Below are 56,335 nucleotides of genomic sequence, written 5' to 3' on the forward strand. Positions count from 1 at the left end.
CACGTTCTGCGGACCGAAGTCACCGTGCACCAGCACCCCGCCCGCCGCCGGCACGTCAGGCGGGATCGCGTGGATGCGGCGCAGCATCTCGCCGCAGCTCGTGAGCACCGCCGCCGGCTGCTCCTCCAGGAGTTCCTGACCGGGTACGCCCGCCATGAAGCCGAGCGTCAGGGTCCGCGTGTCGACCGCCCGTACCGGCGGCACGGGCAGCCGCCCCTGAAGCCGGGTCAGCAGCCGGTGCTCGCCCTGTAACCGGAGGTCGGCGCCCGGTCCTGCGTAGGTCTTCGTCACGACGGCGCCATCGGTGACGGTGCGGTTGGTGTAGCCGTGCTTGAGCGGACGCATCCCCTGATCATCCGGCACCCACGGCCCGCCAGGGGGCTTGGCGATGAGGTCAGACCGTCGCCGGCACCGCCGTCGAGGCGGCCCGCCATCCCAGCTCCGGTGCGATCAGGTGCCGTACGTCGTGCAGGATCTGCTCGTACTCCTCCCGGTGGAACTCGTACGGCAGCTCCAGCCGCAGCTCCGAGACCTCACCGAGGACGGGATCGGCGGTCAGCTGCTCCAGGATCTGGTCGGCGGTTCCGACCACGTCCGGGGCGAACAACGTCCGCTTCGGGCCCTGCGGCGCCAGGGTACGTTCGTGGCGGCTCGCCGCGTAGGCGCGGTAGCGGGCCCGCCCCGCCGCGTCGGCGCTGTCGACGGGCACGATCACCCGGCCCAGCGCCACCCGCACCGGACGGTCCGCGGCCTGGACCGCCGGGGTGCGCCGGTACTCGGCCAGCAGGTTCAGCTGGGCCGTGGTGAAGTCGTCCGTGCCCTCGCCGGTGACGATGTTGCCGGTCAGCAGGCTCAGGCCCTGCTCCGCCGCCCAGCGCGCCGAACGCAGGCTTCCGCCGCCGTACCAGATGCGCCGGGCCAGCCCCGGGTTGTGCGGCTGAAGCCGCGGGCGCTGGACGTTGCCCGGCGAGTGGATGACCGTGTCCGGGCCGCCGAGATAGTCGCCGCCCAGGTGGGCGAGGACGCGGGCGATCCTGCCGTACGACAGGTCGAGGCGTCGCCAGTCCCCGTCGTGGACGAGGTCCCCGAGGAGGTCGGCGTGCGGCATCCCGGTGCTGAAGCCGATCTGGAGCCGCCCTCGGGACAGGACGTCGGCCAGGGCGAGGTCCTCGGCGAGGCGGAAGGGGTTCTCGTAGCCGATGGGGATGACGGCGCTGCCCAGCTCGATGCGTTCGGTGCGCTGTCCGGCCGCGGCGAGGAACACGGCGGCCGAGCCGACGCCGTGTTCCAGGTGGCGCTGGCGGATCCAGGCCCCGTCGAAGCCGAGCCGCTCGCCGTACTCGAACAGAGCGAGCGTCTCCTCCAGACCGGTGTGCGGGTCGTCGTCGGCGAAGTTGCCCGGGGTGAGGAAGGCCAGTGAGGTGAGGGCGGGGGTGGGCATGGGCGGCGGTCCTCGATTCTTGGTGGTCTCGACGAGGGCAAGGGGCTACCGACGGGCGCCGGACGGCCCCAGGAGCCACCGACGGGCCGGACGGCCGGATATCAGACGCCGCCGCGCTCGCGCGGGATCTTCAGTCCCGCCTCGATCGCCACCGGCAGCCGGTTCTCGGCCGGCGGCAGCGGGCAGGTGGCGAGGTCCGTGTAGGCGCAGGGAAGGTTCGCGGCCCGGTTGAAGTCCAGGGTCACCGTGCCGTCGGCGGCGGTCGGCCCCACGGTCAGGGCGCGGTTGGCGGCGTAGGTGGTGACGCCGGACGTGGTGTCGGTGAACAGCACCGACAGGGTGCCCTCGGCATGCCCGGGGAACGCGGTCAGGGACAGTTCACGCCCCTCCAGCTCGAACTCGATCCGGCCCGGGGCGTCGTACACGTGCTCAAGGCCCTCCACCGCGGCTCCCACGGTCGTCGGACGCGGCACGTCGAAGGGGAGGTAGCGGCCCCGCACGACCCAGCGCGGGTCGGGGGCGTAGGCCGGGGTGCCGGTGAAGGCCGTGCGCAGTTCGGCGTCCGGGTGCCGGGGCCGGACGATGTCGTTGCCGCCGCGCTTGGCGACCTCGATGACGGCGTCGCCCCACACCGCGTCGACGCCGCCGCGCTCGGGCAGCACGCCGAAGCGGTGCTCGCCGCGCACGGCAGTGCCGTCGACGACCAGTTCCTCTCCCTCGTCGAGGGTGACGACGACGCCCTCGGGGCCGGTGCGCCAGGTGCCGGGCGCGTCGGGGAAGCGCTGGGGCCGGTCGTCGAGCCAGTGCAGGCCGGTGATGGCCAGGAACCCGTGCGGCGCGGCGAGCCGGGCCTCCTGGGCGCGGTACCACTCCAGCCAGCTCTCGGTGAAGGCCTGGAGGTCGGTGGCGGTCGCCTCGATGGTCATGAGTTCTCCTTCTGTGGGTACAGGGCGTTCGGTCAGCCGGCCTGGCGCCGGTCGGGGGCGGACCGGTGGGTGAGGGGTTCGCGCAGGCCGAGGTGGTCGCGGAGCGTCGTGCCGGTGTACTCGGTGCGGTAGACGCCGCGTTCCTGGAGTTCCGGTACGAGCAGGTCGACGATGTCGTCGAGGCCGTCGGGGATGAGGTACGGCGTGACGTTGAAGCCGTCGATCGCGCCGTGCCGTACGAAGTGGGCGAACTTGTCGGCCAGCGCGGACGGGGTGCCCACGTGCCCGCGCTGCGGTCCGAGCGCGATGACGGTCTCGCGCAGCGACCAGCCGTGCGCCTCCGCCTTGGCCCGCCACTCGGCGACGACCGCCCGCGGGTCGGCGATGCGCCGGGCGCCGAAGGAGCCGTCGTTCTCGGCGACGACCGGGTCCTCGGCGGGCAGCGGGCCGTCGGCGTCGCGGTCGGACAGGTCGATGCCCCACAGCAGCGAGGCGATCCCCAACGCGGTCGCGGGGGTGACCTGTTGGAGCCTGACCCAGCGCTTCTTCTCCTCGGCCTCCGCCTCGGTGGCGCCGATGATGATCTCGGTGCCGGGCAGGATCCGCAGATCGTCGTCGGGCCGCCCGACGGCGCGCAGCCGGGTGCGGATGTCCTGGGCGAAGGCAAGCGCGTCGTCGAAGTCGTTGCCGTGCGCGGAGAAGATGACGTCAGCGTTGCGGGCCGCGAAGTCACGGCCCTCACCGGAGTCGCCGGCCTGGAAGATCACCGGGTGTCCCTGGGCGCTGCGCGGCAGGGTCGGGGCGAGATCGACGTCGAACTGCGGCCCACGGTGGCGGACTTGGCGTACGGCACCGGGCGTGGACCACGCAGACACGCTCTGTGCGCCGGCGACGGCTTCGTCGGCCCAGGCGTCCCAGAGTGCGCGGGCCACGGTGAGGAACTCCTCGGCGCGCCGGTAGCGGTCGGCGTGGTCGAGGTAGCCGCCGCGGCGGAAGTTGGCGCCGGTCCAGGCGTTGTCGGTGGTCACCACGTTCCAGCCGGCGCGGCCTTCGGAGAGCAGGTCGAGACCGGAGAGGCGGCGGGCGAGGTCGGCGGGTTCGTTGAAGGTGGAGTTGGAGGTGGAGACCAGCCCGATGCGATGGGTCACGGCGGCCAGCGCGGCGAGTTGGGTGAGGGCGTCGGGGCGTCCCGCCACGTCGAGGTCGTGGATCTTGCCGTCGACCTCGCGCAACCGCAGTCCCTCGCCGAGAAAGAAGGCGTCGAACAGGCCGCGTTCGGCGGTCTGGGCGACCTTGCGGAAGGAGGCGGGGTCGATCTGGGAACCGCTGTCGGGGGCCGACCAGATGGTCCAGTGGTTGACTCCTTGGAAGAACACGCCGAGGTGGAGCCGGGCGTGCGGCCGGGGGACGTCGAGGGGGTCGGTGCGGGTCATCGGGCATCCTCCTGGACCGGCTGGGCCGATGCGGCGGCGAAGCGGTTGGCGGGGCGGGCCAGCCCCAGGGTCGTGCGCAGGGAGGTCCCCGGCAGCGGGCGGGTGACCAGGCGCCGCTCGGACAGGGCGGGCAGCACGAGGCGGGAGAGAACGGGCAGATCCTCGTCCAGGACCAGCGGGTGCAGCCGTACGCCGTCCACATGGCGGCTCAACTCTCCGAGCAGGGAAACCAGTTGCCCGGCGGAGCCGATGTGCCGCAGCCGTCCCCGGTCCGGCCACGGGGCATGCGCCTCCAGGTCGGCGACGCGTGCGGCGGCGGTGGCGTCCGGCGTGTCGAGCGCCACCTCGACCTCGGCGAACACCCGGGGCGTACCGGCGTCGGCGGCGGCCGCGGCGACGGCCGCCAGGTCGCGGCCGGTGAGGAGACCGACGTCGAGCTGCGCGGCGGGCACCAGGTCCGGCCGCCCCAGGACGACGAGCTGCCCCTGCGGCGGACGCGGCACGATCGCCGGGCCCTTGACGGCGTACGCCTCCCCGGTGAAGTCGATGTAGTGCAGCCGGTCGCGGTCGAGGTAGCGGCTGGTGGCCACGGACCGGATGACCGCGTCGTCCTCCCAGGAGTCCCACAGCGCCCGGGCCACGTGCACCCCGTCCCGGGACTCCCGGGCCCGCGCGTCGGCACCGTCGACGACCGGGCGTCCCCAGGCGCGCGCCGCCTCGGGTTGCTCCTCCTCGGTCACCACCCACCCGGCGCGGCCCGCGGAGACGTGGTCCAGGGACGCCAACTGGCTGGAGACATGGAAGGGTTCGGCGTACGTGAGCGGCACGACGGGCGCGATGCCGATACTGCTCGTGGACGCGGCGACGAAGGCCGCCCGCTCCACCGCTCCGATGCGGCCCACCGGGTTCGGCCCGGCTCCGGGCGGCAGTACACCGTCGTCGAGGGTGATCAGGGTGAACCCGGCGTTCTCCGCGACGGCCGCCACCTGGGCCACACGGCGCGGGGTGAGCAGCTGGTCGGGCGAGTGGGCGGCGCGGCGCCAGGCCGCGGGATGCGCGCCGTCGCCGTCGAGCTCGACGGCGAGGTGCAGGGCAGGGCGGGACAAGGGGCGTTCCTTCCGAGAACACGTGGACTCATGGCCCTGCTGCGCACAGCGCGGGGCCACGACGAGACGGCCGGCGAGGCAGGCCGGCAGGGGTCAGACGTGTACGGAAGGACAGACCGCGGAGGAGGTGCGGCAGTAGTCGACATGCCGCCGGGTGATCAGCCACGCACCCGTGCAGGCACCGTGCGGTGCCGCGCCAGGAACGTGCATCGAGGGCCTCCACCCGTCAGGTATTCGCGAGTTCAACGTACGTCGGCCGCCCCCGCGGGTGTCAAGGGCGTCTCGGTGTGGCCCTTTTCATCGCCACCCGGGTGGAATGTTCGCGATCTGGTCGAACAGTTCTGCCCGTCGTCCAGCCCACAGACCCGGCACGCGGTCTCGACCGAGGTTTCCATGGCTCGGAGACCACCGGCGCCACGGGAGGCGCCGGCGCCCGTGTCAGCCGGCGACGGTCGCCGGACCTCGCGGAGTGTCGCCCCGCAACGTGATCCGGTGCATCACCCGGTGCTGGTCCCCGTAGTCGCGGTTGGCGTAGTGGGCCGTGCTGCGGTTGTCCCACAGCGCGACGTCACCGGCCTGCCAGCGGTGCCGTACGACGTGTTCCGGCTTGGTGAGGTGGGCGTACAGGATGTCGAGGAGACCACGGCTCTCGTGCTCCGAGACGCCCACGATGTGCGAGGTGAAGCCGGGGTTCACGAACAGGCCCTTGCGACCGCTCTCCGGGTGCACCCGCACCACCGGGTGCTCCACCGGCGTCAGCGCGGTGAACACCTCGCCCTCCCACAGATTGCCCTGCCCCTGCCGGTGCTGGGCCAGGTAGTAGCCGAACTCGCGGCTGCCGTCGTGGACGGCCGTCAGCGTGTCGATGTGGGTCCGCAGCCCCGGCGACAGGGACTCGTAGGCGAGCTGGCTGTCCGCCCAGTTGGTGTCGCCGCCGGTCGGCGGCAGCACCACGGCCCGCAGCACGGAGATCGCCGGGGGCCGCCGCACGAACGTCACGTCCGTGTGCCACACGTCGGCGAACCCGTTGTCCTGGCTGTCCAGCGCGTACACCTCGGGGGCCACGTCACCGGAGTCGTGCACGGGATGCCCGACGGTGACCTCGCCCAGCCGTCGGCCGAACTCGATCTGGGCCGCGTCGTCGAGACCCTGCTGGCCGCGCACGAACAGCACCTTGTACGCCACCAGCGCCTCACGCAGGGCGAGGACCTGGTCGTCGTCGAGGCGGGCGAGGTCGAGGCCATGGATCTCGGCACCGAAGTTCGGGCCGAGCGGGGCGAGGGGCAACTGCGTGCTCACGGACGGTCGTTCGCTGAGAATGCTCACGGTCGATTCCTTTCCTGGATGGTGGGTAGGAGGTTCAGGCCGCCGCCGCGGCCTTGACGGCGTGGGACACCTGCGCGCGCAGCTCGGCGAACTCGGGGGACTCGCGCAGCTCTTCGGCGTCGACGTCACCGCGCGGCAGGGTGATCGGCAGGTCCAGGGCCACGATTCCGGGGCTCTTGGTCAGCACCACGATGCGGGAGCCGAGGAACACCGCCTCCTCGGCCGAGTGCGTGACGAACACCGCGGTCCGCCCGGTGCGTTCGGTCACCCGGCGCACGTCCTCCTGGAGCCGTTCACGGGTCAGCGCGTCCAGCGCGGCGAACGGCTCGTCCAGCAGGAGCAGCGGGTTCTCGGCGGCCAGCGCGCGGGCGATGGCGACGCGCTGCTGCTGTCCGCCGGAGATCTCCCAGATGCGCCGCCGCTCGGTGCCCTCCAGACCGACCCGGGCCAGTAACTCGGCCCGGCGCTGCGGCCATTGGGCCCGTTCCACGCCCGCGTACCGCAACGCCAGGTCGATGTTGCCGCGCACGGTCCGCCACGGGAACAGCCGTGGCGTCTGGAAGACCACTCCGGCCGAGACACCGGGCCGGGGCTCGGCGCCGGACACGCGCACCGCACCGTGTGTGGGCTGCTCGAACCCGGCGATCAGCCGCAGCAGGGTGCTCTTGCCGCACCCGGACGCGCCCACGAGGACCAGGAACTCCCCGGCGGGGACGCTCAGATCGACCGGCCCGACCGCGGTGAAGGCATCGCTGCCGTGACCGTACCGGTGAGTGACGTGGTCGAGACGGACGGAACCGGCGCCCTCCGCGTCGACAACCGGCTCTGCGGTGAGCTCACTTGACGACATCGGACAGTCCTTCCAGATAGAACGCCTTGCGGACGGTGGCCTCGGACGGCGCCGCGTCGATCTGCTTCTGGTCGGCGAGGAAGGCCGCGGTGTCGGTGACGTAGGTGAGCAGCTTGCCCGGACCGCTGTCGGTGCCCAGCCAGTCGGCGGAGACGACCTGCTCCGGGGTGAGGAAAACCCCCTGCGCCAGCTGTGCCTTGGCGTCGGCCTCGCTGATGTTGATCTCGGCGGCGACGGCCTTGACCGCTGCGTCCGGATCCGACGTGAGCAGGCGCAGCGCCTCGGCCTGCGCTCTGCGCCACCCGGCGATGGCCTTCGGGTCCCGGCCGATCAACTCGTCGGAGACGACGGCCAGATCGAGAGTCGGCTTGCCCGCGGCGCCGATCTCCTTGCTGCTGGTGAGCTGGACGCCGGTCTTGCGCAGCTCGTCGAGCGTCGGGAGCCAGACGTAGGCGGCGTCGATGTCGCCGCGTTCCCAGGCGGCGAGGATCGGCTGCGGCTGGAGATCGATGAGCTGCACGTCGGACGCGGCGAGACCGGCCGCCTTCAGTGCCGCCAGCAGGCTGTAGTGGGAGGTCGAGGCGAAGGGGGTGGCTATCTTCTTGCCCTTGAGCCCGGCGACGTCCGTGATGCCGGTGTCCTTGCGGGCCACGAGGGCCTCGTTCTCGCCGGCGACGTCGAGGATCCACGCCACCTTGTAGGGGATGGGCGAGCTGCCGGAGACACCGCGGGCGAAGGGGCTGGAGCCGAGCGCGGCGATATCGAGGGACTTGCCGATGAAGGCCTGGTTGACGCTGGCGCCGGAGTCGAACTTGATCCACTTGATCGTGTACCCCGGCAGCTCCTTCTCCAGCAGCTTTCTGTTCTTCACGAGCAAGTCGCCGCTGGGGAAGGCGAAGTAGCCGATGCGCAGCTGCTTGGACCCGCCGGACGTCGAGGCTTCGCTGTCGGCGGAGCAGCCGGTGACGGCGGCGGACACGGCGGCGAGGGCGCCGGCGAGGAGGAGGCGACGGGAGGGGCCTTGGGGGAGAGGGGACATGGTGGTGCCGTTTCTGTGCGAGAGCCTGACAGGGGGTTATGCGCGTCCGCGCCACGGCACGACCGAGCGCTCCAGCCGTAGCAGCAGGCCGTCGATGATCAGCCCGGAGACGCCGATGGCGATGATGCCGACGAGTACGACGGGGGTGTTGTTGTAGTTGGCGGCGTCCTTGACCATGCCGCCGATGCCGGGCAGTCCGTTGACCAACTCGGCCGCGACCAGGGACGAGTAGGCCACGCCCACGGCGAGCCGGACGCCGGTGAGCGTCTCCGGTAGCGCGGAGGGGACGACGACGTCCCTGACCACGTCCCACCGTGATCCGCCCAACGCCCGTGCGGCCTCGATCAGATGCTTCGGTACGGCGGCGACGGCCGTGGTGGTGGACACCGCCACCGGCGGGAACGCGGCCACGGCCAGCAGTGTGATCTTCGGCTGCTCGTCGATGCCCAGCCAGATGATGAGCAGCGAGAAGTACGCCAGCGGCGGCAGGGTGCGCAGGAAGGTGATCCAGGGTTCGAAGAGCGAGCGCAGCCAGCCGACGGTACCCATGAGCAGCCCGAGGACCACACCGGCGACGATGCCGATCCCGGCGCCGAGCGCGATGCGCCGCAGGCTGATGCCCAGGTGCTCTATGAGCGTGGTGCCGTTGTAGCCGCGTACACCGTCGTGGGTGGTGGAGACGTCGATGAACGCGTCCCACACCTTCGCCGGGGGTGGCGCCAGCGTCTCGCTCCAAGTCCCGCTCGCCGCGAGCAGTTGCCACAGGCCGAGGAAGACGAGGAGAGAGGCGAACGGCAGCGCGACGGGGCGCAGCCGCTTCCACGCACGAGTCGTGGAAGCGGGAACTGATGTCACGTCAGGAGCTTTGTCCTGGACGGAGGTTGTGGACACGGGGCGTCCTCCAGGGACGCCGGGGCGCGGTGGGTCCGCGGCGAGCGGACATGGGCGGTCGGCCCCGGGCGGGAGTGATGGTGAGCGAAGAGAGGACGCACCCGCGTACGGGCGCGTCGACCACCCTCACGCGGGACGGGTCACCGCGGGAAAGGGCGTGTCAGGGAGCGGGGATCAAAGACAACAGGAGCCCGCGCGTCGGCACAGGTCGATGACCAGGCGTCGCACCAGGAGCTCGGAGATCATGGGCACAGTTGTACCGCAGCAACCGCGTCGCTCCAATATGCGTCCCACCCTCTGGAACGCAGGGTGCCGCCATAGGATCGCCGGCATGGCGCTGCGACCCGTGATGGTGAACGTGAAGGCCCTCGACGCCGCGGAGGTGGGCCGCTTCTGGGCGGTGGCGCTCGGCTGGAGCGCGTACGGCGCCGGAGAGAGCGTCTACGTCGGACCTGCCGGGGGTCTCGTCTGGCCGGACCCGGTCGTCCTCGGCATCGACGTCGTGCCCGTCCCGGAACCCAAGTCGGCGACGAAGAACCGTGTGCACCTCGATCTCGCCACCACCTCGGCCGCTCATCAGGAGGAGCTCATCGAGCGCCTGAGGGCGCTCGGCGCGACGCCCGCCGACGTGGGCCAGGGCGACGTGCCGTGGACGGTCCTCGCCGATCCCGAGGGCAATGAGTTCTGTGTCCTTGAACCCCGGGAGGTCTACCGGGACACCGGGCCGATCGCCGCGGTGGTGGTCGACTGCGCGGATCCGCGGGCCATGGCCGGGTTCTGGGGCGAGGCGACCGACTGGACCGTGCACGAGGTGGCTGACGACCACGCCTCGTTGCGCTCCGCCAAGGGCACGGGTCCCTACCTGGAGTTCCTCCGTACACCCGATCCCAAGACCGTGCCGGACCGCCTCCACCTCGACCTGCTGCCCCACCCCGGCGACGACAAGGAGGCGGAGGTGGCCCGGCTGCGCACGCTCGGCGCCGCCGACCTCGACATCGGCCAGGGCAACGTCCCTTGGACGTGCCTGATCGACCCGGAGGGCCATGAGTTCTGCGTCCTCGCCCACTAAGCGCTCCGCTGGAAGTGCCGCGTGATGCCGTCGTCCGGCTGCGGCGCCGTTGTGGCTCATCGCGCAGTTCCCCGCGCCCCTTGAGGGCGTTGCCGAACCGCAGTCGACTTTCGCCCAGTCCGCTTAGTGCGAGGCGGGACGGCTTCCGGTCAGCCCGCCGGCCTCCATACGGGCGTTGGTCTCGCCGAAGCCGCTCTGGTCCTCGGTCCGCACCGCGCTGAAGACCGCCAGGTAGTAAGAGGGTTCAGGGGCCGCCAGGGGCGTGACAGGCGCTTCCGGGTGATCGCTCATGACGCCACCGTAAGGCCGAACGCGCCGTCCGCTCACCCGCTCGGATGGATTCCTGCGCCCGGTGAGGGCAACCCCGCTGGTGGTGGCCCCTGGTTCGGTGGCGGGCGGCGGGAGGCTGTCGCGCATGCTCACACCTCATGTGCGATCGACGCGGCGCAGACGCGGCGAGCGCCGCAGCCGGTCCCTGGCGGCCCGGGCCGGGACGCTGACGGCGACCGTCCTGGCCCTTGTCCTGACCTTCCCGGGCACCGCGACCGCGGCTCCGGGCGGCCTGGATCCCACCTTCAGCGGTGACGGCAAGGTGCTCACCAGCCTCGCCGACGAGGACCACGCCAATGACGTGGCGGTGCAGTCCGACGGGAAGATCGTCTCGGTCGGCTCCTCCGCCGACTACTCGCTGGGCGAGAGCGACTTCGCCCTGACCCGCCACAACCCCGACGGCACCCCGGACGCGAGTTTCGGCGGCGGCGACGGCAAGGTCACGACGGCCGTCAACAACATGGACCCCGACCTCCAGTGGAGCGAGGCCCAGGCCCTGGCGATCCAGCCCGACGGCAAGATGGTCGTGGTGGGCAGCAGTTGGCGGGGGTACGAGAACTGCTGCTGGTTCACGGTGGCCCGCTACAACCCCGACGGCACGCTGGACACCGGTTTCGGCGGCGGCGACGGCAGGGTGTTCACCGACTTCGGAGGCCCGGACGAGGCCCGGGACGTCGCGGTGCAGCCCGACGGCAGGATCGTGGCCGCCGGTACCAGCGGTGGTCAGGTGGCGCTGGCCCGCTACAACGCCGACGGCACCCCGGACGCGAGTTTCGGCGGCGGCGACGGCCAGGTGAGCACCGATCCGGCACCGGAGTCGCAGGAGGAGGGCGGCGACGGCCGCGCCCTGGCGCTCCAGCCCGACGGCAGGATCCTGGTCGGCGGTGAGGTCGGCACGACCCGCTTCGACTTCGTCCTCCTGCGCTACACGGCGAGCGGCGCCCTGGACACGAGCTTCAGCGGTGACGGCATCGAACGCACCGACCTCGGCGACTACGACTCCGTGGAGGGGCTCGCGGTGCAGCCCGACGGCAGGATCGTGGCCGCCGGAGGCAGCGGCGGCCGGTTCGCCCTGGCCCGGTACACCCCGGGCGGCGCCCTGGACACCGGCTTCGACGGCGACGGCAAGGTCCTGACCTCCGGTGGCGGCGGCGCCTCGGACGTGAAGCTCCAGCCGGGGGACGGCCGGATCGTCATCGCCGGCAGCAACGGGCCCGGCGCCGACTTCGCCGTCCTGCGCTACAACCCCGACGGCAGCCAGGACACCGGCTTCGGCACGGCGGGCGTGGCCACCGCCGACTTCGGCGCGAGCGACGCGGCCTACGGTGTGGCCCTCCAGTCGGACGGAAAGATCGTCGCCGCCGGACAGGGCGGACCGAACAGCGACTTCGCCCTGGCCCGCTTCGAAGGCGGCGGCAGCGCCCCGCCGCCACCGACCGGCGTGGACCTGTCCGTGACGAAGTCCGGCCCCACCACGGCCGGCATCGGCGACCGACCCGCCTACACGGTGCGTGTGACCAACAACAGCACCACGACCTCCGCCACCGGCGTCTCGCTGACCGACACCCTCAGCGGTGTCGCCGCCTCGGCCGTGTCCGCGACCACCGGCTCGGGCACCTGCACGCTCACCGCCACCGGCGCGACCTGCGCGCTGGGCACCCTCGCTCCCGGCGCCACGGCCACGGTGACGATCGCCGCCGAACCCCGTGCCACCGGCACCCTCACCGACCGGGCCACGGTCAGCGGCGGCCAGAGCGACCCGAGCACCGGCAACAACACCGCAACGGCCACGACCACGGTCAACAACGCCCGCGGTTGCACCCGCATCGGCACCAGCGGCAACGACACCCTCACCGGCACCTACAACAACGACGTGATCTGCGCCCTCGGCGGCGACGACACCGTCAACGCGAGCTACGGCAACGACACCGTCCTGGGCGGCTACGGCAACGACCGCCTCGACGGCTCCTTCGGCGACGACACCCTCAACGGGGGTCCCGGCAACGACAACCTGACGGGCAACTACGGCGCCGACAACCTCAACACCGTCGACAACGTCTCCGGCAACGACACCGCCAACGGCGGCTACAACACGGACACCTGCACGACGGACACGGGCGACATCCGCATCAGCTGCCCCTGACCCGCACCCCACCCACACCCCGGGCCCCGCACGACGACGTGCGGGGCCCGGCCCGTTCCGCCGCGCCCCTTGATCACAGGATCTTCGCCCCTGTTACATGGGTGACACACGGGCCTCACCGTTCCCGGTGAGGCCCAACCAAGCCTGTGGGGGGCACAATTGAACAGCGCTCACCGTCCCAGACGTCTCGCGGCCACCGTTCTCGCCGCCGCTCTCGCCGGAACCGGCCTGACCGTCGCCGCCGCGCCGGCGGCCCACGCGGCGGCCTCCGACGCGGTGGCCAAGCTGCCGATCACCTCGTACTCGGCGATGGCCGTGGACTCCGTGCACGAGCGGGTCTACGTCGCCGACAGCAACCTGGGCACCTACTCCAACCCCGGCCTCATCGCCGTCTACTCCTTCCAGGGCGAGCGGATCACCACGATCAGCACCCAGCAGCACATCTCAGGACTGGCCCTGAACGCCGACGGCTCCACGCTCTATGTCGGCGGCCGTGAGGTCATCTGGCGCTACGACACCAGCACCTACCAGTCCAACGGCCTGTACGTCTCCACCGACACCTGCGGCCGCAGCCTCGCCTTCTCTGGCGGCACGGTGTACTTCACCACGCCGTACGCGTACTACACCGCGCAGTGCGACTCGACGCTGACCTATCTGGACTCCTACGTCCCCGCCGACAACACCTCCCCGCGCACCAACTGGCAGGACTACGGCAAGCTCCAGCTGGAAGCGGGCCCCGGCGACCGGATGTTGCTGGGTCAGCCGCTCAACTCGCAGGCGGCCAACCCCTTTTTGACGGTGTACGACACCAGCGGCGGCACCCTGGTGAGAAACGCGGCCCGCCGCTTCGCCGACGCCGACGGCCAAGGCGCCCTGAATCTCAAGGACATGGCGTTCTCCGCCGACGGCAGCAAGGTCGCCGTCGCCGACTCGGCCGCCGGCACGCGGCTGTTGAACACCACGGACCTGTCCGACGCGGCCACCGGCTACGCCGCCCTGCCGGACGGGGCCTTGGCCAGTGCGGTCGCCTTCAGCGGCGACGGCAAGTACATCGCGCGTGGCGCGGCGGCCACCGGCGCCACCCCGGACCTGCTGGTGCAGCCCGCCGACCCGGCCGACTCCACCGCCCCGCTGGAGTTCGCCTTCGAGGGCAGCCTCGACGGCGACCGAGTGGCGCCGCGCGGCACGGAATGGTCAGCCGACGGCTCCCGCCTGTTCACGGTCACCACGAACGCGGCAGGCAACCAGTTCTGGCTGCACGTCATCCAGCCCCCGGCGGTCCAGTACGACGTACGCCTGAACGCCACGCTGACCCACAGCCCCGCCCAGGCCGTCGCGGGCGAACCCCTGTCGGTGCGCGGCCGGCTGGAGTACGACGGCCCGGCACCCGCCGAGCCGCTGAAGGTCAAGGCGACCCGCACGGACGCCGACGGCGTCCACGACCTGGGCACCTTCACCGTCAAGGACGACGGCTCCTACACCGTCCTCGACGAGCCCGACCTCCTCGGCGACGCCACCTACACGGTCTCCTACCTCGGCGACCTCACCCACCGCCCGGCCACCGACGTCACGCACACGGTGAGCGTCGGCAAGGCCCCCACCTCGATCGCGCTCACCGCCCCGGCCGAGGCGTCGATCAGCACGGGCCTGGAGATCACCGGCACCTTCACCGCCCAGGGCAAGGCGCTGCCGGACCGTGCGGTGCTGAAGGTCGAACGCACCGACCGGCTCGGCACCGGCACGCTGTCGTCGGTGACGGTCGCCGCGGACGGCACGTTCACCATCAACGACATCCCCCGCACCCGCCGGGAGACCACGTACAAGGTGAGCTGGCCGGGCGACGACCTGCACGCGGCCTCGACCGCGTCGGCGACGGTGTACGTCACCCGCTGACGTCTTCGGACAGCAGCCTGTCGAGAGGCACTCCCCGCGCCCAGCGCTCCAGGGCCGGGCCGTCCAGCAGGACGGTCCGGCCCTCACGCCGTGCCCACCGCACGTCGCGGGCCCGGAAGGTGCCCCGGTGCACGACCAGGTGGAGGAACGAGTCCGGGTCCTCCCGGTGGGCCCGGGGGTGGGGCAGGGCCTCGTCGGGGAGGGGTTCCGCCACCGGCCGGAAGGCGACGTCGAGGCGGCGCCCGTCCGGATGCCGGGCGCACAGCCGGGGTCGGTCCGGCGCCGGTAACAGCCGTACCTTCCACTGGTCCCGGCGCAGCATCCGCGCCACGGCCAGGGCCAGCCCCTGGATGTCGAGTTCGACCAGTTCCTGCGGCGTGTAGTGGCCACGTCGACGGCGCGCGCCGGGACGACGGCGCCGGATCGCGACCGTGACGACGAGCGCCGACAGCAGGACGCCGACGACGGGGACGACGGCCCCGACGGTGCGGAATCCGATGACGAGTCCGGCCACGACCGCGCACACCGCCGCCGCGAGGACCGCGAACGAGGGCAGCACATCACGGAACCTGGGCCCGTACCGGCCCTGGGCGCGCAGCCGGCGCACCACGTCCCGCTTTCGACGACGCTGTTCCTCGACCGGATCGGACGTCCATGACGGGCGTGCCACAGTCTCAGCCCCCTGCGCCTGCCTCCCGCACCTGCTTGCGCCGACGCGGGACAAATACCCAGTGCGCCGAACGAATGCTCGATCAACGGTCGAAAACCGGCCGAGGGGACGGGCGCACGGAGGCACGGGAGGGCGCGTGAGCCGGGCGCGGGCGGCGCGGGTGTGACATGAGTCATGGAAAGCGGTGCGGGATCTTGGAATGCCCGGCTCCGCCGCGCTGCTGCACTGGTTACGGGCTCACCATGCCCTGGGGGGCGCCGGGCGACGATGCCGGGTGAGGGAAGCCGCTACTGCACGGCCTCGACCCGCCCCTCGTACTTCTGCACCACCTTCGAAAGGTTCTCCTGCGCCATGCCACTGGCTCTCCTGGCCCTGGCTGTTGTCGCTTTCGGCATCGGTACGACGGAATTCGCCACGATGGGGCTGCTGCCCCAGATCGCGGACGGAGTCGGCGTCTCCGTGCCGCAAGCGGGCAACATCGTCTCCGCCTACGCGCTGGGTGTCGTCGTCGGTGCCCCCGTGCTGACAGGCCTCGGCGCGCGCATCCCGCACAAGAGGCTGCTGCTGCTCCTGTCCGGGCTGTTCGTCATCGGCAACGTCGCGTCCGCGCTCGCACCCACCTTCGGGCTGCTGTTCGCCGCACGCTTCCTGGCCGGTCTGCCCCACGGGGCGCTGTTCGGCGTCGGCGCGGTCGTCGCCTCCCGCCTGGTCGCCTCCGACCGGGCCGCCCGTGCGGTCTCCAAGATGTTCCTCGGTCTGACCATCGCCAACATCGTCGGCGTCCCGGCCGGTACGGCCCTCGGACAGCAACTGGGCTGGCGGTCCGCCTATGTCGCGGTGGCCGTCATCGGCCTCGTCGCCCTGGTGGCGCTGACCGTCTTCGTCCCCCACCAGCCCCGGGGGCAGCAGTCCGGCGTCGGCCGCGAGCTGCGGGCGATGGGCAACAAGCAGGTGATGATCGGCCTGGCCACGGCCGTCGTGGGATTCGGCGGATTCTTCGCCGTCTACAGCTATCTGGTGCCCATGCTGACGCACCTCACGGGCCTCTCCGACTCCTCGACCACGCTGGTCCTCGCGCTCTACGGCGTCGGCATGACCCTGGGCACACTCGTCGCGGGCCCGCTCACGGACCGCGCCCTGCGCCCGACGCTGTACGCGGGGCTCGCCCTGCTCTCCTCGGCGCTGGTGGCGTTCTACTTCACCGTCCACAGCACCGTGCCCGCCCTGCTGACGATCACCTTCATCGGCGCGATGGGCGCTCTGATCACCACGCCCGTCCAGATGCTGCTCATGGCCAAGGCCAAGGACGCGCCCACCATGGCGGCGGCCTCCAACCACTCCGCCTTCAACCTCGCCAACGCGGGCGGTGCCTGGCTCGGCGGCCTCGCGATCTCCGCGGGCTGGGGCTGGTCCTCACCGGCTCTGGTCGGCGCGGCACTGGGCGTGGCCGGCTTGGGCCTGGCGTTCATGGGCGGTCGCATGGACCGGGGCGGCAGCCGTTCCGAGGTGATCACGGGCGCCCAGCCCGAGCAGACCGCCGCCGCTCAGTCCCAGAGCGGATAGGACACGGTCGGGCCGAACTGCTGCGGCCGGGCGGCCGGGTACTCGAGCGTGATCCGGGAGTAGTGCGCCACCTGGGGCTGCTTCTTCCAGGGCTGCGGCCGGTCGAGCCGTACGGTCACCGGATAGGCGTGGAAATGCCCTGCCGCGCAGTACGGCTTGCAGTCGTTGACCCAGTTCACGCCTTTGGCCCGCGCCCCGTCCGCGTCCCACCGCGACCAGTGCAGCGAGGCCAGCCGGCTGTTGCCGTCACCGCAGGCCAGCATGAAGTCCGCCGGCCGCACCTGCGGATGCCAGAGACAGTCGACGAGGACCGGAACAGCGGTGCGCTGCTGGACGGTCTGCGCGACCGGGGCCGGCGCGGACCGGGCCGCGGGCGGTGTGCCCGCGGCGGTGGCGAGGGTGGCCACCGCGAAGAGCGTGACCGTCGTGGTGAGTGCGCGTATGTGCATGGCCGATCCCCGCTGCCGCTGGCCGACGGATGTCCCGGTTCCGACGCTACGACCGGCGGGCCGCGCTCACCACTCGAACGGCCCAGCGTGCCGTCGGCTCAGGCGGCCGTGGGCGGCAGCGGGAAGAGCATGCACGAGCTGGTCGCGTGCGCCAGCACGCGGTCCTCGGCGTCGACCAGCGTGGCCTCGGCGAGAGCCGTCTGCCGCCCGCGGTGGACGATCGTGCCGATGGCCCGCACCGGGCCGGTGTCCACCGAGACCCGCTTGAGGAACTTCACGCTCAGGTCGAGCGAGGTGTAGCCCATGCCGGCGGGCAGCGTGGACTGCACGGCGCAGCCCAGCGCCGAGTCCAGGAGGGTGGCGTAGACGCCGCCGTGCACACTGCCGATCGGGTTGTAGTGCTCCTCGCCCGGAACGAGCGAGAAGACCGCGCGCCCCTCGCTCACCTCGTCGAGCGTGAAGTCGAGGGTGGCCGAGATCGGCGCCGCCGGAAGCCTCGCGTGCAGGACGTCACGCAGGAAGTCCAGACCGGAGGAGCGGCCCACGGCACCGGCCGTGACCAGCGGGTCGTCCCATGTGTACGTACGTGTGCGTCCCATGCGCCTGCGGCCTCCCAGCTGACTTTGTACGGCGAAGCTAGCCCTGTCCGCACCTGACTGTCAATGACGAAGCCAGCTCGCTATCATGACCCGGTGGACTGGCTCGCATTCAGCACCGAGAACTGTTCCGTACAGCGCACTCTCGACCTGGTCGGGGAGAAGTGGACGCTGCTGATCGTGCGCGACGCCGCCAACGGCGTGCGCCGGTTCGACGAGTTCCGTCAGCACATCGGTCTGTCGGAGGCCGTTCTCAGCGACCGGCTCCGCAAGCTGACCGAGGCGGGCATCCTCGCGACCGTCCCCTACCGCGAGCCCGGCAGCCGCTCCCGCAACGAGTACCGGCTGACCCGCAAGGGCTGGGACCTGTGGCCGGTGCTGGTGGCCCTGCGTCAGTGGGGCGAGACGCACACCCCGGACCCGGCGGGACCGGTCCTGGACATGCGGCACACCGACTGCGGGTCCCCTGTCCGGGCCGTAGTCGAATGCACCGGTGAGCACGGCGCGTTGACGCCCAGGGACGTGACGGTCAAGCCGGGGCCGGGGGCGCGGCCGAGACTATGACGCCGCACCGATGCGTCACCGGTCGCCGAGACGCGGCCCACGGCACGCGGCAGCGCCTCCGTATCGAGTACGAGGAGCAGCACGCCCGGCGTCCCGGGCGCCGGCACGCGAGGCCGTCACGTTCGTCGAGGCTCGTCCTCCAGGCCGGTGACCAGGCCGCGCAGCAGTGGTCCGTACTCCGGGTGGGCGAGGGCGAAGGCCATCTGGGCGACCAGGTAGTCGGCGGGGTTGCCGGTGTCGTACCAGCGGCCCTCGATGACCTGCCCGTACACGGCCCGGGTGGCGGCGTAGGCGTTGATGGCGTCGGTCAGATAGATCTCGCCGGTCCGGTGCTCGTACCAGCGGCGGGTCTGCTCGCGCAGTTCGTCGATGATGCCGGGGGTGACGACATAGCCACCGATCGCCGCGTACGACGACGGGGCGGCGGCGGGCTCGGGCTTCTCGACCAGCCCGGTGATCCGCAGCTGGCCGCCGCCGAGGTCCTCCTTGACGATCGGAACGCCGTAGCGCTGCGACTCGCCGGGGTCCATCGGCAGCAGGGCCAGCACCGGGCAGCCGGTCTGCTCGTACGCGCGGATCAGCTGCTGGGCGCGGGGGACCTCGGCCACGAAGACGTCGTCCGGCCACAGCACCAGCACCGGCTCGTCGCCGAAGGACCGCGCGGCGTTCAGCACCGGGGTGCCGTTGCCGTACGGGCCGTACTGGTCGAGGTAGGTGATGTGGCCCCGGCGCGCCAGCTCCGCGACCTCCTCCACCGCCTCCGCGTACGCCGTCTTGCCGTCCTCGCGGAGCTGCTCGACGAGGGCCGGGTTGGGGCGGAAGTGGTCCTGGATGAGGCTCTTGCCGCCGGACACGACGATGGTGATGTCGGTGATGCCGGAGTCCACCAGCTCGCGCACGGTGTGCTCGATGACCGGCTTGTCGCCGACCGGGAGCATCTCCTTCGGTGTCGCCTTCGTCAGCGGCAGCAGCCGGGAACCGAGTCCGGCGGCCGGGATCACAGCCCGGCGGATCGTCGGGGACATCACGCTTCTCCCGGTCGAGCGGCACACCGCGCCGAGCGGCACGGCACATACCGACGCTATCAACGGTCGCCGTACCCCCGCCGAACGGACCCGGAAACGCCTCTCATGCCCGCTGACCACCGCGCACCCACGCACCTACTCTTGAAGAGTTCTTCGACTCACCAGGTGCGGCCGGGTGCGGCCATCGTCAGCGGGAGGGGCGGGATGGACGGGTCCGTGTTCGCCGAAGCGCTGCGGGAACGGGTGCGCCAGGCACTCGCGGCCCTCGCGGCGGCGCGGGAGGACGATGACGCGTACGCCGTGGCGGTGGCCCAGGACGAGGTGGACGACGCGGTGCGCGTGGCGCGCGGCCACGGTCTGTACGTGGACGGCATCGGCGACGTGGAGACGGACGTCGACGACGGGTGACCGGCCTGTCGCGGCGACCGGCCCGGAGGACGCCGCTCGGCGCCAGGGCCGTTCGGCCCCCTCCTCGGCCCGTACGGCCCCTGGGGACCTCGGCGGGCCCGGACGATCATGCGGAAGGTGACGTGGGAGGACCGCACGCCCCTGCGGCCCGCCCGCGTCACCGTCACGGGGCGGGTCGCACTCTTGGCGTGGTCCTCGTCACGACGGCGGCTTGACCTCCCGCTGGGCCGCCTGGAGGTCGGCCAGGAGTTCGGCCTGGCCGGTCAGAACGCCGGAGAGGATGGTGCGGGCCACGCGGAGCAGCTCCGCGACATGGGGGCTGGTCAGCGAGTAGTAGACGGTCGAGCCCTCCTTGCGGGTCGCGACCAGGTTCGCCCGCCGCAGCACGGCCAACTGCTGGGAGAGATGGGCGGGTTCGATACCCACCTCGGGCAGCATCTCGGCCACCGCGTGCTCACGCTCGCTCAGCAGCTCCAGGACCCGGATGCGGGCCGGGTGACCGAGCGTCTTGAAGAACTCGGCCTTCAGTTGGTACAGCGGCGTACTCACTCTGCCGTCGCCTCCCCGCCGCAGGAGCACGGCCCGGTCGGCCGGACCTCGTCCCCTCGCGTCCATCCACTCGTCAAGAACATGTGACCCATCCTCGCGTGCGCGAACGGCGGCACCGAACCCGCTCCCGGGCATCGAGCCCAAGGTGGTGAACTCGTGAATTGCCAAGATTAGCAACTTGACATGTCTGGTGGGAGGGCGTCACAGGGGGAGGGTGATCCAGACGCTCTTGCCCTGGCCGTCGGCGTCCGCGCGGACCACCGCGGTGCCGCCGAGGCCGAGGACCAGCTCCATCACGGTGCCGAGGCCGCCGCCGGTACCGGCGGGCGGCGCGTACAGCGACGGCTGGTAGGGGTGGCGGTCGTGGACGGCGAAGGCCAGACAGTCCGGGCCCGCGGCGTAGATCACGGTCACCGTGGGGGAGAGGGCCGCGGCATGGCGGACGCTGTTGGTGACCAGCTCGGCGACGATCAGCAGCGCGGGGTCGACGGCGCGGTGGCGCAGCCCTATGCCCCACTCGACCAGTACCTGCTCGGCCGTCTCCCGGACGGTCCGTACGGCGGACGGTTCGGTCGGCAGGGTGAGCACATGCCGGTACGGCAGCGTTTCCCACTGCGTGGACACCTCTTACACCTCCCCGCGGACGAGGCGGTAGCCGGTGACTGTCCTGGGGCGCAGGCGCAGGAGGGTGTCGTGCGGGCCGTGCGTCCAGCCGGGCAGGGTCCGGTGGTGGTGGGCGGCCTCGTCGGGGTCGGTGATCACCTCGGCCGGCCCGGTGACGGTGACGGTCCAGCCGGTGCCGTGCACGGCGCGGATCTCGTCCACGTGATAGGTCGCCGCGGCGGCCACCGCCGTGGCCGGGGCCGGTGTGCGGATGACGAGTCGGCCGTACTCCCACACATGCCGGGCGGGTCGTACGGCGGTCGACTCCCGCTGGGTGTACACCAGTCGGCCCAGGTTGCTGCCTTCCAGCAGCCACAGGGCCTCGGGGCCGGAGACCTCGACCATGCGCGGCTGGACGGGAGGGGTGTTCATCGGGCGGCCTCCTGGCCGGCGGTCGGGGGTGGGGGCGAGGGGCGGGCGGGCAGGAGGCCGGCGGTGTGGAGGTGGTCGCGGGCGGCGCGGATCGCCTCGGGCGTGGTGGCGTACTCCCGGCCTTCGTGCCGCAGCAGCTCCAACGCGCCTACGGAGTCGAGCACTTGGCGCTGGCCGGGGCGGATGGCGGAGGCCAGGACGAGGATGCCGCGCCGCCGCAGTTTCTCCACCGCGTCCTTGAGGAGCAGGGCTCCGGTGGCGTCCATGGTCGAGATCCGGGACATGCGCAGGATGACGACCCGGACGTCGGCCACGTCGGTGAGCTCCAGCAGGAAACGATGGGCGGCGGCGAAGAACAGCGGGCCGTCGATGCGGTACGCCACGATGTGCTCCGCCAGCAGGGCGTGCTCCTCGGCGCTGTGGTCGCCCTGGTCCAGCGGCACCTGGTCGAAGCGGGCCTGCTTGGCCACGGCACGCAGGGCGAGGACGCCCGCGACGGCCAGGCCGATGATCACGGCGTAGACGAGATCGAGCGCCAGTGTCGCCACGGCGGTCAGGACGAGGATCAGCGCGTCGGAGCGGGTGGCCTTGGCCATTGCCCTGAGGGAGCCGGTCTCGACCATGCGGATCGCGGTGGCCAGCAGGACGCCGGCGAGCGCGGCGAGGGGGATCCTCGACACGAGGGGCGCTGCCGCGAAGACGATCGCGGCGAGGACGGCGGCGTGGGTGAGGGCGGCGAGGCGGGAGCCGGCGCCGGTGCGGACGTTGACGGCGGTGCGCGCGATGGCGCCGGTCGCCGGGACCCCGCCGAACAGCGGGGCGGCGATGTTGGCCAGGCCCTGGCCGAACAGTTCGCGGTCGGGATCGTGGCGGTGCCCCACCGTCATGCCGTCGGCCACCGAGGCGGAGAGCAGCGATTCCAGTGCGGCCAGCGCCGCGACCGCCATGGCCGGGGCGAACAGGGTGCTCAGTGAGCCCGGATCCAGGAAGGCGAGGGAAGGGGCGGGCAGGCCGGCGGGCAGGGCGCCGATGGGGGTGGCCGCTTCGAGAGAGAAGAGCTGGGCGACGGCTGTGGCGGCGGCGACCGCGAGGAGGGAGAAGGGGAGGCTGGGCCGCCAGCGGGTGCCGGCCAGCATGACCACCGCGACAGCGACAGCGAATCCGACCGCCGTCCAGTTAGGGTTCCTCACGAACGCCTCGGCCGCCCGCCAGGTCACCACCAGCACCCGGTCGCCCTCGGGCTTGGGTACGCCGAGCGCGTTGGGGATCTGCTGCAGGCCGATCACACAGGCGATCCCGAGCGTGAAGCCCTCGACGACAGGGGCGGGCACGTACCGCATGTAACGGCCGGCCCCCAGCGCGGCCAGCGCGACGAGCAGCACGCCGGCCATCAGCCCCACGGTGAGGACGCCCGTCGGACCGTACGCACCCACGATGGGCACGAGCACCACCGTCATGGCGCCGGTCGGCCCCGACACCTGGAGGTTCGAACCGCCGAAGACGGCCGCGAGCGCGCCCGCGACCACCGCGGTCGCCAGCCCCGCCGCCGCGCCCAGACCGGAGGACACCCCGAAACCGAGGGCGAGCGGCAGCGCCACGACCGCCACGGTCAGCCCGGCCAGCAGATCCCGCCGTGGATCGCGCCGCATCTCGACGAGGTCGGCGCGGCCGGGCAGCAACGCCTTGATCCGATACAGCGGAACGGACACGCGCCCCTACCTCCCCCTACGAAGCCCACCCCGCGGCTACCTGCGGCCACAACGAGCACAGCATCTAATCAATTGCGAAATTTTGCAATTACGCATCAAGCAGGAGCCGGACGAGGAGGTGGTACGGGTGGTTGCCCGCCCCGGCGCGGGCACTCGGAGGGTGTCAGAGGACTCCTGCACGTGGAGCGGAACCATGAATACGACGGCGCGAACCTCCCGGGACGGTCCGGGGCGGCAGAAACGGCTGGTCGTTTATCTCAACGATCATCTGGCCGGCGCGACCGCCGGTGTCGAGCTTGCCCGCCGTGCGGCCCGGGAGCATCGGGAGTCGCCCTTCGGTGAGGCGTTGGAGAACCTGCGCAAGGAGATCGCGCAGGACCGGCAGGCCCTGGTGCGTCTCCTCGGTGACCTCGACGTTCCCGTCCGGCGCTACAAGGTGTACGGAGCGTGGCTCGGCGAGAAGGCCGGACGGGTCAAGCCCAACGGGCGACTGGTGCGCCGCTCCGGGCTCGCGGTGCTGGTCGAGTTGGAAGCCCTCCGGCTGGGGGCGCAGGGCAAGGCGGCCCTGTGGCGGGGGCTGCTCGCCGCCTCGGCGCAGGACGCACGCCTGGACGCCGACCGCCTGGAGGAGCTGCTGCGCAGGGCCGAGCGGCAGATCAAGACGCTGGACGACCTGCATTCCAGGGCCGCCACGGCACTGCTGTTCCCCACGAAACCGGTGGAAGCGACGGAGCGGGCTTCTACGACAGAACCAGCAGAAGAACCAGCGGAGAACCGGCGGACCTGAGCCCTGCTGTGACAACTGTCGACGGGCGGGCCGTTGTTGGACATTCTTTCAACAGCGGCCCCTCAAGTGACCCCGGAGACAGATGAAGTCGTAGCCGCCCCCCTTTCTCCCCCGGCGGTCACTTCCCGGCTGACGACCAGGAAGTGGTGATGCGTGTGAACGACGAGTCCCACGGCGCCTCCTCCGCGCCTGTGCCTGCCACCGGGCCCGTGCCCGCGATCGCTCCGGCCTCCCGCCGTGCCCTCGCGGACGGCTACGCACTGCTCCGCGACGGCCCCGTGGCCGACGCCTGCTCGGCCCTGCTCCGCGCCGCCGCCGGACTGCGGGAGGCCGATCCGTTCTCGGCCCGCGGCGCGTGGATCGCGGCGGCCTCGGCAGCGTGGGCGGCCGGTGACCGGGAGAGTTACCGCCGGATCCTGATGCCGGGGCCGTGCTCGGTCTGCGGCGCCGACTCGGGGCGGGCGCTCTGTGCGGAGGGGTGCCCCGACGCCGACTGGCGGGCCCGCTGCATCGGGATGGGCGCGGTGGTGGAGGCGGACTTCCGGCGTGCCGCGGCCTTGCTCGGACCCCGGCTGCACCGGCTCACGCCTCGCGCGCAGGCGCATGAATTCCGCGACGCCGGAAGCGTGGCGCTGCTGCTCGGCCGACTCCCCACCGCACGGCGGTACTTGAGCCTCGCCCTCGCCTCCGCGCGTTCCGCGCGCGTACCGGCCGCTGTGCCGGACATCCTCGCGCACCTCGCCTACGCCGAGTTGAGGGAGGGCCGCCACCACCAGGCCCGCGCCCATGCCGAGGAAGGGCTGCTGCTCGCCCGGCAGTTGGGGCAGCGCAATGTGGTCGCCGACCTGTCGGCCGTGCGCGCCCTCGTCGTGTCGATCGCGGGCGACCTGGTCGCCGTACGGAAACAGGCCGAGGAGGTCATGGCCGTCGCGCAGTCGCACGGGCTGGCCCAGGCCGCGTTTCTCGCGGAGTGGGCGCAGGCGCGGGCGGAACTGGGGTCGGGCAAGGTGGAGCGGGCCGCCACCCGGCTGGCTCCGCTGGTGCAACCCGGAGCACGCCAGGGGCACTTCGGGCTCTGGTTCCTCGCCGTGCCCTGCTTCGTCGAGGCCTGTGTCCTGTCCGATCGTGCCGTCGACGCGACGGAGATGATCGACCTGTTCGCCGTATGGGCGGAACTCGGTGCCGACCCGCAGGCTCCGGCTCAACTGGAGCGGTGCCGTGCGCTCGTCGCACCGCCTGAGCGGAGCGAGGAGCTCTACCGTGCCGCGCTCGCCCGTCATGAGCGGGCGCCGGGTCCCTTCGAGCACGCCCGCACCCATCTGGCCTTCGGGATGTGGTTACGGCGTCGACGGCGCCCCATCGAGGCGCGTGCGCAACTGCGCGACGCGCTCCTGGGGTTCGAACGCTGCGGTGCCGCGATGTGGGGCAAGCGCGCCGGCGCCGAACTGCGGGCGGCGGGTGAGGTGTCCGGGGCCGGGGAGGCGGGGCTGCTGTCCTCGCTCACACCCCAACAGGTGCGGATCGCACGGGATGTGGCGAGCGGCGCGACCAACAAGGAGATCGCCGCCGAACTCTCGATCAGCATCAGGACCGTCGAGTACCACCTGCGCAATGTGTTCGCGCAGCTCGGCGTCAGATCGCGCACCGGGCTCGCCCATCTGCTGGCCAATGTCGACCATTGAAGCCGACGGCTCCGCTCAGGCCTGCCACACCCGTTCCGCGTAGTCCACGAAGTTGCGGCCCATGATCTTCTCGATCCGGTCGGAGGAGAAGCCGCGCTGTTCCAGCAGGCGCATCAGCTCGCGGAACTGCTCGACGCCGCGCAGGTCGACGACGAAGGGGAAGGTGTCCGCCCGTTCCCCGGCCGCGGACACGCCTGCTTCCTGGCGGCGCGCCACATGCTCCGCGAGACGGTGCCGGTACGCGTCGAGGTCGTCGATGGCGGTGACCGGGCCGTCCGTGCCGATGCCGACGTGGTCCTCGCCGCAGACGTCGACGGCGTGCACGAGGTGCTCGACGACGTCGGCGGCGCTCGCGTGGCCGCCGGCGTCGAGGAACGGCATGAAGTAGATGCCGACGAACCCGCCCCGGGAGGCGACCAGCCGCAACTCCTCGTCCGTCTTGTTGCGCGGCAGATCGGTCAACGCCCGGCAGCCGGTGTGGTTGATCGACACCGGAACGCGGGAGGACGCGGCGGCGTCGAGGCAGGTCCGCTCGCCGCTGTGCGAGAGGTCGACCATCAGCTGGTGGTCGTTGAGGGCGTCGACCACCTCATGTCCCAGGGCGGTCAGCGGGGTGGTGGCGGGTGCCATCGAGCCGCCGCCGAGCCGGTTGGCCTGGTTGTACGTCAACTGGACCACCCGTACGCCGCGTTGGGCGAAGACGGCGACCCGGCCGGCGTCGTCCCCGACCGCCTCCGCGTTCTGGAAGCCGTAGATGACACCGATCCGCCCGTCGCGGTGCGCGGTGTGGATGTCGGCGACCGTGGTGACCTTCAGGAGATCGTCGGGGTGGTCGGTCACGACCCGGTCCCATACGTCGATCTCGTGCAACGTGTGCTCGTAGGGCGGGAGATCGCCCATCACATAACCCAGGGTGATGTTGACCGCGGTCAGTCCGGAGGCGCGCGCCTCGGTCAGCGTGCGGGAATCGACGGTCAGTTGCTCACCGCTCGCGTTGAGGTCGCCCGCGGCGGCCAGGGACCGTGGGGCGTTGGGGTTGTCGAGCTGGCCGAGCGCGTTGACGATCAGCGGCGTGGTGGTCAACGGTTCTCCCGGGTGCGGTCGACGGTGCAGGCGGTACGCGGGAAGCGGCGCCCCCGCTTGACGGTCAGGGTGATGGTGCGCAGGTGGTCGATGTCGGCCAACGGGTCGCGCGCGAAGACCGCGAGGTCGGCCAGCTTCCCTGGCTCCACGCTGCCGGTGAGATGGCCGACGCCGGCGCTGCGGGCGCCCACGAAGGTCGCCGAGCGCAGTACGTCGGCCGCCGGGATGCCGCACCGGCGTACCAGGAAGGCGAGTTCATCGTACAGGGCGGGGAACGGCTCGTCCGGCGGCGTCTCGTAGTCCGTTCCGGTGGCCAGGTCCACGCCCGCGCGGTGGGCCTGTGCCGTCAGGGCGATCGCCAACTCGGTGTTGCGGGCGGCCCGTTCAGCCGCCTCCGGGTCGTCGCTCGCGAACTCACGGGAGGCGTACAGGCCGGCGGTCGCGTCCAGGACGACGCCCTGCTCCCGCATCCGGGCGAAGAGCTTCTCGAGCCGCTCGTCCTCGCCGGTGACCAGACTCGCGTGATCGACGGGCGGTTTGTCCTTGTACGACGTCAAGGGCGCCGTCGCCGCCTCGTGGGCGAGCAGCGTCACATGCGAGACGCTGTCCACGCCGGCCGCGACGACCTCCCCGGGGGTGGCGGGGAACACCGCGGCGTGTGCCCAGACCGGGATGCCCTGACGGTGTGCCTCCGCGGTGATCGCGGCGACTAGGGGCGCCTCCAGATCGGCGTACACCTTGATGGCGGCCGCGGAGGTGCCGCGGGCCAGGGCCACCGCCAGGGGCAGGTCGCTCGCGGTGGTGACGGCCTGCATCCAGGGGACCTCGCCGGGCACCGCGCCCTGGGTGACCTGGTGGGTGCGGGGGTCCTCGAAGAAGCCGGGGCCGGCCATGAGCGCCGCGTAGTGGAGGTCGGGAGCGGGGATCTCGCCGACCCGGGCGGCCCGTGCGAGGTCGCCGATCTGACGCAGGTCGTCGGCCATGTCCCGTACGGCGGTGACCCCGCTGTGCACGAGACGGCGCAGGACCGCTTCGGCGGCCGGACGGTCGGGCGGCGTGGCGAGGTGCTGGTGCGAGTCGACGAGCCCGGGGGTGACGAACCGGCCCGCGAGATCGACGACTTCGGCACCCTCCACGGAGGCGGCGGCGTCGGTGTCGTCCACGACGGCCCGGATCACGCTGCCGTCGACCACGATCGACGTCCCCGGGCGGGGCGGGCTGCCGGTGCCGTCGAAAAGGGTGGCTCCCCGGTAGACGACGACCGCTCCGGTCTCCGGCGGTGCGTACGGCGTCGCCGCCCCGGCCCTGTCGCTCGTCAAGCTCACCACTCCCTGGTTTGTTGCGTTGTAGGTAACAAACTTCTCGACCTACGAAACAAGCGGTACCCTACCTCCGGATCCCGGCGAGCGACACGCCCCGCCGTGAGGCTCCGCCCACAGCGTTCGGAAGGGATTCGATGGCACAGGCGCCACGTACGGCCGTGGACAAAGCGCTGGACCTGATCGAGGCGGTCGGCCGGGCGCCCAGACCGCCCCGGCTCACCGACCTCGCCGACGAGGTCGGGCTGCACCGGGCCACCGCCTACCGGATCCTGGTGGACCTGGTCCGCCGCGGCTGGGTGCTCCGCGCCGACGACCGCTATCTGCCCGGCACGGCCGTGCTGCTCCTGTCGGCCCGGGCCGCCCACAACTCGCTGACCTCGCTGGCCCGTCCGGTCCTGGAGCAGCTCGCCGCGCACACCGGTCTGATGGCCAACCTCCAGGTGCTGGAGGGCGACGGCTCGCGGGTCGTGGACGTGGTCAGGCCGGAACGCCTGGCGATGATCAGCACCCTGCTCGGCGACCGGCTGCCCGCCCACCGCTTCGCCGGCCCGCTCGCCCTGGTCGCCGCGCTGCCACCCGAGGCGCGGGGGCCCTATCTGGACGCCGCCCGGGCGCAAGGGCATCCCGTCGACGGCGACGCCGGCCTGCTCGCCGACCTCGCGCGGGCCGAGGCCGACGGGTTCGCCGTCGAGCACGGGCGCAACGACCAGTTCGTGGCGTCCGTCAGCCGAGCCGTCGTACCGGCCCCCGGAGCGCCCGTCTGCGCGCTCACCGTCGTCGGACCCGCCGCCGAGATCGACGAGGAGCACCTGCGCGCGGTGCGTGAGGCACTCGCCTCGGCGGTCGACACCCTGGGCGGGCTGCTCGCCCGGACGGGCGCGGAGGCCGCCGTATGAAGGGAGTCCTGGTTCTCGACGGGGCCGCCACGCTCGCGGCCCTCGACCCGCACCGTCTGATGGCCGCCGTGGCGGACGCGCTCGTCGCCGTGGCGCAGGACCGGGCGTCCGCGCCGCCGCGCACGGCGGCCTTCACCCCGTACGGGCTGCTGGGCGCCATGCCCGGGTACGTTCCCGGACAGGGCCTCGCCGCGAAACTGGTGACGGTCTTCGCCGATCCCGGGCACCCCGGCCGCAGCACCCACCGCGGCATCGTCGCCCTCTTCGACGCCGAGGACGGCCGGCCCCTGGCGGTGCTGGACGCCGAGCCCATCACGGCCTGGCGCACCGCCGCGTCCGCCACGCACAGCGCCCTGGTCCTGGCCCGGCCCGGCCCCGTCGTGGTCGTCGGCACCGGGGTCCAGGCGCGCGCCCAGGTCGGCCTGCTGGCCGCGCTGCGGCCCGACGAACCCGTCACCGTGGCGGGCCGCGACGCCGAGGCCGCCCGCGCGACGGCCGCACTGCACCCCGCCGGCCGCGCGGCCGACGGCATCGAGGACGCCGTACGGCAGGCGGCGACCGTGTACTGCTGCACCGGCACCACCCGCCCTGTCGTCCGGCGGGACTGGCTGGCACCGGGCACCCATGTGAGCTCGGTCGGCGCCTCCCAGGGGCATGAACTCGACGCCGCCACCATCGGGGACGCGACGCTCTTCGCCGAGTGGCCGGGAGCGGCCGGCACCCCGCCGCCCTCCGGCGCCCACGAGCTCCAGGACCTGCCGGCGGACCGCACCGTCACCCTCCTGGGCGCGGTCCTCGACGGCTCGGCCCCCGGCCGGCGCACCGCCGACCAGCTCACCGTCTTCAAGTCCACCGGGCACGCGGCCCTGGACGTGGCGGCCGCGTACGTCGTGCACAGCGCGGTGACGGGCCGGGCCGCCGGATAGGTGGCCCGGCCCGTCGGCGCCGGTCAGGGCTGCAACGGCACCAGACCGCAGGCCGATGTCACCGGCTTGCCGTCGAGGCGGTCGGTCAGCCAGGAGATCGCGTCGCCCTGGTCGGTGAGCAGGGGAGCGAAGTGGTTGAGGAGGGAGCGGCCCACGTTCGGCAGGATCACGGGCTTGTAGGTCACGTTGCCGCCCAACCGGCACCAGTCGACGGCGAGTTGGCGCGCCTGCGCGTGCGGCACCAGGTCGTCGCTGGTGCCCGTCGCCAGCCGGACCGGTCCGCTCGGTCGGGTCGTGCCGATGCGCTGCTCGTCGAGGAAGGCCTGGAGGGCGGGTTCGGCCGCGATGACGTCGCTGATGGTCCTGCCGTCGGTCGTCCAGGCGGTGCTGTGCGCCGAGTTGTACGCGAACAGCGCGTCCCCCACGCACATGGTGGACAGGTCGTCCAGCGCCGCGCGGCCGGCCGCGTTGAGGTGGGCGTCGGCGATCGGCTTCAGCGCCGGGTCGGACTGCAGGAAACCGTTGACGGACCAGCCCAGGGCACCGGCGAGGTCGCTGCCGTCGATGGCCTTGGTGACCTCGGTCAGGTCGGCGGGCGGTGCGCCCGCGTAGGTGCCGGCGAGGACCACGTCAGGGGCGTAGGCGGAGCGGACCTCGGCGGCCGCCGCGGTGGCGCCACCGCCCTGGCTGTAGCCGAACAGGGCCACGCGCGAGGCGCTGGTGAGCGAGGTGCCGGGAAGCGCGCGGGCGGCACGGACGGCGTCCAGGACGGCATGGGCCTCGTCGACCCGGTTGACGTACGTGTGCAGCCGGTCCGTGGCGCCGAGACCGGCGTAGTCGGTGACCACGACGGCGATGCCTCTGGCGAGCAGACGGTAGATCGCCAGGTCCTCGTAACCGACGGAAACGGTCTGCCCGTTGAGCTGGAGGGGGTGTTCGAGACCGAGGGAGGCGGCGCACTGGTCGCCCTGTCCCATGGTCCCGGGAGCCAGGGCGACCAGTGGCCGGGGGCCGGTGCCCCGCCAGGCCGCGGAGGGCTCGATGTAGGCGCCGGTCACCGCCATGGGGCGGCCGTTGGAGTCCGTGGACCGGTACATCAGCCGGGTGGCCGTGCCGGGCAGCGGGCCGTCGACGCCGGGCAGGCTCAGCGCGAGCGGCAGCGGTTCGCTGCGCACGAGCGCGCCGTTGGCGTCGGGCAGCGTGGTGGGCGGGTTGTAGAAGGCGGGGATGGTGACGCCGCGGGAGACCACGGCCCCGCCGTCGGCGGCGAGGGCCGGGACGGTCGAGGCGCCGAGGCAGGCGGCGGCCGTGACGGCCACGGCGGCGAGGCGTACGGGTGCGGGCATGAGGGACCTCCGGAGCTGGGGGAGGCCGAGCTTCATGTGCGGCTCGGGCGCTTGACGGGCCGGTCGGGCGGGGTGCGGGCGCGCGGAGGCGGTCGTCCCACCGCTGTTCCGGTTGCCGTTCTTAGACGAGGTGTCAGGACGGTAGCGCCGAGCGGGTTACCCGGGGTACCCGCCGGTAGGTTACGGTTCAGTAATGTGCGGCCGCTTCGGGCGCGCGGCATGTCCGCTGCGCATCCCTGGAACGTCGCCGGCCCGCCGACGGCACCTGTGGGGTGTGCCGTCGACGGACCGTTCCCCTTGGTCAGGAGGCGACGAAGTCGGCGATGTCGCCGAGCACCGAGGTGTCGGTGAGGAAGCCGATGTGGGTCTGGCAGGCCACGGGGTTGTTGGTGGCACCGTCCAGGCGGGTGCTGGTGTACGGGATGATGACGCCGTCGCACGGCGAGTACCAGGTGGCGTACTTCGTGCTCCCCGGTGTCTCGTCGCCCGAGGTGATCTGGGCGATGAACGAGGAGCCGGGGTACATCTGCTGGCAGGTCGTGTAGACCAGACAGGCACTGGCGTACGTGGTCCCGTGGTTGGCGCCGGCGATCGAGGCGAGGTGGCTGACGCTGGTGTTGCCGCCCAGGACCTTCAGGTAGTACTGGCTGACCAGGCCGCCCATGGAGTGGTTGACGAGGGCGACCTTGCTCGCGCCGGTCCGCGACTTGACGTTGTTGACGAAGGTCGCCAGGCCCTGCGCGTTGGTGATGTTGTTGCCGTAGGAGTTGTACTCGTAGGCGAACAGGTTCGAGCTGGACCAGCCGTTGAGCCGGAAGACGCTCATGGCGGTGACCCAGTTGGACGCGCTGCCCGTGTACCCGTGCACGAAGACGACCGGTGTGCTGGTCGACAGGGTCCCGGTGGCGGCGTCGGCCGACCTGGTGGAGGCGGTGGTGGTGGCGATGCCGCTCGTGCGGTCGGTCGCGTCGGCCGCGCCGGCCGCGGTCGCCGAGGAGAACAGGGCGAGCACGGCGGTCACGGCCGCTACGGCGCCGGTAAGTCGACGTGCTGAACGACGGCTCATGGAGCCCTCCCAACGAGGGTGCGGGTGTTTGACCCGACCAATGTCGTGGGGAGGGAGACGGCGGACATCGGCGGAATCACCAGTCGCCGCAAGCGCCTTCGGCCTCAGCCGGTCAGGGAGCGCAGCAGGGCGTGTTGGCGCCGTACCTGGTCGCGTCCGCGGTAGGGCTCGCGGCGGCCCTCGTACTCGCGGGACCCTCTCCGTGGAACACGAGGACCCCCTGTGGGGCGGCACGCCCGAGCAGGTGTGCCGGGGACTGGCCATTGCCCACCACACGCTGCGCCCGCTCGTCACCGGCTGAACCGACCCAGGAGCCTCGCCATGTCCCTCCCCCTCTCCTGCGCCTACGACGTCGTCGTGGTGGGCAGCGGCCCCACGGGCAGTACCTACGTCCGCGAGGTCTTCGAGCAGTGCCCCGACGCCCGGATCCTGCTCCTCGACGCCGGACCGAAGCTCGGCGACCCGCCCGGCGGACACGTCAAGAACATCGCCGACGACGATCTGCGTGCCCGGGCCCAACGCGCCGCCGAAGGCCCCGCCCCCGCCCGGCCCGGCCGTCCCGGCACCCGCCTGCTCGGCACCCCGCAGCTGCCGGCCGCCGCCGTCTCCACCAACGTCGGAGGCATGGGCGCCCACTGGACCGCGGCCTGCCCCCGCCCCGGCGACAGCGAACGCATCGCCTGTGTCCCCGACGATGCGATGGACCGCCATCTGACCCGGGCCGAGGAACTCCTCCACGTCACCTCCCACGCCTTCGACCGGGCGCCGTTCGCCGATGTCGTACGGCAGCGCCTGTCCGCACGCTTCGACCGCGGTCGCCCCCTCGCCCGCCGGGTCGTGCCCATGCCGCTGGCCGTCACCGCCCGAGCGGACGGCACGCACACCTGGAGCGGCACCGACGTGATCCTCGGTCCGGCGGCACGCGACAGCAGGGTCGAGATCGCCGACAGTTGTCTGTGCCTGCGTGTTCTGCACGACGCCGGAGCCGTGACCGGCGTGAGCGTGCGCGACGTCGGGACGGGACAGGAGGCGACGATCGCCGCGTCCGCCGTCGTCGTCGCGGCCGACGCCCTGCGCACCCCTCAGGTGCTGCACGCCTCCGGCATCCGCCCCGCCGCCCTGGGCCGCTACCTCAACGACCAGCCCCAGATCGTGCACGCGGTACGGCTCCCCGACGACGTCGTGGCCACCGCCGACACCGTCACCGGCCGCACCCGCGCCGAGGAGGGCGGGATCGTTCCCCAGAGCGGGGTCAGCTGGGTTCCCTTCACCGCCGCACACCCCTTCCACGGGCAGGTCATGCAGCTCGACGCCTCGCCGGTCGCCCTCGCCGACGAGGACGCCGTGCGGCCCGGCAGCATCGTCGGCCTCGGCTGGTTCTGCGCCAAGGACATCACCGCCGAGGACCGTGTCACGTTCTCCGACACCGCCACCGACGCCTTCGGCATGCCTGAGATCGCCGTCCACTGCCGCTACACCGACCGGGACCTCGACAGCATCGAGGGCGCCAGGAAGGCGGTGGCCGAAGCCGGCGCCGCCCTCGGCACACCGCTCGGCGAGGCGCCCTTCCTGCTGCCCGCCGGCAGCTCACTGCACTACCAGGGCACCACGCGCATGGGTGCCGTGGACGACGGCACGAGCGTCTGCGACACCTTCAGCCGGGTGTGGAACACCCGTGGCCTGTGGGTCGCGGGCAATGGTGTGATCCCGACCGCCACGGCCTGCAACCCGACCCTCACGTCGGTCGCCCTCGCCTCCCGCGGCGCCGGCGCTTTGGTGGAGTACGTGCGCGACCGCGCGGCCACGGCGGTGGGCAGCACCGCCGCCTGAGCACCGAACCGCCCGGAAAAGGGACTGTCCCGCCCCCACAGCCGTGGGGGCGGGACAGTCCGGCCTCGGCGCAAGCCGCATGCGCGGCGTGAAGGCGGGTCAGCCGACGGACGCGGTCGCCTGCGTGGGGAAGCCGGGGCGGCCGGCGAGGTCGGCGGTGCAGTAGGCGCACCTGACGGCCGCCGCGGGCACGGTGCTCAGGCAGTCCGGGCAGTCGACCTTGGTGACCGGCACATCCTTGACCGGGTTGAAACGCTCCTGAAGTCGGCCCACGGGCAGCACGACGGCGAAATAGATCACGGCGGCGACCAGGACAAAACTGATCAGGGCGTTCAGGAAGGCACCGTAGGGGAATGAGGTGCCCGCGACGGTGAATTCCTGCTTGCTGAAGTCACCGACCGCGCCGGTCGCCACTCCGATCAGCGGCGTGAGGAACGCGGTGACGAAACCGGTGACGACGGCGGTGAACGCGGCACCGATGACGATGCCGACCGCCAGGTCGACCACGTTGCCGCGCAGCAGGAACGAGCGAAACCCCTTGAACACTGAATACTCCTGATATGAGGTGTGCCGGGACACCAGCGACCTGTCGGCCGGACGGCCGACGGCGGTAATGGTGCCGCTCCACTTCTCCGCCGTCCAACCGCCTCACTCGTTCAAGTGAAAAGAGCGAGATCCGCTCCACGAGAAAGAAATTCGCCCCGCCGTACGTATACGGATCCTGGCGCCATCGGATTTGACCGGACGAACAGCCGGGCAGGATTTGTGCACTGTGTCCGATGAGTCAGGAGAATTCATGCTGGAAGCTCTCACGGCGGTAGCCCGTCTCAGCTATGAGGCGTACGTGGAACATGTGAAGGCTTGCCGGCAGTGCTGGCCCTCGCGCTGCGTGGTCGCGGAGGAACTGTGCCGGACCTATCTCGACGAAGTCCGGCCGAGGTGACGGGAAGTCCGTACACGGAGCCGCGTGAATTCCCGCCGACGCCCTGTACGTAGTACCGCACACCCAACTTGGGAGGGATGGAAAGCATGGGTGTTCGATCGTTCGTTGCGGGGTGTGAATCAGCGCTCTTCGGCGCTACCCGGCGTGTCAAGGGCGCGTTGGAGTGGCCGTGATGCGGCAGCAGTGACGGTTCTTCTCTGGGCGGTCCCGTGCTGTCGTGCCGGTATTCCATTGCATGCCAAGAGCGTTACGGGGAGATGTGAAAGTGCGGACATCTGTCGTCGGCCGGACCGGCCCGACCAAGTCCAGCGATGCGGACGGCGGCCCTCTGGTCGGCCGGGACAGGGATCTCGCGGAACTGCGGGAGCTCATGGCCGGGCACCGGCTGGTCAGCGTGACCGGATTGGCAGGTGTGGGCAAGAGCCGGCTGTCCCGAGCGGTCATGGGCGAGGGGCCGTGGCAGCGCGTGGTCCGGGTGCGCTGGAAGGGACAGGGCGCGGCCGTGCCCGGAGGCCTCGGCCGCCGCGTCCTCGCGGAACTGGCGGGCGGGGCACCGGCGTCACGGTCGACGGACGTCTTCGACGTGGCCGCCGGTCTGCCGCCCCTGCCGACCCTGTTGGTCCTGGACGACGTCGACCCCGTGCACCTGGAGTGCGTGGGTCTGGTGCAGCGGCTGCTCATGGCCCTGCCGACGCTGCGTGTGCTGGTGACGTGCCGCCGCCCGCTGGGCGTGGGGGAGGAACGGGTCCTCCGCCTGGCGCCGTTGGACTGCCGTGCACCCCGCGATGCCGAACGCCCGTCCCCCGCGGCCGAGTTGTTCGTGTACCGAGCGCGTGCCGTGGTGCGGGGATTCCGCCCCGGAAAGGCGGACCTGGAGGTCGTCGAGCAGGTGTGCTCGGTTCTGGAGGGAGTGCCGCTCGCCGTCGAACTGGCCGCACAGCAGTTGAGCGTCAGCTCGCTGGCCGACCTGCCCGACCTGGTGCTGCGCAACCAGTGCCGGCTGACCGCGAGCGGCCGGACGGTGCCACGCCACCGTTCACTGAGAGCGGCCGTACGGGCCGAGTACGCGCTGTGCGAGGAGAAGGAGCGTGCCGTCTGGCGGCGCGCCAGCGTCCTGCTGGGCCCGTTCACGGAGGAGGCGGCCGCGTTCGTGTGCGCCGGCGGGGGCGTGGCCCCGGAGCAGGTCCCCTTCTGCGTGGCCCGGTTGCTGTCCTCGGGGGTGCTGGAGCGGCTGGACGAGCCCGGCGTCGGGGTACGGATGCCGCGCTACCGGATGCGCCGGGCGGCCCGCGACTTCGGCATCGAACTGCTCACCGAGGCCAACGAGTTCCCGGTGGCGGCGGAGCGGCGCCTGATCCACTGCCGTCGGACGGCGGCCGTGGCCGAGAACCTCTGGAGCACGGGCTGCCAGCGGCAGGCTGTCGAACTCGCGCAGGAGGGCCACGCCGACCTCCAGGCGGCGATCAGCCACGCGCTCGCCCAGGGTGAGCATGTGGAGTGGGCCGTGGAGTCGATGGTGAGCCTCTGGTTCTGGTGGATGGTCTACGGCCATGCCGAGGAGGGCCGTCAGACGCTGCTGGACCTGCTGTCCCTGCCTCCGGCCGACAGTCCCGCTCGCTGCGAGGGCGGGTGGCTCGCCGCGTGGATGTGCGCGGAGAGCGATCCGGAGCGCGCCGGCCGGCTTCTCGCCCGCGCCTGGCGGGCAGCCGTACTCGCCGGCGACGACGCCACCATCGGGCGCATCGCCTACGTCCACGGGGTGCTCGCCCTGCGGCACCACGACGCCGGCGAGGCCGCCGCACACTTCCAGCAGGCCGCGGACATCATCCCGCCCGACGCGCCGGGCGGACCCTCACCCGCCGTCAGCCTGGCCGCTCTCGCCGTGGCCCAGATCCGCAGCGCGCCGGACGACGCCCGGCACAGCGCACGTCGTGCCCTGACCCATCCGAGCGTGCGCACCGACGCCTGGGCCACCATGCTCGCCCGCCACGCCCAGGCCCTCCTCGACCACCACAACGGCTACCCCGGGCGCGCGGCGCGCAGGGCCCGCCGTGCGTTGGAGGCGCTGGACTCCACACTTCCCGTCCCCGACGGGACGACGGCCCTGCGTGAGCTGATCGAAGACGTGGGGGAGCAGGCCGACCGACCCCGTCGCGGCGCTCTTCTGCCGCTGCCCCGGGGGCAGGCGTCACCGCCGGGACAGGCGGACCGGCCGTAGCCGGAGCGGCCGCGGACCCAGGCCTCGGTCCCTCGCCCGACAGCGAGGGACCGAGGCCCTCAGTGCTCCTCCTCCTGTCCCCGCGTGAGGTCTGTGGTCGGGACCAGCGGTGCGATCTGGGCCCGGGAGGAGACACCCAACTTCGCGAGGATGTGCTCGACATGGGTGTCGGCCGTACGTTTCGAGATGACGAGGCGTTCGGCGATCTCCCGGTTCGTCATCCCCTCGGCCACCAGGGCGGCCACCTCGCGTTCGCGCCGGGTCAGGCCGCCCGGCGCCGGGGCCTCCTCCTGGGCGGGCGGGGCGGTCTCGTCCGACAGGGCGAAGTCCACGATCTGCTCGTGCGGCAGGGACGCGCCGGTCCTGCGCACCTGGTGCAGCAGTTGTCCGCCCATCGCCCGGTCGAGCTCCGACAGGGCCCGCTCGTGCACCCGCAGCAGCCGCGCGTTGTCCAAGGCCCGTCCCCGGCCGAGGAGTTGGAAGAGGGCGTCCGCGCCGCCGAGGAGGAGAGCGGCCCGCTGATGGCAGCCGAGGTCGGTCGCGGCCCAGACGAGGAAGTCGAGGGAGAGAGCGACGCCGAGGACATCCGCTCTGCGGTCGTGCAACGCCAGGGCGCGGCGAGCGGCCTGTTCCGCGGCGGCGGGCCGGCCGGCCCGCAGATGGGCGACGGCGAGGAAGCCGTGGGCGTGACCCTGGACGTAACTCTCCGCGCTGTCCTCGCCGTTGAGACTCAGGACTGCCTCGAAGGTGCCGATCGCCGCCTCCGGCCGGTCGTGGAGGGTGTGGACGATGCCCAGCCGCAGGTTCGCCAGCGCCACGTCCAGGTCGGTCCCGTACTTCCTGAGCCGGTCCAGGGACAGGCGCAGTTGGGCCACCGCCTCCTGGTGCTCGCCCGCGATGGCCCGGGCCATGCCGTGACACATCAGGGCCAGGCCCTGGAGCCTGGGGTCGTCGAGCTGCGCGGCCTGTTCCTGAAGCACGGCGGCGAGCCGGTGAGCGGCTTGCGCGTCGCCCTGGATCACGGCGAACGTGGTGGCCCACACCAGGGCCTTGACGCGATCCTCGGACACCTCGGGCTGCTGGTCGAGAGCGCGGTCCATCCAGTAACGGGCCTCAGCGGGATGACCGGCACACAGTCTGTACGGCCACATGGCGGCGGCCAGCGGCAGCAGTGTGCCGTCCGTGTCGGCGTACTCCAGGGCTGCGGTGAGATTGCGGTGTTCGGCCAACAGCGCCTTGTGCAGGGACACTTGCTCGGAGGTGAAGAAGCGTTCCTCGAAGTCCCGCAGCCGCGCGTGGAAGTAGGCGATCAGACGGCGCCGCAGGGCGGCCGTCTCGCCCGTCTCGTCCAGCCGTCGGCCGCCGAAGTCACGGATGACGTCGAGAAAGCGGTAGCGGTCCCCCTGCCTGAGGAGCACCGACTTGTCGACCAGCCCGACCAGCGAGTCCACGACCGACCCCGCGGGCAGCTGGGCGTCGGTGCAGACCGCGTCCACCGCCGGGAGATCGAAATCGCCGCCGAACACGGACAACCGGGCCCACAGAAGCCGCTCGTCGGGGGAGCACAGCTGATGACTCCAGCCGATCGTCGCCGCTATGTTCTGATGCCGCGGCAAGGCCGGTGAGCGGCCGGCGTTCAGCACGGTGAAGCTCTCGGTGAGGCGCGCGGCCAGCACCCCGATGGGCAGTGCGCGCAGGCGTACGGCGGCCAGTTCGATCGCCAGCGGAATGCCGTCCAGGCGGCGGCAGAGGGTCGCGGCGAGTCTGCGCTCCTCGGCGGTGAAGGACAGGCTGGGAACGGCGGACGCCGCCCGCTGCTCGAAGAGTTGCAGCGCCTCGCTGGTCTCCCCCTCCGCCAGGCCGAGCGGCCGTACGGGCACGACGTGCTCGGCGGGGATGCCGAGGGGCTGCCGGCTGGTCGTGAGGATCCTCAGCCCGGGTGCCTGGGCGAGCAGGACGCCGACCAGCAGCGCACAGGCGTCGACCATGTGCTCGCAGGTGTCCAGTACGAGCAGCAGTTCGCGTTCGGCGACATGGTTCACGACGGCCTCGAAGCCGGACGGGCCACGCCGGTCCGGCAGTTCGAGGGCATCGGCGACGACCTCGGGAAGTCGTTCGGGCCCCCGCAGCCCGGACAGCTCGGCGAGCCGAATCCCGTCGGCGAGCGTCGGCGCCGCCTGGGCCGCCGCACGCAGGGCGAGCCGGGTCTTGCCGACGCCGCCGGGGCCGACCAGTGTCACCAGTCGGGCCCGTCTGAACAGCTGCGCCAGTTGGGCCAGTTCGCCGCCCCGTCCGACGAAGCTCGTCAACTCCGCCGGCAGATGGCCGGGTCGACGCCATGAGGATAAGAACCCCACCAATAGCCCCACATTCACGCTCTGTGACACGGTGTGTCAGATGGTCAGGCCGCGGGCAGCGGCGGCCGCGGGCCAAGGTCATCACCAGGCCCCGCACTTACTGCGTACACGGATCAGCGGTCGTCACCTTCGGTCGCCGCCCGATGCTCTCGCGGAGGGCGTCCAGGCCCGGCAGAATCGATTCTCTCCACAGCGCCCATCACTGCCCAGCAGCCTCCTCCAGGCACCCTGCGGGAGTGAGGTGACGGGAGCGCGACGACACTTCCCGGGCGCATTCGTGCTGCCGCGCGCCCCTCGTGTCGCGCTCCGCCCGGCCGTCGGCCGTGCTGGGGCAGTCCACGGGTTCGTAGTGCCCCGGGGTGGTGGCGAGAGTGAAGGCGATCAAGGCGACCAGGGCCGCGGTCGCCAGGGCGACGGTGCGGGTGAGCGCGCGCGTACGCCGTTCACTGCCGGCGCGCACGGACCACGGCTGGGCCAGGGTCGAGGCCTGCGTCTGCTCAAGACGTCGCCGGATCCAGGCCTGAGATGCGCTCGCGTCCTCGTCCTCACGCCGGTTGTCGTCCCAGTCCTCGTCCGAGCGCCGGTCCTCTTGCCGAAGACGGTCGTGCAGGGCGGCACGGGCGTGCAGCAGCCTGTTCCGGGTGGCCGGGGTGCCGGCCTGCATCTCGGCGGCGGCCTCACCGACACTCAGACCCAGTCCGTCGCACAGCACGACGGCTCGGCGATGCCGGGGATGCAGCGCCAGCAGTGCCTGCCACACCGGATCGCCGGGTGACGGATCCGGGCGGGCGACGAGCCACCGGAAGCGCTGCCACGGGGAGAGCGCGTACTCGTGCGCGCGCTCCCGCACCCAGCCCACCGGGTCGGCGTCGCACGCCACTTCGGGCCAGTGCTCCCACGCCTGGTGGAAGGCGAACTCGGTGGACTCGAAGGCCAGTCGGCGGCCTCCGGTGAGCAGGTACGTCTGCTGCACCAACGACGGGGCGGCGTATACGTACAGTGCGTCGAAAGCGGTCTGCGCGGTCACCGCCGGCGTCACTGCCGAGGCGCGCTCGCCCGTGGACCGCCCTCCCACGGCGGGGGACACCACGGACATGTCCAGCGCGTGCAGGATCAACCGGCGCGACCTGAGCGCCGTACTGGCGCGCACATCCTGCTCCTCAGTGCCGACGCATCGCGTCACGTTCTCCCACTCCCCGTGCGTCACGGCTGCCCAACGTGCCTGTCGTACGCCAGGTCGCGCGCTGGGCCACGGGATCACACCTTGGGCCGAGCCTTAGAACTCCCGTCCAAACAGGCCGCCCACGTATGCGTATCGCGCTCTGGGCATACGGAGGGCCGTGCGCGCATCTCCGGGAACGGCGCGTGGGAGATCGGGAGGCCGGGAGATCGGGCGGTCAGGGAGAGCGGGCGAGTGAACGCCGGTTGCGTGGAGAACGGCACTCGCGGCGGCGGGCCTCGCCCGTCTGACGTCACTCGTCGGTGCCATCCACGTCATCGGCTGCACGGCGACTCAGGTAGGTGTTGAGGCGGGCCGCCTGGCGGGTCAAGTGGTCGCGTTCGGCGAGGCTGGGCGCCTTGTGGGCCGCCTCGGCGTACAGCCGCGCCGCCGTGGTCGGGTCACCGTCGCGTTCGTGGAGGTAGGCCGCCACCGCGGTGTGGCGCGGCAGTGAGGCGTCGAGCTCGGCGAGCGCGGCCAGGCCGGCGCGCGGACCGTCGGCCTGGCCGACGGCGACGGCCCGGTTGAGCCGGACCACGGGACTGTCGGTGAGACGGCTGAGCTCGTCGTACCACTCGACGATCTGCACCCAGTCCGTCTCCTCGGCGCGGGGCGCGTCCGCGTGGAGGGCGGCGATGGCGGCCTGGGCCTGGAACTCGCCCAGCCGGTCTCGGGCGAGGGCCGCCTGAAGGATTTCGACGCCCTCGGCGATCAGCGCGGTGTCCCACCGGCCGCGGTCCTGCTCGGCGAGCGGGACAAGGCTGCCGTCGGGCGCGGTCCGCGCGGCACGCCGGGCATGGTGGAGCAGCATGAGGGCGAGCAGCCCCGCCACCTCGGGATGGTCGATCGAGGCGGCGAGCTGCCGGGTGAGACGGATGGCCTCGGCGGCCAGGTCGACGTCGCCGGAGTAGCCCTCGTTGAAGACGAGGTAGAGGACGCGAAGCACGGTGGCGACGTCACCGTGCTGGTCGAAGCGCACCCCGGAGACCGTGCGCTTGGCCCGGCTGATGCGCTGCGCCATCGTCGCCTCGGGCACCAGGTAGGCCTGGGCGATCTGGCGGGTGGTCAGCCCGCCGACCGCGCGCAGGGTGAGCGCGACGGCGGACGACGGGGTCAGCGACGGGTGGGCGCACAGGAAGTAGAGCTGGAGGGTGTCGTCCACGGCGGGCGTGGGCCCCGGCGGCGGTTCCTCCTCCACTCGATCCTCCCGCCGGCGCCGCGCGGTGTCGGCGCGGGTCGCGTCGAGGAACTTGCGCCAGGCCACCGTGACCAGCCAGCCCCTGGCGTCCCGCGGCGGATCGGCCGGCCAGACGCGCAGCGCCTCGATCAACGCTTCCTGTACGGCGTCCTCGGCCGCCGCGAAGTCGGCTCCGCGGCGGACGAGAACGGTGAGCACCCCCGGGGTGAGGCTGCGCAGCAGTGCGTCGTTCATCGGTGCGGGCAGTCCGTGACGGCGGGGTTCTCGGCCAGGAACGGGCGCAGCTCCAGCCACTCGTGGATCGGCCTCCCGCCCGCCCCGGGGGCGGCCGACAGCTCCCCGGCCAGCTCGATCGCCCGCTCGTGGCTGTCGACGTCGATGATCATCCAGCCCGCGATGAGGTCCTTGGTCTCGGCGAACGGTCCGTCGGTGACCGGCGGGCGCCCCTCACCGTCGTAGCGGACCCACTCGCCCTCGGGGGCCAGCGCCTGACCGCCGACGAACTCGCCGCTCTCCTCCAGCCGGGCCGCGAAGTCGTTCATGTACCGCACATGCGCCGTGATCTCCTCGGGGGTCCACTTCTCCATCGGCACGTCGTTCACCGCGGCCGGGGCGCCTCGGTAGTGCTTCAGCAGCAGGTACTTGGCCATCGTGGTTCTCCTCGGTACTGGTGCGGCCCATTGTGGTCGCGTTCACCCCGGGGACGGAGCCGGACGCGGCTTCTCGACATCGGCAGCCGACTCTCTGTCGTCACGCATTGGGTGAGGTGTCAACCGCGTCTAGACTTCCGGTATGGCGGAGAACGTGCGGTGGCTGACGGCGGATGAGCAGCATGCCTGGCGGAACTTCATCCGACTGCACGAGAAACTCGGAGGTCGACTCTCGCGCCTGCTCCAGGCGGAGTCGAACCTGTCGGCCGCCGACTTCGCCGTACTGGTCAACCTCACGGACGTCCCGGAGGGGCGCCGGCGCTATCAGGACCTGGCTCGGAGCCTGGAGTGGGAGAAGAGCCGGATGTCCCACCACATCGCGCGGATGGCCGGACGCGGCCTGGTGGTACGGGAGGAGTGCCTGGAAGATGCGCGCGGTGCCTACGTCGTGATCACGGACCGGGGCCGCGAGGCGATCGAGGCGGCGGCTCCGCTCCACGTGGAGGCCGTACGAGCGCTGTTCCTCGACCATGTCACCCCTTCGGAGCTGCGCACGCTGGGGCAGGTCTCGGAACGGGTGGTCGACAAGCTCGACGAGGACGCGCCCTGAAGTTGACGCATCAACAATGAAGAGTGTGCTTGCTGCCGACGATTCGGCCGCGGGCCTCGCCGAAACCGATGCGGGACCCGTTCGCGCCCGGGGCCGTAGCGGTCAGGACGACCTCGTCGCCGTCCTCCAGGAAGGTGCGGTCCTCGCCGTTGACCCTGACGGGGTCCCTGCCGCCCCAGGTCAGTTCGATGAAGGCGCCACGCTGCTCCCTCTCCGGTCCGGAGATCGTGCCCGACGCGAACAGGTCCCCGGTGCGCGAGGGGGCGCCGTTGACCGTCTGGTGGGCCAGCATCTGGGCGGGGGACCAGTACATCGCGGCGTACGGCGGCCGGGAGACGACCTCCCCGTTCCACGCGACCGTGAGGTCGACGTCGAGGCCCCACGGCTGCCGCATCCGCAGATACGGCAGTACGGCGGGTTCCTGGACCGGCGTCGGGACCCGGGCGGCGTCCAGGGCGAGCAGCGGCACCACCCACGGGGAGATGGTGGAGGCGAACGACTTGCCCAGGTTGGGGCCGAGGGGGACGTACTCCCAGGCCTGGATGTCGCGTGCGGACCAGTCGTTGAAGAGCACGACCCCGAAGATGTGCCGCTCCGCGTCCTCCGCGCCGATGGACTCGCCCATGGCGTTGCCGGTGCCGAGGACGAAGCCGAGCTCGGCCTCGATGTCCAGGCGGGTCGAGGGCCCGAAGACCGGTGCCGGGTCCTGGGGGCCCTTGCGCTGCCCGGAGGGGCGGATGATGTCCGTGCCGGAGACCACGACCGAGGCCGCCCGGCCGTGGTAACCGACCGGAAGATGCTTCCAGTTCGGCATCAGCGGGTCCGGGCTGTCGGGCCGGAAGAGCCGGCCCAGGTTCGAGGCGTGGTGCTCGGAGGCGTAGAAGTCGACATAGTCGGCGACCTCGAAGGGCAGGTGCAGGGTCACCGCACCCAGGTCGTGGACCGCTTCCGTGGGGACCTGGCCCTGGAGCCGCTCGGTGATCTCGGCCCGGACCTCGACCCAGCGGGTGTGGCCCTCGGCCATGAAGGCGTTGAGGCTCGGCCCGGCGAAGACGTCGTCGTCCAGCAGCACGGCCAGGTCGATGACGTGGTCGCCGTAGCGGGTGGCCACGCGCGGCCGGCAGCCGGATGTGGAGTAGACGCCGTAGGGCAGGTTGGTCAGGCCGAACAGGGAGTCGGCCGGGACGGTCAACTGGGTCGTGCTGGTCATGCGGACACCTCGGTCAGGTCGGCGATCGTCGCGGCTTGGAGCAGGCCAAGACCGGCCGACTCGGTGGCGGGTTCGGCGACCGAGCAGGTGCCGAACGAGCGGAAGACGTCACGGACTTGGGGCGACAGGGCGCGCACCCGCTCGGCGACCCGGTCGCCGTCGCGGTCGGCCAGCAGCTCGGCCAGCTCGATCTCCTCGGCGCCCTTGAGGGCTGCGTCGGTCGCCACGAGCAGGTTGAGGAACCCGTGCTGCTCGAATCCGGTCTCCGGGTCGGTGTTGCGCAGCGCGTGATGCAGCCCCGCCGTCGCCTTGAACGCCACCCCGGCCCGCGTCGCGGCCAGAACGGCCGCCGCGAGTTCACGCTCGTCGGGGTAGAGCTCGGCGCGTACGCCTCCGGTGCGGAACTTGGCCAGGTACGGCGTCCCGGCAAGCGCGGCGAGCAGCGGCTCACGTCGGTCGTCCCGCGGTACCTCGACATAGACGCTGAGGTCGATATCTATCGAGGCGGCCAGAGCGGGTACGACCGCCTCAGCGGCAACCCCGTCCGGTACGGCGACCTCCAGCCCGACCAGCCGCACAGCCGGGATACGCCGCGCGGCGGCGACAGCCTCGGAGACCTCCGGCAGCGCGACGGTCACCGAGAGGTCGAAGGAGCCCTCGGGGAGGTCCGCGGTCAGTTCGGCGAGCCGCTCGACGTCCTTGGCGGCCAGCACGAACGCGCCGACCAGCCCCGCGTGGGCACCGCGCGTGTGCGCCACATGCGCCGGAACCGCCTCCTCGATCGGCAGACTGCCGGGCGGAAAGACGGCGGCGTCGTCGAACAGGCCCAGGAACACCTGCGGGATCTGCGAGGTCATCGGTTCCGCTCCCAGGAGTAGGCGTACGACCCGTCGTCCGTCGCGCGACCTGCCTCGCCGAGTTGCAGCGGCCGGAAGGTGTCGACCATGACGGCCAGCTCGTCGAAGGATTCCGCCCCGATCGAGCGCTCCATCGCGCCGGGCTGAGGGCCGTGGGGGTGGCCGCCGGGGTGCAGGGAGATCGAGCCCTGTCCGATCCCGGAGCCCCTGCGGGCCTCGTAGTCGCCGCCGCAGTAGAACATCACCTCGTCGGAGTCGACGTTGGAGTGGTAGTACGGCACAGGGACGGCCAGCGGGTGGTAATCCACCTTGCGCGGCACGAAGTTGCAGATCACGAAGTTGCGGCCCTCAAAGACCTGATGGGCCGGCGGCGGCTGGTGGACCCGCCCTGTGATCGGCTCGAAGTCACGGATGTTGAACACGTACGGGTAGAGACAGCCGTCCCAGCCGACGACGTCGAGGGGATGGTTCGGCAGGGTGTGGACGGTGCCCACCACACCGCCCGGCCCGCGGTGCTTGATGTACACCTCGACGTTCTCGCCTTCCGCGAGCCTCGGCCCGACCGGGAGACGGAAGTCGCGCTCGCAGTACGGCGCGTGCTCCAGAAGCTGACCGTGCTGGGAGAGGAAGCGGCGCGGGGGGCCGATGTGCGAGTTGGCCTCGATCGCGTAGATGCGCACGGCCCCGTCCGGGACGATCCGGTACGTGGTGGCCCGCGGGACGATCACATAGTCGCCGTCGCCGACCTCCAGGTCACCGAAGACCGTTTCCACGCGGGCCCGGCCGTCCTCGACGTAGAGGCACTCGTCGCCGATCGCGTTGCGGTAGTACGGGCTGACGGCGTCGACCACGACGTACGCCAGTCGTACGTCGTCGTTGCCCAGCAGCAGTCTGCGGCCGGTCACCGCGTCGATGCCTGACGCGCCGTCGGCGAAGAGCTTGTGGGTGGAGAGGTGGCGGGGGATCAGGGGGTGGTTGGGGGTCAGGGACTGGTCGCCCGGCTGCCACACCCGGTACTCCCGCACCGCCGACGGGATGTGCCGGTGGTAGAGCAGCGAGGAGTCCGAGGAGAAGCCCTCCTCGCCCATCAGCTCCTCGTAGTAGAGGTTTCCGTCCGCGTCCCGGTGCTGGGTGTGGCGCTTCGGCGGGACCGCTCCCGCCCGGTGGTAGTACGGCACGACACTCTCCCTTGTGCGCTCAGCGCACAGTATTGTGCGATGACAGCGCCAAGCGGACGGTAGGTCTGGGGTGTGAGCTCAGTCAAGGTCCCGCTCGTGCTGCCGGGCGCCGTCAGCGTGTTTGACGTGGCTTAACGTGGCGGCCGAAGAAGCTCTGTCGTTCACTCGGAGGCGCTGATGGCCACCCTGCAAGGTCTGGACCGTGGGCTTCGGGCGCTGGACCTGATCTCCCTGTCGGCCGACGGGCTGACGGTGGCGGACCTGGCGGCGCGGCTGGAGATCGACCGGGCCATCGCGTACCGGATCGTGCAGACGCTGGAGGAGCATGCGCTGGTGTCCCGGCAGGGCAAGCGGGTGCGGCTCGGCGCCGGTGCCGCCACGCTGGCCGGGCGGTTCCGGCAGCAGCTGGTGCTGGTGGCCCAGCCGGTGTTGCAGGAGCTCGCGGACGCCATCGGCGCCTCCGCATTTCTGACCCTGGCGCACGGCGCGCGGGAGTGCGTGCCCGTCGCGGGCGCGGAGCCGGCCGTCCAGCACGGTCCCGTGCAGGTGGGCTACCGCATCGGCGTCCGGCATCCACTGGAGCGGGGGGCGAACGGCGTCGCCATCCTCGCGCTGCAGCCGCCCCTGCCGGACGACTCCGCGGACATCGCCCGGGCACGGGAACGGGGCTACAGCGTCACCTCGGGCCAACTCCAGCAGGGTGCCACCGGGATCGCGGCGGGGTTCGAGGTGCCGGGCGCGGTGGGTGCGTCCGTCGGCGTGGTGGCCATGCACGAGTTCGACGTCGAGTCGGTCGCGGCGCGGGTACGGGAGTCGGCCTCGCGACTGGCGTCGCTCAGCGGTGCCTGACGTCCAATCCTCGACTGGGCATTTTGTACAGGAGAAGTGGTCTGGCGGAGGGCAAGCTGAGCAGCTTGAACAGCTCAGAACGTCACTCTTGTGCAGGTGAGAGGACCCGGTGTGTTCTACCGCCACGCGCTGGAGGCACGCACACCGAAAGGGATGACGTATGAGCATCGAACAGACCCTCACGAGCCAGGAGCGACTGGCGGAGCTCGACCTTCAGCAGCTCAAGCAGCTGGTCGGGCTCGTCGAGTACGACGCCGAGGGTGACCCGTTCCCGGTGACCGGGTGGGACGCGGTGGTCTGGTCGGTGGGCAACGCGACGCAGGCCGCGCTGTACTTCCAGGTGGTCTTCGGCATGGAACTGATCGCCTACTCCGGCCCGGAGACCGGCAACCGTGACCACCACGCGTACGTGCTGCGCTCCGGAGCGATCCGCTTCGTGCTCAAGGGCGGCGTCGACCCGGACAGCCCGCTGCTCGACCACCACCGTCGCCACGGTGACGGTGTCATCGACATCGCTCTTGAGGTGCCGGACGTCGACCGGTGCATCAAGCACGCCCGCGCCGAGGGCGCGACCGTCCTCGAGGAGCCGCACGACGTCACCGACGAGCACGGCACCGTGCGGATCGGGGCCATCGCCACGTACGGCGAGACCCGCCACACCCTGGTGGACCGCTCCCGCTACACCGGCCCCTACCTGCCCGGCTATGTCGCCCGGACCTCCGGCTACGTCAAGCCCGAGGACGAGCCCAAGCGCATCTTCCAGGCGCTCGACCACGTCGTGGGCAACGTCGAACTCGGCGACATGGACGAGTGGGTCGACTTCTACAACCGTGTCATGGGCTTCACCAACATGGCCGAGTTCGTCGGCGACGACATCGCCACCGAGTACTCGGCGCTGATGAGCAAGGTCGTCGCCAGCGGCAACCACCGCGTGAAGTTCCCGCTCAACGAGCCGGCGGTCGGCAAGAAGCGTTCGCAGATCGACGAGTACCTTGACTTCTACCGCAGCCCCGGCGCCCAGCACCTGGCCCTCGCCACCAACGACATCCTCAGGACCGTCGACATCCTGCGGTCCAAGGGCATCGAGTTCCTCGCCACGCCGGAGAGCTACTACACCGACCCCGAGCTGCGCGCCCGCATCGGCGAGGTCCGCGTGCCGATCGAGGAGCTGGCCTCGCGCGGCATCCTCGTCGACCGCGACGAGGACGGCTACCTGCTCCAGATCTTCACCAAGCCGATCGGTGACCGGCCCACCGTGTTCTTCGAGTTCATCGAGCGCCACGGCTCGCTGGGCTTCGGAAAGGGCAACTTCCAGGCCCTGTTCGAGGCGATCGAGCGTGAGCAGGAGAAGCGCGGCAACTTCTAGGACCGCCTGAACGGAGCCGTGATCGCGTGGGTGCGATCACGGCTCCTACGGAGTCGGTACGGCCTCATGACCTGACGTGACCTGCTCGCCGGCTGGGGACATCTCGGCGGCCTTCCACTGCCGCAGCAGGGCGTTGACGGCCTGGCGGCCCGCGCGGTTGGCGCCGACGGTGGACTGGGACGGCCCGAACCCGACGAGGTGGACGCGCGGTTCACCGGCCACCTGGGTGCCGCTCATGCTGATCCCGCCGTGTTCGTTGCGCAGCCGCAGCGGGTCCAGGTGGGCCAACGCCGCCTTGAAGCCGGTGGCCCACAGGATCGCGCCGAGCGGCGTGAAGGAACCGTCCGCCTCACGGACGCCGCCGGGTTCGATCGCCGTGAACATGGGACGGCGCTCCAGGACCCCGCGTTCCTTCGCCGCCAGGGCGTAGGGGGTCCAGCCCAGGCCGGTGTAGGAGACGACGCTTCCGGTGGGCCTGCCCGCCTCCACGTCGGCGGTGACCCTGGCGATGATCTGGCGGCCCTCGACCTCGGGGTTGAACCCGCCCTCCAGGAAGACGGGTTCGCGCCGCGTGTACCAGTACGTGGTGGCCACCCGGGAGATCTCCTCCAGCTGTTGGAGCGCCGAGATGCCGCCGCCGACGACGGCCACCCCGAGGCCCGCGAACTGCTCGGCTGAGACGTAGTCGTGGGTGTGCACCTGGATGCCGGCGAAGCTTTCCTGCCCGGGGTAGTGAGGGCGGACGGGGTTGGTCCAGGTGCCGGTGGCGTTGATGACCGCCCGCGTGATCCAGCTCCCCGCACTGGACTCCACGGCCACCTCGCCGTCGGGGCGGTCGTCCAGCGGCCGTACGGTGCTCACCGTCACCGGTCGCAGGATCGGCAGGCCGGTAGCCCGCTCGAAGGCGGCGAAGTAGCGCGGCACCGCCGTGCGGCTGGGCTCTTCGGGCGCGATGGCCGGCTTCGGGAAGTCCGGCAGGTCGAAGATGCCGTTCACGGTGTTCATCCGCAGCGACTCCCAGCGGTGCCGCCACGCCCCGCCGGCCGCGGGTTCGGCGTCGAGCACCACGAAGGTCCGGTCGCCGGCCGGGTCGGTCAGGGCGCTGGTGAAGCCGCGCCGCTTGAGGTGGTAGCCGGCCGACAGCCCGGACTGTCCGCCACCGATGACCACGACGCTCGCGGTTCGCTCAGTCACTGACCTTGCTCCGGTTCTGGTACAGCAGGTCGGCGTACTCGGGGTGGCGGTCGATCCAGCCGGCGTAGAAGGGGCAGGTGGCGAGCACCCGCAGCCCCGCGGCGCGGGCCTCGTCGAGGGAGGACCGGACGAGTGCGGAGCCGATCCCCCGGCCCTCGTACGCCGACGCCACCTCCGTGTGCACGAACGCGATCAGCTCCTCGGTCCGGATGTACTCCGAGAACCCGGCGACCTCTGATCCGCCGTCCACCCGGGCCTCGTAGCGGCGTGCCTCGGGTGCGTCGACGATCTTGACTGTCATGTGTTCTCCTAGCGGCCCGGCTGATCCGGCAGGGTGCGGGGGCTTCCCTGAAGATTTGGTTGATACATCTACAAAACTAGTCATCCGTGAGTGATGTGTCAACGAACACGGACACGTGCTCCGGGGCCGGCCTGCGCGGTCGGCGGGCGGATGCGGCGCCTGTGACAGGATCGGTGATGGGCGCGAGGCCGTGCCGAGGTTGAGGGCAGAGGACGAGTGACATGAACCGGCCGCCAGGCATGATGGACGTCGCCCGGGAGGCCGGCGTCTCGCACATCACCGTCTCCCGTGTCATCAACGGACATCCGTCGGTACGGCCGGAGACCCGCACCCGGGTCGAGGCGGCGATCCAGAAGCTGGGCTACCGCCGCAACAGCGTCGCCAGGGCCCTCAAGAGCCGCCGTTCCTCGACGATCGGCGTGGTGATCGTCGGGTCGGACCTGTTCGAACTGCCGCGCATCCTCCTGGGAGTGGAGACCGCCGCCAAACAGACCGGCTACTGGGTGAGCCTGGCCAGCCGGCAGGGGGAGAGCACCACCGGTGACCTCATGGAGACGCTCCAGCGCCTCACCGACCAGTCGGTGGAGGCGATCGCGGTGGTCGCCGACCGGCCCGACGCCGTGGAGGCGCTGTCCCGCCTCTCGATCGGGGTGCCGGTCGCGGTGGTGATGTCCGGCAGCGTGCCCAACCCCGATCTCGGATTCGTCGAGGTCGACCAGGAGCTCGGCGCCCGTCTCGCCGTCCGCCACCTCCTCGACCTCGGACACCGGGACATCGCCCATCTCACGGGCGCGCTGCGCACCTTCGACGCCCGGGCCCGCGTCGAGGGCTGGCAGGCCGAACTCGCCACAGCGGGAGCGGAAGGAGCCCTGCTGGAAGGCGACTTCAGCGCGGAGAGCGGATTCCGTCTCGCCCGCGAACTCTGCGCGGGCGAGCCCCCCCTGCCCACCGCGGTCTTCGCCGGGAACGACCAGATGGCGATGGGCGCGCTGGCCGCCTTCGCCGAGCGAGGCGTCAAGGTGCCGCAGGACGTGTCGGTCGTCGGCTTCGACGACATGAAGGGCGCCGGATATCTGGTGCCCGCCCTCACCACCGTCCGGCAGGACTTCACCCACCTCGGCAGCAGCGCCATCGAACTGCTGGTGGACATGCTGGGCGGTGAGCCGCCGCAGCGTCGCCGGCTCACCCCGCAACTGGTCGTCCGACGCAGCACCGCCGTACCGTGCACGGACTCCTGAAGCGCACCGGCGCGTCGAAACCGTCGCCGCCCCTGCCGTGCCCGTCCGAAGACCGCCGGCTCAAGAACCTCTACGGCCGATCCGACGCGCCGGGCGTGTACGTGAACCAGCGCACGAGCGCCTCGCCGGAGTCACCGACGCCGTGGAGACCGAGGTGGACGCCGACGAACCCGCCCGCTCGTTCCGTGCTGAAGAAGGGGCGTTCGATGCCGCCCAGGGTGGCCCAGGTGCCCTCGTCCTCGACGCGGAAGGTGTAGCCGGACTCGTCGCTGTCGACCGCGAGGACGACCTCGATGTCCGAGACGGACGTCGCGGCGAGACGGGTGGCGACGCCCGCCTCGACGGCGGTGAGCACGACCTGCGGGGTTCCCGAGGCGTCGGCCGTGAGGGAGAGCGTGGCGTGCTGCCGCTGGTGCTGGAAGACGACCAGCCCCGCTGCCTGATCGGGCGTGGCGGCGCAGCGGATGCGGGTGGCGGCGCGCAGGCGCACATGCTGCTGGCGGCGCGCGACGAACGCGGGGGTGCCGGTCGAGGTGAGGGGCTCGGGGGAGAGACGGAGGGTCAGGCCGCCCTGTCCGGGACGCGGTGAGACATGCTCGTCGACGGGTCCGCGCAGGCCGGCCCAGTCCGGACCGAGCGTCGGACCGTCGAAGGTGTACCGCACCGGTGCGTCCGGCCGTGGGCCCGCGTCGGTGCCCGCGGGAAGCCGCTCCGACAGTTGCACGTGTCCGGCGTCCGGCGCGAACACGGGCCCCCGGGGCGTCCATTCGACCGGGACGAGGAACACCTCCCGGCCGAGGGTGTGCGTGCCCTCGATCGGCCGTACCGCCAGCGCCACCGCCCAGGTCTCCCCGGCGGGTGTGTCGACGAGGTCGACATGGCCGACGTTGTGGATCGGCTCCGCCGCGCCGCGGTGGCGGTGGGTGAGCAGCGGGCTCCTCGGGTCGGTCGCATAGGGGCCGGTGACGGTGTCGGCGCGGGCGGCGGTCACGGCGTGGTGGTGCTCGGTGCCGCCCTCCGCACCGATCAGCCAGTACACGCCGTCCCGCTTGTACACGTGCGGTGCCTCCACCCAGGCGCCGCGCATCGCGCCGTACCACAGCGCATGGGTCGGTCCGGTCAACGCCAGCGTGTCCAGGTCGAGTTCGCGCATATACAGCTCACCGGGGCCGGTCACCGCCGGTTCGGCTGCGTCGCGGCAGGCGGTGAACCAGCAGCGGTCGTCGTCGTCGAAGAAGAGCGACGGGTCGATCCCCGCCGCGTCCAGGACGACCGGGTCGGACCAGGGCCCGGCGGGGTCGGAGGCGGTGAAGAGGTAGGTGGTGCTGCCCTGGCGGCCTCTCGCCAGGGCCACGACCACATAGAACATGCCGTCGTGGTGGCGGATCGTCGCGGCCCACAGGCCGTCGGAGACGTCGAGGCCGGTCAGCGACACCTGCGTCGGGCGGTCCACGACATGTCCGAGCGGCCGCCAGTTCACCAGGTCCCGGCTGTGCAGGACGGGGAGGCCGGGGAAGTACGCGAACGACGACGTGACGAGGTAGAAGTCCGCCCCGACCCGGCAGACCGACGGGTCCGGGTGACTGCCGGCGAGAACTGGGTTGGCGAAGGTCGGCACGGGCGCACTCCGGGGCGGGCGGGGTGGGAGCGGGATTGCGTCCAGGGCATAGGCCAGGACGCCTTGTTAACGTTAACATCGGTGTGCTTCCCGGCCGATACCCAGCAGAGAGAAACCCGCATGCCGACAGCCCAGCCCCTGTCCTTCCCCGCGCACTTCCTCCTCGGCTCCGCGACCGCCGCCTACCAGATAGAGGGCGCCGCCGACGAGGACGGGCGCGGCCCCTCGATCTGGGACACCTTCTCCCACACCCCGGGCAAGACCTGGAACGGCGACACCGGCGACGTCGCCGCCGACCACTACCACCGCCTCGAGGCCGACCTCGACCTCATGGCCTCCCTGGGCCTGCGGGCCTACCGGTTCTCCCTCTCCTGGCCCCGCATACAGCCCACCGGCCGGGGCCCGGCCAACCCCAAGGGCCTGGACTTCTACAGCCGTCTGGTCGACGGCCTGCTCGCCCGGGGCATCACCCCGGTCGCGACCCTCTACCACTGGGACCTGCCCCAGGCCCTGGAGGACGAGGGCGGCTGGACGAACCGAGCGACCGCGTTCGCCTTCGCCGACTACGCCCGCATCGTCGGCGAGGCTCTCGGCGATCGGGTCGCGATCTGGACGACCCTCAACGAACCCTGGTGCTCCGCCTACCTCGGCTACGGCTCCGGCGCCCACGCGCCCGGCCGCACCGACGGCGCCGCGGCACTGACCGCGGTCCACCACCTCAACCTCGCCCACGGTCTGGCCGTCGAGCAGCTCAAAGCGGTCACCACCAACGATCCGCAGTACTCGATCACCCTCAACTTCCATGTCCTGCGCGGCAAGGGCGGGGGCGCCGCCGAGGCCGTACGCCGTATCGACGCGCTGGCCAACCGCGCCTTCACCGAGCCCCTGCTGCGCGGCCACTACCCGAAGGACCTGATCGAGGACACCGCCGCCGTCACCGACTGGTCCTTCGTCCAGGAGGGCGACCTGGCCCGGATCCACCAGCCCCTGGACCTGCTCGGCGTCAACTACTACGCCACCACCACGGTCGGCCTCTGGGACGGCGGGACGCCCCGTCAGAACAACGACGGACACAAGGACATGGGCGGCTCACCCTGGCCCGGCTCACCCCAGGTCGAGTTCCACGCCACGGACGGCCCGCACACCGCCATGGGCTGGAACATCGACCCCGACGGCCTGGAGGAACTCCTCCTGGACCTGCACACCAGGTTCCCCGGCCAGCCCCTGGTCATCACCGAGAACGGCGCGGCCTTCGAGGACCGGGTCACGCTCGGCCCCGACGGCACCCACGCCGTGCACGACCCCGAGCGCGTCGACTACATCCGCCGCCACCTGACCGCGGCTGGGCGGGCCCTCGCCGCCGGAGTGGACCTGCGGGGGTACTTCGTGTGGTCGCTGATGGACAACTTCGAGTGGGGCTACGGCTACTCCAAGCGCTTCGGCATCGTCCACGTCGACTACGAGACCCAGCGCCGCACGCTCAAGGACAGCGCGCTGTGGTACCGGGACCTGGTGGTCAGGCACAACGCCGGCGACTGAAAGCCCACGACCAGGACTGTCACCGCGGGCGCCTGACGGCCGCGTTGTTCGAGCGACGCGGCTTCCCGCGGGAGGCGTACGAGAACCTCGACGAGGAGGAGTACATCCTGCACCCGGGGCGAGCGCCTGATCGACCGGCTGACCCAGGGACGGCCGGCGGTACGTGGCGGGCGCAAGGTCACCCCGCTGGACGAGCTGCCACCGCACCGGTGCGGCGTCCGACGAGCCGTCAGAAGCGTGGTGCGTGCTCGACGTTGATGACGTCGCCGCGTGGACCGTATGTCAGCACCGTGCCTTCCCACTGGCCGAAGTCCAGCCCGGAGCCGGCCGATCCCGGTGTGTAGAACTGGGTCGCGGTCGAGGCGCGGACGGACGTGTTGAGGAGCTGGGCCATGCGGGAGCAGAACACGTTGCCGTCCCCGCCGCCGGGGGCGATGAACGCCGAGGTTGGCGATGGCCAGGTTCTCGCGGCAGAACTGGACGAACGCGGGGGCCCCGTGGGCCATGATCTTGAGCCGGACCGGGTCCGCGGTGTGCGCGGCGGTGTCCTTGGCGCTGTCCAGGAACCACTGGAGGGGCGTGTCGAAGTTGACCTCGATCACGGTGTCGCCCGCCGGGCGGCTGCCGAGCAGCCGCACATCCCGGTAGACGAGCCGATGGGGTCGGACGACGCCGGGGCCCGCGACGGCCTCGTCCGGGAACTCGGCCGGCGAGGTGAAGAAGCCCTTGAGGGCCGTGAAGGTGACCTGGCCGGGTTCGACCAGCCCGTCCTGGAAGCCGAGCCGGGTCTGCTGGAAGCCGCGGATCGCCCCGTTGGTCTTGGGGCCCACGAGACCGTCCACCTGGAGCGGTGGGTTCGGTCCGCCTGCTCCCGGGCCGACCTGGTTGAGGAGCATCTGGACGGTGAACACGTTGTCGCCCGCGTTCTCTCCGGCTTCCCCCACGCTTCCGGAGAGCTCTCTGACGGCCATGGCACTCCTCCGTTGCGTCGCTGCGGCCGGACGTGGCGGCCCTCACCGGACCGCCACGCCTCCTTCCTGACCGGACGGGCCGCTCGTCAGACGCGGTCGGCCGCGATCAGCACGTACTGGAAGGAGCCGTCCCGGTACGACTCGATGAACGCCTCCTCGATCCCGGTGACCAGTGAGGACGTGGCTCGAAGCTCCCAGTACGGCAGCGTGTCGGGGGTCAGGTCGATCACCGTCTGGGGCACGAGCCGGTTGTCGGCCATGGCCCGCAGATACTCACGACGGGAGTGGATGTTGCACTCGAAGTGCGCGTTGATCTGGGAGACCCACTTCGACGGCTGGCCGTAGCGGGGATTCCAGCAGCCCGTGATCGTCACGTACCGGCCGCCCACCTTCAGGAAGCGGGAGTGCTCGGCGAACAGGTCGTGCAGGTCGACGTACATGCTCGACTCGTTGTTCCAGGAGGCGGTGACGCTGCCCTTCTCGAAGGGAGTGTCGAGCATGTTGCACACACGCGAGCGCACATGGTCCTGGATCCGCAGGTCCCTGGCCCGCCCGTTGCCGAACTCGGCCTGGGTGGCGGACAGGGTGACGCCCTCGACCTTGCAGCCGAAGCGCTGATGGGCCATGACCATGGATCCGCCGCGCCCGCAGCCCGCGTCGACGAGCGTGTCGCCGGGTCCGACGGAACCGAGGTGGTTGAGGAGGAACTCGGCCTGGGCGGACTCGAGTCGGTGCAGCTCCGCGATCAGCTTCTTCTCGTACTCGCTGTGTTCCGGGTCGCCGAGCGCGTCGTGGTTGACGGCGCCGATGCCGTAGTGGTGGTGGTAGAGACCGTCCACGTCACCGAGGCGCAGGTTCACCGGCCT

At 71.7% G+C, this 56,335-nt stretch carries 53 protein-coding genes (2 of these 53 only partly in view); 18 read left to right on the plus strand and 35 right to left on the minus strand.

Going from position 1 to position 56,335, the window contains the following annotated elements:
- From OG885_RS42205 to OG885_RS42245, 9 genes are all read right to left on the minus strand, one after another.
- Positions 1-345 carry the 5' portion of a phosphotransferase family protein gene (locus tag OG885_RS42205; protein ID WP_405741834.1) on the minus strand. It extends 309 nt beyond the left edge of the window, so the window shows 345 of its 654 coding nt (coding positions 1-345); the start codon lies at positions 343-345; its stop codon lies off the left edge, out of view.
- Between the two features lie 49 nt (positions 346-394).
- A complete protein-coding gene (locus OG885_RS42210; protein WP_405741837.1) occupies positions 395-1,441 on the minus strand; it encodes an LLM class flavin-dependent oxidoreductase in 1,047 nt (348 codons plus the stop codon).
- Positions 1,442-1,542: 101 nt separating this feature from the next.
- Positions 1,543-2,367: a DUF1684 domain-containing protein gene (locus tag OG885_RS42215; RefSeq protein ID WP_405741839.1), complete on the minus strand. Its 825-nt coding sequence runs from the start codon at positions 2,365-2,367 to the stop codon at positions 1,543-1,545.
- 32 nt (positions 2,368-2,399) lie between these two features.
- Positions 2,400-3,800: an NtaA/DmoA family FMN-dependent monooxygenase gene (locus OG885_RS42220; protein ID WP_405741842.1), complete on the minus strand. Its 1,401-nt coding sequence runs from the start codon at positions 3,798-3,800 to the stop codon at positions 2,400-2,402.
- Entirely contained in the window at positions 3,797-4,906 is a 1,110-nt protein-coding gene (locus OG885_RS42225; protein ID WP_405741845.1) for an LLM class flavin-dependent oxidoreductase, read from the minus strand. The genes OG885_RS42220 and OG885_RS42225 overlap by 4 nt, the downstream gene beginning before the upstream one ends.
- A 438-nt stretch (positions 4,907-5,344) precedes the next feature.
- Positions 5,345-6,232 (minus strand): TauD/TfdA dioxygenase family protein, encoded by an 888-nt coding sequence (locus tag OG885_RS42230; protein ID WP_405741848.1) that lies wholly within the window; start codon positions 6,230-6,232, stop codon positions 5,345-5,347.
- Positions 6,233-6,266: 34 nt separating this feature from the next.
- Positions 6,267-7,082, minus strand: coding sequence for an ABC transporter ATP-binding protein (locus OG885_RS42235; RefSeq protein ID WP_405741851.1), 816 nt, complete (start codon positions 7,080-7,082; stop codon positions 6,267-6,269).
- Entirely contained in the window at positions 7,069-8,121 is a 1,053-nt protein-coding gene (locus tag OG885_RS42240; protein ID WP_405741854.1) for an ABC transporter substrate-binding protein, read from the minus strand. The genes OG885_RS42235 and OG885_RS42240 overlap by 14 nt, the downstream gene beginning before the upstream one ends.
- 36 nt (positions 8,122-8,157) lie before the next feature.
- Positions 8,158-9,012, minus strand: coding sequence for an ABC transporter permease (locus tag OG885_RS42245; protein ID WP_405741857.1), 855 nt, complete (start codon positions 9,010-9,012; stop codon positions 8,158-8,160).
- A gap of 331 nt (positions 9,013-9,343) precedes the next feature.
- On the opposite strand from OG885_RS42245, the gene OG885_RS42250 reads away from it, so the two are divergent.
- Entirely contained in the window at positions 9,344-10,081 is a 738-nt protein-coding gene (locus OG885_RS42250; RefSeq protein WP_405741860.1) for a VOC family protein, read from the plus strand.
- Positions 10,082-10,204: 123 nt separating this feature from the next.
- Here OG885_RS42250 and OG885_RS42255 read toward each other — a convergent pair whose 3' ends face one another.
- The gene (locus OG885_RS42255) at positions 10,205-10,372 is read right to left on the minus strand and encodes a hypothetical protein (RefSeq protein ID WP_405741863.1); all 168 of its coding nucleotides are present in this window, start codon (positions 10,370-10,372) and stop codon (positions 10,205-10,207) included.
- A 124-nt stretch (positions 10,373-10,496) separates the two neighbouring features.
- On the opposite strand from OG885_RS42255, the gene OG885_RS42260 reads away from it, so the two are divergent.
- Both OG885_RS42260 and OG885_RS42265 read left to right on the plus strand, forming a co-directional pair.
- On the plus strand, positions 10,497-12,554 hold the full coding sequence (locus OG885_RS42260) for a calcium-binding protein (RefSeq protein ID WP_405741866.1): 2,058 nt from the start codon (positions 10,497-10,499) through the stop codon (positions 12,552-12,554).
- A gap of 159 nt (positions 12,555-12,713) precedes the next feature.
- Positions 12,714-14,447, plus strand: a complete 1,734-nt coding sequence (locus tag OG885_RS42265; protein ID WP_405741869.1) for an Ig-like domain repeat protein — start codon at positions 12,714-12,716, stop codon at positions 14,445-14,447.
- Here the strand turns inward: OG885_RS42265 and OG885_RS42270 are convergent.
- Positions 14,437-15,117: a hypothetical protein gene (locus OG885_RS42270; RefSeq protein ID WP_405741872.1), complete on the minus strand. Its 681-nt coding sequence runs from the start codon at positions 15,115-15,117 to the stop codon at positions 14,437-14,439. The genes OG885_RS42265 and OG885_RS42270 overlap by 11 nt on opposite strands.
- 351 nt (positions 15,118-15,468) lie before the next feature.
- Between OG885_RS42270 and OG885_RS42275 the strand changes: the two genes are divergently transcribed.
- Positions 15,469-16,680 (plus strand): MFS transporter, encoded by a 1,212-nt coding sequence (locus tag OG885_RS42275; protein ID WP_405741875.1) that lies wholly within the window; start codon positions 15,469-15,471, stop codon positions 16,678-16,680.
- Here the strand turns inward: OG885_RS42275 and OG885_RS42280 are convergent.
- Together OG885_RS42280 and OG885_RS42285 are read right to left on the minus strand one after the other, a co-directional pair.
- Positions 16,662-17,129 carry a hypothetical protein gene (locus OG885_RS42280; RefSeq protein ID WP_405741878.1) on the minus strand — a complete coding sequence of 156 codons (468 nt, stop codon included), beginning with the start codon at positions 17,127-17,129 and terminating at the stop codon, positions 16,662-16,664. The two genes, OG885_RS42275 and OG885_RS42280, sit on opposite strands and share 19 nt — an antisense overlap.
- 98 nt (positions 17,130-17,227) lie before the next feature.
- The gene (locus tag OG885_RS42285; protein ID WP_405741881.1) at positions 17,228-17,728 is read right to left on the minus strand and encodes a PaaI family thioesterase; all 501 of its coding nucleotides are present in this window, start codon (positions 17,726-17,728) and stop codon (positions 17,228-17,230) included.
- A gap of 93 nt (positions 17,729-17,821) precedes the next feature.
- Here OG885_RS42285 and OG885_RS42290 point away from each other — a divergent pair, with 93 nt between their 5' ends.
- Entirely contained in the window at positions 17,822-18,289 is a 468-nt protein-coding gene (locus OG885_RS42290) for a winged helix-turn-helix transcriptional regulator (RefSeq protein ID WP_405741884.1), read from the plus strand.
- 116 nt (positions 18,290-18,405) lie between these two features.
- On the opposite strand, the gene OG885_RS42295 is transcribed toward OG885_RS42290, so the two are convergent.
- The gene (locus OG885_RS42295) at positions 18,406-19,314 is read right to left on the minus strand and encodes a UTP--glucose-1-phosphate uridylyltransferase (RefSeq protein WP_405741887.1); all 909 of its coding nucleotides are present in this window, start codon (positions 19,312-19,314) and stop codon (positions 18,406-18,408) included.
- A 204-nt stretch (positions 19,315-19,518) separates the two neighbouring features.
- Here OG885_RS42295 and OG885_RS42300 point away from each other — a divergent pair, with 204 nt between their 5' ends.
- Positions 19,519-19,722, plus strand: coding sequence for a hypothetical protein (locus OG885_RS42300; protein ID WP_405741890.1), 204 nt, complete (start codon positions 19,519-19,521; stop codon positions 19,720-19,722).
- Between the two features lie 198 nt (positions 19,723-19,920).
- Here OG885_RS42300 and OG885_RS42305 read toward each other — a convergent pair whose 3' ends face one another.
- The 4 genes from OG885_RS42305 to OG885_RS42320 all read right to left on the minus strand — a co-directional run bounded on the left by OG885_RS42305 (position 19,921) and on the right by OG885_RS42320 (position 22,955).
- Positions 19,921-20,271: an ArsR/SmtB family transcription factor gene (locus OG885_RS42305; RefSeq protein ID WP_405741892.1), complete on the minus strand. Its 351-nt coding sequence runs from the start codon at positions 20,269-20,271 to the stop codon at positions 19,921-19,923.
- 201 nt (positions 20,272-20,472) lie between these two features.
- Positions 20,473-20,895: an ATP-binding protein gene (locus OG885_RS42310; RefSeq protein ID WP_405741894.1), complete on the minus strand. Its 423-nt coding sequence runs from the start codon at positions 20,893-20,895 to the stop codon at positions 20,473-20,475.
- Between the two features lie 3 nt (positions 20,896-20,898).
- Positions 20,899-21,306, minus strand: a complete 408-nt coding sequence (locus OG885_RS42315; protein ID WP_405741896.1) for a pyridoxamine 5'-phosphate oxidase family protein — start codon at positions 21,304-21,306, stop codon at positions 20,899-20,901.
- Entirely contained in the window at positions 21,303-22,955 is a 1,653-nt protein-coding gene (locus tag OG885_RS42320; RefSeq protein ID WP_405743136.1) for a SulP family inorganic anion transporter, read from the minus strand. Before OG885_RS42320 ends, OG885_RS42315 begins: the two co-directional genes overlap by 4 nt.
- Positions 22,956-23,208: 253 nt before the next feature.
- Between OG885_RS42320 and OG885_RS42325 the strand changes: the two genes are divergently transcribed.
- Both OG885_RS42325 and OG885_RS42330 read left to right on the plus strand, forming a co-directional pair.
- Positions 23,209-23,802, plus strand: a complete 594-nt coding sequence (locus OG885_RS42325; RefSeq protein ID WP_405741897.1) for a hypothetical protein — start codon at positions 23,209-23,211, stop codon at positions 23,800-23,802.
- Between the two features lie 149 nt (positions 23,803-23,951).
- Entirely contained in the window at positions 23,952-25,484 is a 1,533-nt protein-coding gene (locus OG885_RS42330) for a LuxR C-terminal-related transcriptional regulator (protein WP_405741899.1), read from the plus strand.
- Positions 25,485-25,499: 15 nt separating this feature from the next.
- On the opposite strand, the gene OG885_RS42335 is transcribed toward OG885_RS42330, so the two are convergent.
- Positions 25,500-26,567: a dipeptidase gene (locus OG885_RS42335; protein WP_405741901.1), complete on the minus strand. Its 1,068-nt coding sequence runs from the start codon at positions 26,565-26,567 to the stop codon at positions 25,500-25,502.
- On the minus strand, positions 26,564-27,886 hold the full coding sequence (locus OG885_RS42340; protein WP_405741903.1) for an amidohydrolase family protein: 1,323 nt from the start codon (positions 27,884-27,886) through the stop codon (positions 26,564-26,566). The genes OG885_RS42335 and OG885_RS42340 overlap by 4 nt, the downstream gene beginning before the upstream one ends.
- A 137-nt stretch (positions 27,887-28,023) precedes the next feature.
- Here OG885_RS42340 and OG885_RS42345 point away from each other — a divergent pair, with 137 nt between their 5' ends.
- Both OG885_RS42345 and OG885_RS42350 read left to right on the plus strand, forming a co-directional pair.
- Complete coding sequence (locus OG885_RS42345) at positions 28,024-28,785, plus strand: IclR family transcriptional regulator (protein WP_405741905.1); 762 nt, start codon at positions 28,024-28,026, stop codon at positions 28,783-28,785.
- Positions 28,782-29,711 (plus strand): ornithine cyclodeaminase family protein, encoded by a 930-nt coding sequence (locus OG885_RS42350; RefSeq protein ID WP_405741907.1) that lies wholly within the window; start codon positions 28,782-28,784, stop codon positions 29,709-29,711. The genes OG885_RS42345 and OG885_RS42350 overlap by 4 nt, the downstream gene beginning before the upstream one ends.
- A 23-nt stretch (positions 29,712-29,734) precedes the next feature.
- Here the strand turns inward: OG885_RS42350 and OG885_RS42355 are convergent, their stop codons facing one another.
- Entirely contained in the window at positions 29,735-31,057 is a 1,323-nt protein-coding gene (locus OG885_RS42355) for a lipase family protein (protein ID WP_405741909.1), read from the minus strand.
- A gap of 301 nt (positions 31,058-31,358) precedes the next feature.
- Positions 31,359-32,123: an esterase/lipase family protein gene (locus OG885_RS42360; RefSeq protein WP_405741911.1), complete on the minus strand. Its 765-nt coding sequence runs from the start codon at positions 32,121-32,123 to the stop codon at positions 31,359-31,361.
- Positions 32,124-32,444: 321 nt separating this feature from the next.
- Between OG885_RS42360 and OG885_RS42365 the strand changes: the two genes are divergently transcribed.
- A complete protein-coding gene (locus tag OG885_RS42365; protein WP_405741913.1) occupies positions 32,445-33,953 on the plus strand; it encodes a GMC oxidoreductase in 1,509 nt (502 codons plus the stop codon).
- A gap of 99 nt (positions 33,954-34,052) precedes the next feature.
- Here the strand turns inward: OG885_RS42365 and mscL are convergent, their stop codons facing one another.
- Complete coding sequence (mscL, locus tag OG885_RS42370; protein ID WP_405743138.1) at positions 34,053-34,499, minus strand: large conductance mechanosensitive channel protein MscL; 447 nt, start codon at positions 34,497-34,499, stop codon at positions 34,053-34,055.
- Positions 34,500-34,749: 250 nt separating this feature from the next.
- On the opposite strand from mscL, the gene OG885_RS42375 reads away from it, so the two are divergent.
- Entirely contained in the window at positions 34,750-34,896 is a 147-nt protein-coding gene (locus OG885_RS42375) for a hypothetical protein (RefSeq protein WP_405741915.1), read from the plus strand.
- 265 nt (positions 34,897-35,161) lie between these two features.
- Positions 35,162-37,114 (plus strand): ATP-binding protein, encoded by a 1,953-nt coding sequence (locus OG885_RS42380; RefSeq protein ID WP_405741917.1) that lies wholly within the window; start codon positions 35,162-35,164, stop codon positions 37,112-37,114.
- A 59-nt stretch (positions 37,115-37,173) separates the two neighbouring features.
- Here the strand turns inward: OG885_RS42380 and OG885_RS42385 are convergent, their stop codons facing one another.
- The 4 genes from OG885_RS42385 to OG885_RS42400 all read right to left on the minus strand — a co-directional run bounded on the left by OG885_RS42385 (position 37,174) and on the right by OG885_RS42400 (position 42,538).
- On the minus strand, positions 37,174-39,423 hold the full coding sequence (locus tag OG885_RS42385) for an ATP-binding protein (RefSeq protein ID WP_405741919.1): 2,250 nt from the start codon (positions 39,421-39,423) through the stop codon (positions 37,174-37,176).
- 247 nt (positions 39,424-39,670) lie between these two features.
- A complete protein-coding gene (locus OG885_RS42390) occupies positions 39,671-40,621 on the minus strand; it encodes a sigma factor-like helix-turn-helix DNA-binding protein (protein ID WP_405741920.1) in 951 nt (316 codons plus the stop codon).
- A 322-nt stretch (positions 40,622-40,943) separates the two neighbouring features.
- Positions 40,944-42,122 carry an RNA polymerase sigma factor gene (locus OG885_RS42395; protein WP_405741922.1) on the minus strand — a complete coding sequence of 393 codons (1,179 nt, stop codon included), beginning with the start codon at positions 42,120-42,122 and terminating at the stop codon, positions 40,944-40,946.
- Complete coding sequence (locus OG885_RS42400) at positions 42,119-42,538, minus strand: YciI family protein (protein WP_405741924.1); 420 nt, start codon at positions 42,536-42,538, stop codon at positions 42,119-42,121. Before OG885_RS42400 ends, OG885_RS42395 begins: the two co-directional genes overlap by 4 nt.
- Positions 42,539-42,680: 142 nt before the next feature.
- Between OG885_RS42400 and OG885_RS42405 the strand changes: the two genes are divergently transcribed.
- Entirely contained in the window at positions 42,681-43,148 is a 468-nt protein-coding gene (locus tag OG885_RS42405; RefSeq protein ID WP_405741926.1) for a MarR family winged helix-turn-helix transcriptional regulator, read from the plus strand.
- 10 nt (positions 43,149-43,158) lie between these two features.
- Here the strand turns inward: OG885_RS42405 and fahA are convergent, their stop codons facing one another.
- Genes fahA through OG885_RS42420 form a run of 3 tightly spaced genes read right to left on the minus strand, consistent with a single transcriptional unit; the run spans position 43,159 to position 46,393 of the window.
- Entirely contained in the window at positions 43,159-44,358 is a 1,200-nt protein-coding gene (fahA, locus tag OG885_RS42410; protein ID WP_405741928.1) for a fumarylacetoacetase, read from the minus strand.
- Positions 44,355-45,215, minus strand: coding sequence for a hypothetical protein (locus tag OG885_RS42415; protein WP_405741930.1), 861 nt, complete (start codon positions 45,213-45,215; stop codon positions 44,355-44,357). Before OG885_RS42415 ends, fahA begins: the two co-directional genes overlap by 4 nt.
- Complete coding sequence (locus OG885_RS42420) at positions 45,212-46,393, minus strand: homogentisate 1,2-dioxygenase (protein WP_405741931.1); 1,182 nt, start codon at positions 46,391-46,393, stop codon at positions 45,212-45,214. The genes OG885_RS42415 and OG885_RS42420 overlap by 4 nt, the downstream gene beginning before the upstream one ends.
- A gap of 177 nt (positions 46,394-46,570) precedes the next feature.
- Between OG885_RS42420 and OG885_RS42425 the strand changes: the two genes are divergently transcribed.
- Both OG885_RS42425 and hppD read left to right on the plus strand, forming a co-directional pair.
- The gene (locus tag OG885_RS42425; RefSeq protein ID WP_405741933.1) at positions 46,571-47,242 is read left to right on the plus strand and encodes an IclR family transcriptional regulator; all 672 of its coding nucleotides are present in this window, start codon (positions 46,571-46,573) and stop codon (positions 47,240-47,242) included.
- 160 nt (positions 47,243-47,402) lie between these two features.
- Positions 47,403-48,608 carry a 4-hydroxyphenylpyruvate dioxygenase gene (gene hppD / locus OG885_RS42430; RefSeq protein ID WP_405741935.1) on the plus strand — a complete coding sequence of 402 codons (1,206 nt, stop codon included), beginning with the start codon at positions 47,403-47,405 and terminating at the stop codon, positions 48,606-48,608.
- Positions 48,609-48,653: 45 nt separating this feature from the next.
- Here hppD and OG885_RS42435 read toward each other — a convergent pair whose 3' ends face one another.
- Both OG885_RS42435 and OG885_RS42440 read right to left on the minus strand, forming a co-directional pair.
- Positions 48,654-49,802, minus strand: coding sequence for a flavin-containing monooxygenase (locus tag OG885_RS42435; protein WP_405741937.1), 1,149 nt, complete (start codon positions 49,800-49,802; stop codon positions 48,654-48,656).
- Positions 49,795-50,103: a GNAT family N-acetyltransferase gene (locus OG885_RS42440; protein ID WP_405741938.1), complete on the minus strand. Its 309-nt coding sequence runs from the start codon at positions 50,101-50,103 to the stop codon at positions 49,795-49,797. The genes OG885_RS42435 and OG885_RS42440 overlap by 8 nt, the downstream gene beginning before the upstream one ends.
- Positions 50,104-50,324: 221 nt before the next feature.
- Between OG885_RS42440 and OG885_RS42445 the strand changes: the two genes are divergently transcribed.
- Positions 50,325-51,341 carry a LacI family DNA-binding transcriptional regulator gene (locus tag OG885_RS42445; protein ID WP_405741940.1) on the plus strand — a complete coding sequence of 339 codons (1,017 nt, stop codon included), beginning with the start codon at positions 50,325-50,327 and terminating at the stop codon, positions 51,339-51,341.
- Between the two features lie 70 nt (positions 51,342-51,411).
- On the opposite strand, the gene OG885_RS42450 is transcribed toward OG885_RS42445, so the two are convergent.
- Positions 51,412-52,959: a glycoside hydrolase family 43 protein gene (locus OG885_RS42450; protein ID WP_405741942.1), complete on the minus strand. Its 1,548-nt coding sequence runs from the start codon at positions 52,957-52,959 to the stop codon at positions 51,412-51,414.
- A 120-nt stretch (positions 52,960-53,079) separates the two neighbouring features.
- On the opposite strand from OG885_RS42450, the gene OG885_RS42455 reads away from it, so the two are divergent.
- The gene (locus tag OG885_RS42455; RefSeq protein ID WP_405741944.1) at positions 53,080-54,498 is read left to right on the plus strand and encodes a GH1 family beta-glucosidase; all 1,419 of its coding nucleotides are present in this window, start codon (positions 53,080-53,082) and stop codon (positions 54,496-54,498) included.
- Here OG885_RS42455 and OG885_RS42460 read toward each other — a convergent pair.
- Positions 54,417-55,469: a peptidoglycan-binding protein gene (locus OG885_RS42460; protein ID WP_405741945.1), complete on the minus strand. Its 1,053-nt coding sequence runs from the start codon at positions 55,467-55,469 to the stop codon at positions 54,417-54,419. The genes OG885_RS42455 and OG885_RS42460 overlap by 82 nt on opposite strands.
- Positions 55,470-55,555: 86 nt before the next feature.
- Positions 55,556-56,335 carry the 3' portion of a geranyl diphosphate 2-C-methyltransferase gene (locus OG885_RS42465; RefSeq protein ID WP_399962465.1) on the minus strand. 96 nt of this gene lie beyond the right edge of the window, so the window shows 780 of its 876 coding nt (coding positions 97-876); its start codon lies beyond the right edge, outside the window — the gene reads right to left on this strand; the stop codon is at positions 55,556-55,558.

It is taken from the genome of Streptomyces sp. NBC_00028, assembly GCF_045041065.1.
Taxonomy (GTDB): Bacteria; Actinomycetota; Actinomycetes; order Streptomycetales; family Streptomycetaceae; genus Streptomyces.

What these genes read in the sequence shown, in the direction of transcription:
- OG885_RS42210 (WP_405741837.1), bottom strand. Translation starts at nt 1,441, where the DNA reads ATGCCCACCCCCGCCCTCACCTCACTGGCCTTCCTCACCCCGGGCAAC.
- OG885_RS42215 (WP_405741839.1), bottom strand. Translation starts at nt 2,367, where the DNA reads ATGACCATCGAGGCGACCGCCACCGACCTCCAGGCCTTCACCGAGAGC.
- OG885_RS42220 (WP_405741842.1), bottom strand. Translation starts at nt 3,800, where the DNA reads ATGACCCGCACCGACCCCCTCGACGTCCCCCGGCCGCACGCCCGGCTC.
- OG885_RS42235 (WP_405741851.1), bottom strand. Translation starts at nt 7,082, where the DNA reads ATGTCGTCAAGTGAGCTCACCGCAGAGCCGGTTGTCGACGCGGAGGGC.
- OG885_RS42240 (WP_405741854.1), bottom strand. Translation starts at nt 8,121, where the DNA reads ATGTCCCCTCTCCCCCAAGGCCCCTCCCGTCGCCTCCTCCTCGCCGGC.
- OG885_RS42250 (WP_405741860.1), top strand. Translation starts at nt 9,344, where the DNA reads ATGGCGCTGCGACCCGTGATGGTGAACGTGAAGGCCCTCGACGCCGCG.
- OG885_RS42255 (WP_405741863.1), bottom strand. Translation starts at nt 10,372, where the DNA reads ATGAGCGATCACCCGGAAGCGCCTGTCACGCCCCTGGCGGCCCCTGAA.
- OG885_RS42260 (WP_405741866.1), top strand. Translation starts at nt 10,497, where the DNA reads ATGCTCACACCTCATGTGCGATCGACGCGGCGCAGACGCGGCGAGCGC.
- OG885_RS42275 (WP_405741875.1), top strand. Translation starts at nt 15,469, where the DNA reads ATGCCACTGGCTCTCCTGGCCCTGGCTGTTGTCGCTTTCGGCATCGGT.
- OG885_RS42280 (WP_405741878.1), bottom strand. Translation starts at nt 17,129, where the DNA reads ATGCACATACGCGCACTCACCACGACGGTCACGCTCTTCGCGGTGGCC.
- OG885_RS42285 (WP_405741881.1), bottom strand. Translation starts at nt 17,728, where the DNA reads ATGGGACGCACACGTACGTACACATGGGACGACCCGCTGGTCACGGCC.
- OG885_RS42295 (WP_405741887.1), bottom strand. Translation starts at nt 19,314, where the DNA reads ATGTCCCCGACGATCCGCCGGGCTGTGATCCCGGCCGCCGGACTCGGT.
- OG885_RS42300 (WP_405741890.1), top strand. Translation starts at nt 19,519, where the DNA reads ATGGACGGGTCCGTGTTCGCCGAAGCGCTGCGGGAACGGGTGCGCCAG.
- OG885_RS42315 (WP_405741896.1), bottom strand. Translation starts at nt 21,306, where the DNA reads ATGAACACCCCTCCCGTCCAGCCGCGCATGGTCGAGGTCTCCGGCCCC.
- OG885_RS42320 (WP_405743136.1), bottom strand. Translation starts at nt 22,955, where the DNA reads ATGCGGCGCGATCCACGGCGGGATCTGCTGGCCGGGCTGACCGTGGCG.
- OG885_RS42325 (WP_405741897.1), top strand. Translation starts at nt 23,209, where the DNA reads ATGAATACGACGGCGCGAACCTCCCGGGACGGTCCGGGGCGGCAGAAA.
- OG885_RS42330 (WP_405741899.1), top strand. Translation starts at nt 23,952, where the DNA reads ATGCGTGTGAACGACGAGTCCCACGGCGCCTCCTCCGCGCCTGTGCCT.
- OG885_RS42345 (WP_405741905.1), top strand. Translation starts at nt 28,024, where the DNA reads ATGGCACAGGCGCCACGTACGGCCGTGGACAAAGCGCTGGACCTGATC.
- OG885_RS42350 (WP_405741907.1), top strand. Translation starts at nt 28,782, where the DNA reads ATGAAGGGAGTCCTGGTTCTCGACGGGGCCGCCACGCTCGCGGCCCTC.
- OG885_RS42355 (WP_405741909.1), bottom strand. Translation starts at nt 31,057, where the DNA reads ATGCCCGCACCCGTACGCCTCGCCGCCGTGGCCGTCACGGCCGCCGCC.
- OG885_RS42360 (WP_405741911.1), bottom strand. Translation starts at nt 32,123, where the DNA reads ATGAGCCGTCGTTCAGCACGTCGACTTACCGGCGCCGTAGCGGCCGTG.
- OG885_RS42365 (WP_405741913.1), top strand. Translation starts at nt 32,445, where the DNA reads ATGTCCCTCCCCCTCTCCTGCGCCTACGACGTCGTCGTGGTGGGCAGC.
- OG885_RS42375 (WP_405741915.1), top strand. Translation starts at nt 34,750, where the DNA reads ATGCTGGAAGCTCTCACGGCGGTAGCCCGTCTCAGCTATGAGGCGTAC.
- OG885_RS42395 (WP_405741922.1), bottom strand. Translation starts at nt 42,122, where the DNA reads ATGAACGACGCACTGCTGCGCAGCCTCACCCCGGGGGTGCTCACCGTT.
- OG885_RS42400 (WP_405741924.1), bottom strand. Translation starts at nt 42,538, where the DNA reads ATGGCCAAGTACCTGCTGCTGAAGCACTACCGAGGCGCCCCGGCCGCG.
- OG885_RS42405 (WP_405741926.1), top strand. Translation starts at nt 42,681, where the DNA reads ATGGCGGAGAACGTGCGGTGGCTGACGGCGGATGAGCAGCATGCCTGG.
- fahA (WP_405741928.1), bottom strand. Translation starts at nt 44,358, where the DNA reads ATGACCAGCACGACCCAGTTGACCGTCCCGGCCGACTCCCTGTTCGGC.
- OG885_RS42415 (WP_405741930.1), bottom strand. Translation starts at nt 45,215, where the DNA reads ATGACCTCGCAGATCCCGCAGGTGTTCCTGGGCCTGTTCGACGACGCC.
- OG885_RS42425 (WP_405741933.1), top strand. Translation starts at nt 46,571, where the DNA reads ATGGCCACCCTGCAAGGTCTGGACCGTGGGCTTCGGGCGCTGGACCTG.
- hppD (WP_405741935.1), top strand. Translation starts at nt 47,403, where the DNA reads ATGAGCATCGAACAGACCCTCACGAGCCAGGAGCGACTGGCGGAGCTC.
- OG885_RS42440 (WP_405741938.1), bottom strand. Translation starts at nt 50,103, where the DNA reads ATGACAGTCAAGATCGTCGACGCACCCGAGGCACGCCGCTACGAGGCC.
- OG885_RS42445 (WP_405741940.1), top strand. Translation starts at nt 50,325, where the DNA reads ATGAACCGGCCGCCAGGCATGATGGACGTCGCCCGGGAGGCCGGCGTC.
- OG885_RS42455 (WP_405741944.1), top strand. Translation starts at nt 53,080, where the DNA reads ATGCCGACAGCCCAGCCCCTGTCCTTCCCCGCGCACTTCCTCCTCGGC.
- OG885_RS42460 (WP_405741945.1), bottom strand. Translation starts at nt 55,469, where the DNA reads ATGGCCGTCAGAGAGCTCTCCGGAAGCGTGGGGGAAGCCGGAGAGAAC.